Genomic DNA, 57671 nt, shown 5'->3' with positions numbered 1-57671 from the left:
ACAAAGGGATAATGGGGGCGGACTTGCTTCTACAAATATTGTACGTACTAAAGGCAAGACCGCTAGATAGTGCACTTTTAGAAGAAATCTTAACTGACCTTAATGAATAAACCGCGTAAAATGTCGGTTTAAAGCGTCGGCATGCAGCCTGAGATGAGTACCGCAACGCTTTAATCAGGCAAAAAAATACCCAGCACCTAGCTGGGTATCAAAAGATAAGGAATGTTATGGGAGAACATCATCACTATCTGTACGTATCTTAACCGTTTAAGATGGTGGGCGCTATTTATAAATCCCTGTCAAAAGTATGCGACCTTATAATGCGTTATTTTATTTAATACCTTTAAAGTTAAATGACTAAATATGTTGTGCTTTTTTGTATTTGTTCTCGCTTAACTTCAATGGAAGTTCGGTGTCGTACAGCTAGATCGTTTCACAACATGAGACTTAATCCTATTATTTTGTTAACCGAGTTAGTAAAGCAGTACTGTATTTATGAAACTATCTGATTTTAGCTTTGAGCTTCCCGAAAAATTAATTGCAAAATATCCAACGGAGCAGCGAGCTGCGAGCCGTTTGCTTCATTTAGACGGCAAAACCGGCAAAGTAACACACAGCATGTTTGCAGAAATGCTGTCACTGGTAGACGAAGGTGACTTGTTAGTCTTTAACAACACGCGGGTTATTCCAGCTCGCTTGCTAGGCAAGAAAGAAACCGGCGGACAGGTTGAAGTGCTGATTGAACGCATTACCTCCGACAATAGTGCGCTGGCGCACGTTAGAGCAAGTAAAGCGCCTAAGCCTGGCACTAAGCTAATTTTAGAAGATAAAGTTAATGTGACCGTTACGGGTCGAGATGATGCGCTGTTTATTCTACAGTTTGATCACGAAGAGACTGTGTTGTCGCTGCTTGAGGCACACGGTCACATGCCATTACCTCCTTATATCGACCGTCCAGACGAAAATTCTGATAAAGAGCGCTATCAAACTGTCTACAATGAAAAGCCGGGGGCGGTGGCAGCACCTACCGCGGGTCTTCATTTTGATGACGCCATTTTGGCGGCACTCAAAGAAAAGGGTGTAAACTTGGCGTTTGTTACGCTGCACGTTGGAGCAGGTACATTTCAACCGGTACGTGTTGACAATATTCAAGAGCACAAAATGCATGCAGAATACGCAGAAGTGCCGCAGGAAGTAGTAGATGCTGTATTGCAAACCAAAGCCAACGGCAAGCGTGTAATAGCGGTTGGGACCACATCGGTTCGCTCACTAGAGTCAGCTGCTAAAGCAAGTAGTGAACGCAGCCACGACGCTATTATTGCGCCCTTTTACGAAGATACTGAAATATTTATTTACCCTGGTTTTGAATTTAAAGTTGTGGATGCCATGTTCACAAACTTCCACCTACCAGAATCTACATTGATGATGCTAATCAGCGCATTTGCGGGTAAAGATAATGTGATGAACGCTTACCAACAAGCCATTGAAAATGAGTATCGCTTTTTCAGTTATGGCGACTCAATGTTCATTGAACGTGCCTAGTTGATTAACCGCGAATTGGCCTCGTATCGTTTTATTCAGGTTTAGTTACAGATAAACATAGATACGGGGCATGATCTCAGCTGAATTACTGGTATAATCGCCGCCAATTTATTTTTATACCCGGCGCAATGGCGCACTAAAGTGGGAATGCTTTCACATGCAATTTGAGTTGTTAAAAACCGAAGGTCGTGCACGACGCGGTCGTTTGGTATTCGAACGTGGTGTAGTTGAAACGCCAGCGTTTATGCCAGTAGGTACGTACGGTACCGTTAAGGGGATGACCCCAGAAGAACTTGAAGACAGTGGTGCACACATTTGTCTTGGTAATACATTTCACCTAATGCTACGTCCTGGGACTGGCATTATTCGTCAGCATGGCGATCTGCATGATTTTATGAATTGGGATAAACCCATTCTTACCGACTCAGGCGGTTTCCAAGTATTCAGTCTTGGTGATTTACGCAAGATAACGGAAGAAGGCGTAACGTTCCGCTCGCCAATTAATGGTGAGAAAATACTTCTTACGCCTGAAAAGTCGATGGAGGTTCAGCGCGACCTTGGCTCTGACATCGTGATGATTTTCGATGAGTGCACGCCATATCCGGCAACGGAGCAGGAAGCGCGTGTATCAATGGAAATGTCTTTACGTTGGGCAAAGCGCAGTAAAGACGCACACGGTGACAACCCAGCTGCACTGTTTGGTATTATCCAAGGCGGTATGTACGAAGGGCTTCGCGATGTGTCATTAGCCGGTCTTGAAGCTATTGGCTTTGACGGTTATGCCATCGGCGGTTTGTCGGTAGGTGAGCCAAAAGAAGATATGATCCGCATTATCGATCATACAGCGCCAAAAATTCCGGAAGATAAGCCACGCTATCTAATGGGTGTTGGTAAGCCGGAAGATTTAGTTGAATCGGTTCGCCGCGGTATTGATATGTTTGACTGCGTAATGCCAACGCGTAATGCGCGAAATGGGCATTTGTTTGTCACCGAAGGTGTCATCAAGATTCGCAATGCTAAGCATCGAAACGACACTTCACCACTTGACGAGAATTGTGATTGTTACACTTGTAAAAACTATTCTCGCTCATACTTACATCATTTGGACAAGTGTAACGAAATTTTGGGTGCGCGTTTGAACACCATTCACAACCTTCGTTACTATCAACGTGTTATGCAAGGTCTTCGCGATGCGATTGATGCAGGCACGCTCGATGAGTTTGTACAAGAATTCTATGAACAAAAAGGGTTGCCGGTTCCGGCACTATAACAACGATAATATTTGGGGAATTTTATGAGCCTATTTATCTCAAACGCATACGCGCAATCTGCTGGCGGTGCTCAACAAGGCGGTGGCATGGAAATGCTGATCATGTTGGCGGTTTTCGGTTTGATTTTTTACTTCTTACTTTACCGTCCGCAAGCGAAACGCGTAAAAGAGCATAAGAACTTAGTGTCTTCGCTTAGCAAAGGCGACGAGGTACTAACTCAAGGTGGTTTAGTAGGTAAAATCACAAAAGTGTCTGAAGAGAAAGACTTCATCGAAGTGGCACTTAACGATGCTAACAATATTGTTGTTCAGAAGTCTTCTGTGACTGCAGTGCTGCCTAAAGGCACTATGAAGTCACTGTAAGTAACAACCGCCGGGGCCGGGATGCTACCCGGTGCTGGCACGAAAGGATTATCCAGTGCTAAACAAAAACTCAATCTGGAAAGTGCTTAGTGCGCTCATTGTTGTTGCAATGTGCGCGCTTTATGCGCTTCCGAACATTTACGGCGAAGATCACGCTGTACAAATTTCTGCGGGTCGCGACGCTGTAGTCACTGATGCTACGGTTGAACAAGTTAAAGCGACACTTGCTGCGAAAAACATTTCACCTAAACGCGTTGAATTTGAAAACGAACAAATACTTGTGCGCGTATCAGATTCTGATACTCAACTAGTCACGCGAGAAGCGCTAGAAAAAGAGCTGGGTGACGACTATTTCGTTGCTATGAACCTTGCGCCCGATACGCCTGAGTGGCTAGAAGGGCTAGGTGGCGCGCCGATGAAGTTAGGCCTTGATTTACGCGGTGGTGTTCACTTCTTAATGGAAGTGGATATGACAGAAGTTATCGCTAAATCACTAGAAGATGCTGAAAGCGGCTTTCGTACTTCATTGCGTGAAGAAGGAATTCGTTACCGTGGCGTTAAGCAGGTAGATGACCATATTGACATCACGTTCCGCGACGAAGACGCCCTTGATAAAGCTGAGTTCTTTTTGCGTAATCAAAGCCGTGACTTAACCTTTAATCAAATTGATGACCTTACGCTTCGCGCCGTATTTGCAGAAAGCAAATTGCAAGAAATTCGCGAGAATGCCGTGAAGCAAAACATCACCATTATTCGTAACCGTGTAAATCAACTAGGTGTTGCCGAGCCACTTGTACAAAAGCAAGGTGCTGATCGCATTGTGGTTCAACTACCAGGTATTCAAGACACTGCACGCGCTAAAGAAATTCTAAACGCTACCGCAACGCTTGAATTCCGCATGGTAGACCAGAAAAACGATATTCGCGACGCGTTAAATGGTCGCGTGCCTCCTGGTTCTCAAGTTATTGAAGATCAGCAAGGTATTCCGCAACTTCTCGAGAAGCGCATAATGCTAACGGGAAGTCATATCATTGATGCGAACAGTGGCGTTGATGAATACGGTCTGCCTAATGTAAATATCTCGCTTGACTCAGAAGGTGGTAACAAGATGTCGCGTTCAACGCGTGGCAATATTGGTAAGCCAATGGCGACGGTGTTTATCGAATATAAATCGACTGGCGAGCGCAACAAAGACGGTAAACTTGTTTTTGAGAAGCACGAGCAGGTTATTTCTGTTGCAACTATTCGTGCACAGCTTGGCAGTAAGTTCCAAATCACAGGCCTAGACTCTCCAAAAGAAGCCCGCGACTTGGCACTATTACTTCGCGCTGGTGCGCTTATTGCGCCAATCCAAATTGTTGAAGAACGCACAGTCGGTCCAAGCTTAGGTAAAGAGAATATTGAGCTGGGCATGCAGGCCATTATCTATGGTTTGGCCGCAGTACTTATCTTCATGCTTATTTACTACAAAGCGTTTGGCGTGGTAGCGAATATTGCACTTGTTACTAACTTGGTCATGATTGTTGGCATTATGTCTATGATCCCTGGTGCAACGCTTACACTACCGGGTATGGCAGGTATTGTATTAACCGTTGGTATGGCGGTAGATGCAAACGTGCTCATATTTGAGCGTATTAGGGAAGAGCTTCGTGACGGACGCAGTCCACAGCAAGCAATTCACCATGGCTACGACAGTGCATTCTCAACTATTTTGGATGCAAACATTACTACGTTCATTGCAGGCCTTATTTTGTTTGCTGTGGGTACAGGCCCAATTAAAGGCTTCTCAATTACGCTTATGATTGGTATTGCTACGTCGATGTTTACCGCTATTTTAGTTACTCGCGTTATTGTTAACGCAGTATGGGGCGGCAAGCGCGTAGAGAAATTGGCGATTTAAGGAGCGTAACATGCAATTATTAAAACTTTCCGATACCGTCAATTTCATGCGCCTTCGCATTCCTGCGATGGTGCTGTCAACGGTGCTTATTTTAGGCTCATTCATATCGCTAGGCGTAAATAGCCTCAACTGGGGCCTTGATTTTACTGGCGGGACTTTGATTGAAGTCGGTTACGAAGATGCTGCGAATCTTGAATCTATTCGTAAGCAGCTAAATAACGCAGAGTTTGAAGACGCTATTGTACAGAACTTTGGCAGTAGCCAAGATGTGCTTATTCGCATTGCACCGCGTGACGGCGTAAAAGCTGTTACCATTGGTGAGCAAGTCCTTGCAGCTTTGCGTGCAGATGGCACCGCAGTAGATATGCGTCGTATCGAGTTCGTAGGGCCCAACGTAGGTGAAGAGCTTACCGAGCAGGGTGGTCTAGCAATGCTAGTCGCTTTACTGTGTATCTTGGTTTATGTAGCAATGCGTTTTGAATGGCGCTTTGCACTGGGCTCAGTATCTGCCCTTGCTCATGACGTTATTCTTACTTTGGGTTTATTCTCTGTACTACAGATTGAATTCGACTTAACGGTACTAGCGGCAGTGTTAGCTGTTATTGGTTACTCACTGAACGATACTATCGTTGTGTCGGACCGTATTCGTGAAAACTTCCGTAAAATTCGTAAGGGTGAACCGGTAGAGATTATCAACATCTCACTGACGCAAACCTTAAACCGTACCATCATCACTTCATTAACTACTGTGTTGGTATTGGTAGCCTTGTTTTACAAGGGCGGTGCGTTAATTCACGGGTTTGCTACTGCATTGTTATTTGGTGTAGTAGTAGGTACTTACTCGTCTGTCTATATTGCGAGTTCAGTTGCGCTTGCGTTAGGTATCAGCAAAGAAGATTTGATGCCACCTCAAGTGGAAAAAGAAGGTGCAGACTTAGATCCCATGCCTTAATCGAATTTGATTCGTAAAAACAAAAACCGCATCTGTGATGCGGTTTTTTTATATACGGATAAGAGCTCTCACTAGAAGTTTATGGCGCTAAAACTTGCTTTAAGCTGTCTTTGTAGCGTCTTGAGAGCAACACGGTTTGGCCGTTGTTAAGGGTGATAAGGCCGTCTCCTGTATCGTCATACGTGATAGATTGAATGGAAGGAATTCTTACGGCATGTGATCGATGGACACGTACGAACCCGTGCACCGCACCTTCTTCGCAAAATCGGCTTAAGGTATACCGAAGCGGATAAACACCAACGTGGGTGTGTAAGTTGATATAGTTACCTGAGGCTTCCACTCGCTGAACATCACTGACTTTAACTAAGAATTCTTTATTGAGTTTTTTTACTAGTAAATAGTCAGGTAGTGCAAGTGCTTCACTTTCAACTTCGGGAAGCGAGGTATCACGTTTAATCAGTGACGCTTCACCTATTAGTCGCTGGTAGCCAAATCGCGCAACGTAGTAAAAGGTTACAAGAGTAATATAACCCCAGACATCTTTTCGGTATTCGTAGACAAACTCACTAATCCAAACCCCAAAGTCGTAACTACGTTCAGACATCAAATAGGCGAGCTTGCGCAGGGCAACCATGAAAACGACATGGGAAACTGAAAATACGCTGGCAAATACAAAATGCCATCCCAACCAAACGGCGCTGGACTTTTTACTTTTATCAAGAACACGTATGGCTAAGATTAGGGGAATAACCAATATCGCAGTACTTAGTGCACTGCTGTATTCCCATACATAAGGCTCCCACAGTGCCACGTTATTAGTTTCACTTCGCGAAAACTCCGTCCAACTAGATGCAGCATTTATTGAGTTATTAATAAATAGATACACGACGAGTAAAAGAAATGCCGCGTATTTATGTTTTGGCTCAGTATCTCGAAGATACTGGCTCCATTTTTCATCCCAACTATTCACCGCTTATCCCTAAATCCTTTGTTTTTCGTCACTTAGGCCTTGTTGGTCAGCAACGCAACACAGTAGATATACCAAGTTGATTTGTCACTATTGAATAGGAGTGAAGGCATTGACGCAAGCATATGTTGTTAATGAGCCACGATTAGTTTCTGAAGAAGTAGACGCGTTTTCGCTAGGAAGGGAAATAACAAATGCGCAGTTAACCCAGCGCTATTTTGAACTGGATGCGTTGCGCGTTATCGCATTTGGTGTATTGATTCTGTATCACATAGGCATGTTTTACGTTCTTGATTGGGGATGGCATATAAAAAGCGATATACAGTTTTCGTTGCTGCAAGACGTCATGATCTTAACCAATCAATGGCGTATGTCACTCTTGTTTTTAATCTCAGCAATGGTGTTCACTGTTGTATTGCGCCGGGGATATGAACAACATCCTTCTCGTTGGTTGTTTTCACTGAGCATTCTAGGAAAGCGAACTCTGAGAATACTAGTGCCACTGATATTTGGGATGTTTGTCATTGTGGCGCCACAAGTCTTTGTTGAGTGGACGGTAAGTGGAAAACTCGAAATGCCGTTTATCGATTTCTACCTTGCCTATATCAACCCCAATACCGATTTATTTAAAGAGAAACAATCGATTATTGGGTTACTTACGTGGAACCACCTGTGGTTTTTGCCTTACCTTTTTGTTTATAGCGTACTTATCTTGCTTCTGTTTCCACTTATACGCTGGGTTGGGATAGTTAAATCTACCTTACTCGATAGCTTGCCATTGTTTAGCATCATTGTAGTGACATTGATGACTTATATCTGGCTTGAACTACGTACGGCTTACCCAACAACTCATGATCTTGTCAGCGACTGGTACAGCCATGCTAAGTATTTTTGGGTGATGCTTGTGGGCATGGTAATCGTGCTTCGACCTGCGTTATACACGGCGGTGATGAGAGCGCGCTATATAAGTCTTACTTTCGCGATAACGCTTTATAGCGTGATTATACTAGACCGACATGACATGCTTGGCGCGACAGGAGAATTAATGGAGTCCTCTTTTAGCTTTCGCGTATTAGTGGGCGTTATTGTTGTGCTCAATCATTGGGCTTGGCTTGCGGCAATTTTGGGGTTTGGCCAAAAGTACTTATCTAAACCGAGCAAAGTTATTAGCTACTTAAACCGTGGCGTGCTGCCTTATTACATGGTTCATCAAACACTTATCGTGGTAGCCGCATTTTATTTGAGCTCTCGCGTTTCTTCTACAATGGCAGAGTTTTTGGGTATCACGCTAATCACACTTGTTGGGTGTGCAATAACGTATGAGATTGCAAAGCGATTTTTAGTGTTACGATTTTTGTTTGGCTTGAAGCTAAAGGGTGCTCAAAAGAGTGAATAAAAATAAATCCGTTAAATGGCCGTGGGTAAGTGAATGTATTTGCCTTGCGACAACACGCTGATACATACAAAAAAAGGCGCTAAATTTGATAGCGCCTTTCGATTCGTAGCAGTGTTTATGGCTGTGAGTAATAGCCAGGTGAGCTAGGTCACTTATTTAAGGTGCTTAACAAGCCCTTGAACCACTTTCACACTACCTGCGACAATTTCGCCTTTGTGCAATGGATCGTTACCACCTTTAAAGTCTGTTACTAGGCCGCCAGCTTCACGAACAATAAGTTCGCCCGCTGCGATGTCCCAAGATTTGATACCGCGCTCCCAGTAACCGTCGTGACGACCTGCTGCAACGTAGGCAAGATCAAGTGCCGCACTACCTGCACGGCGAATGTCGCCCACTTCGTGGAAAATCTTATTAAGGCTTAGCGCATACTCACCAAATTGAGATTTGTTCTTAAACGGTAGACCCGTTGCAATAATAGTTTCAGTGAGATCGCGAGGCTTAGAAGCACGAATACGGTAACCGTTTAGCTGTGCGCCTTGACCACGGCTCGCAGTAAAAAGTTCGCTACGGATAGGGTCGAATACTACAGCTTGGTCTAAACGACCTTTGTGTAGAAGTGCAATAGAAACGGCAAAGTGAGGAATGCCTTTAACAAAATTGGTGGTGCCATCTAGCGGGTCGATAATCCACTGATAGTCAGTTTCTTTCCCGTGAATTTCACCCATTTCTTCGCCCAAGAAGCAGTGCTCTGGGTACGATTGCTGAATTTTGTAAACAATAGCTTGTTCTGCTTCTTTATCAACTTGTGTAACAAAGTCGTTCAAGCCCTTAGACTCAGTAGCAACTTCATTATGTTTTTCAAAACCACGAACAATAACTGTTCCAGCCGCACGCGCAGCGCGCACCGCAATATTCAGCATAGGATGCATAGATAAACCACCAATTGTAAAAGACCAATGAAACTAACCAGCTGTACAAAAAATAGCTAGTTGTTTTCGAAAACGGGCGGAGTCTACCAGAATCATTCTGTGATGCAAATGAAATTACCATCGGTAGATATGATGTGCTTAAAACCATTTCCCTTAAATAGCCATCTATACTGCTACTGTGCTACACTCGCTCACAAATGAAGTAGTAAGATTCAGCGTGATTAGTCGCTGGTGTCTTGTTTTAGAAAGTACGTAGGTATCGCAGGCATGCTCGAAAATATTCGCATTATTTTGGTTAACACCTCACACACTGGCAACATCGGCTCAACGGCGCGTGCCATGAAAACGATGGGGCTAAGTAGTCTGTATCTTGTGGACCCGGTAAATGAACCAGATGGGCAAGCCAGTGCACTTGCTGCTGGTGCAGGTGATGTGTTGGCAAACGCGAAAATTGTGAGCACATTGGAAGAAGCGGTAAAAGACTGTGGGTTAGTGGTTGGAACTTCTGCTCGCTCCCGCACGCATTCTTGGCCAATGCTTGGCCCGCGCGATTGTGGCGAGAAGTTGGTTCAAGAAGTCGAAAAGTACCCGGTTGCATTAGTATTTGGTCGTGAAAACAGTGGGTTAACTAATGAAGAGTTGCAACAGTGTCATTTTCATATGTGTATTCCTGCTAACCCAGAATATAGCTCGCTAAACTTGGCGGCGGCTGTTCAAACCCTGTGTTATGAAATTCGTATGGCATTTTTGAATCGTGAAACTTATCCGAGTGTGGAAGAAGAATACCCACTTAATGAAGACCTAGAGCGTTTTTACGTGCACTTGGAGTCAACGCTAGAAAGTACTTCGTTTATTCGTAAAAGTCACCCAGGTGTGGTGATGACAAAGCTACGTCGCTTATTCAACCGTGCCCGCCCTGAGTCACAAGAGTTAAACATTCTTCGTGGCATATTGGCGTCAATTGACAAGTCTGTTAAGCAAAACGGTGAGGACGAGAGCGCGTCTGGCACTGGTTCTGAAAAAGAGTAATCACCTATGTTTGCCCGTATAAAAGACGATATACAAGGGGTATTTCATCGCGATCCGGCCGCTCGAAATACGTTTGAAGTATTAACCAATTACCCTGGACTTCACGCGGTATGGTTACACCGCCTTAGCCACAAATTGTGGAAAGCTGAGTGGAAGTGGTTAGCTCGCACATTATCGACCTTCAGTCGTTGGTTAACCGGGATTGAAATTCATCCCGGCGCAACGTTGGGCAGGCGGGTTTTCATTGACCATGGAATGGGCGTTGTTATCGGGGAAACCGCGGAAATAGGTGACGATGTTACTCTTTATCACGGCGTCACACTTGGCGGCACAAGTTGGAAAGCGGGCAAACGTCACCCTACGTTGAAAAATGGTGCAGTAGTAGGGGCAGGTGCAAAAGTCTTAGGGCCGATTATCATTGGAGAAAATGCCAAAGTAGGCTCTAATTCAGTGGTTGTTAAGGATATTCCAGATGGCGCTACCGCCGTTGGCATACCTGGTCGTATTATCATATCTAAGCAGAAAGAATTGACAGCCAGTACAAATCCACAGCGTGACAAGATAGCACAAAAATACGGCTTCGATGCGTATGCAGTAGCGCCAGACAATCCAGACCCGGTGGCCAATGCAATGGGCATTATGTTGGAACATATGCATCAGATGGACACGAAAGTGGAAGAAATGTGCAAAGTTATCCAGTCACTGGGTGGCGATGTTTGTACCGATAATCTGCATAATATTAGTGCTGAAGACTTCGCTAATACCGGTATAGAGCTTACAGATTCTCAGCAGAGAGAAAAAGCCCATTCCTCGTTTGACCCTGCAATCTAAGAATGTAATTGGGTTAATCTATAATACCTGACTAAATTACTAGGTCTTATACTTGACCAATTTAGTCGGGTATGTGAAAATTCCCGCCATCAAAAACGGCGGGAGAATTCAATGAAACTCACTTCTAAAGGGCGCTATGCAGTAACTGCGATGCTTGATGTAGCTTTGCACTCTAAGCGTGGTCCAGTGCCTCTTGCCGATATATCAGAACGACAAGAAATATCCCTATCATATTTAGAACAGCTCTTTTCTAGACTGCGCAAAGAGCAACTTGTAGACAGTGTACGCGGTCCTGGCGGTGGTTACTTGCTTGGACGTGAAGCATGTGAAATTGCCATAGGTGAAGTTATTCGGGCGGTAGATGAGTCTATCGACGCTACTCGATGCCAGGGGCAAGCCGATTGCCAAGGTGGCGACCGTTGCTTAACTCATAGCTTATGGCAAGACTTAAGCGATCGTATTTCAGTGTTTTTAGACTCAATCACTTTAGGCGAGTTAATGGCGAAACGCGATGTGCAAGAAGTCGCTGGACGCCAAGACTCTGCAGCGTCATTGCGCAATATCGCTAACGACATTGAAGTTAGTATTCAACTTTAAATAGGTTTTGAATAACCCATGGCTTTATCAACACCCATTTACCTCGATTATGCTGCTACCACGCCGGTAGACCCAACTGTTGCAGATGTTATGGCCAAGTGTCTGACACTCGACGGAAACTTTGGTAACCCAGCATCACGAAGCTACCGCTTTGGCTGGATGGCGGAAGAAGCGGTAGACGTAGCGCGCAATCAAATTAGTGATGCCTTAAATTGCGATCCTCGCGAAATTGTTTTTACTTCAGGGGCCACCGAGTCTAACAACCTTGCTATCAAGGGAGTGGCGCAGGGTTACGCAAGTAAAGGCAAACACATTATTACGGTTAATACAGAGCACAAAGCTGTGCTCGATACCTGTGAATACCTTGAAGAGCAAGGGTTCGAGGTAACCTACCTTTGTGTACAGCAAGACGGATTAGTGAATCTTGACGATTTAAAAAGCGCCATGCGTGACGACACTATCTTAGTCTCTGTGATGCATGTAAATAATGAACTAGGTGTTATCCAAGATATTCAAACTATCGGTGAGTTATGTCGAGACAAAGGGATTTTGTTCCATGTCGATGGCGCACAAAGTGTTGGCAAGATAGCGATTGACCTTGCTGAACTTCCCGTGGATTTACTGTCTATTTCCGCTCATAAAATGTATGGGCCAAAGGGCATGGGAGCGCTTTTCGTTCGTCGTCGTCCTAAAATTAATCTGGTTGCTCAAATTCACGGCGGTGGCCATGAGCGTGGTATGCGCTCTGGTACGTTAGCCACCCATCAAATTGTAGGCATGGGAGAAGCAATTTCGCTTGCAGTGACAAATTTAGCCGACGAGGGTAAACGCATAATGGCTTTGCGGGAAGCGTTGTGGAAGGGAATAGAGCAGGTAGGTGATGTGTATTTAAACGGGCATGAAACCCAACGTATTCCAGGTATTTTAAATGTCAGTTTTGCGGGCGTAGATGGTGAAAGCTTGATGATGGGGCTTAATGATATCGCCGTGTCATCGGGATCAGCATGCACATCAGCAAGCCTTGAGCCGTCTTATGTGCTAAAGGCCATCGGTCGAAGTAATGAACTCGCACACGCAGGTATACGCTTTAGTGTGGGTAGATTTACAACCCAAGACGATATTGATTACGTAATAACGAAAGTGACGGATGTTGTTACTCGATTACGAGAAGCAGCAATCGCATAAGTAAACGTTATAGCGCGTTAAAGAAATTTTAAGCTTGGCGGCGGTAAATAAACGGCTGAATATTTGAGTGAAATAGTCGGGTATTATATAATACCGCACCAATTTTTTAGGCTGCCCTTTTTGTAGCGAGTGGTTTGTATGAGATTTGCGTGGTGAATTCTTTGAATGTAAACGCACTCAAATACACAGAAACCCAGTAATCACCAAGACCGTGGGGTGGCTACTGTGCTGCGTAGACAGCAAATGGCAGCAAATGCAGGCAAACAAGTGAGATCCCAACATGAGTGAACAGATCGAACAGGCGTTAGAAAGAAAGTACGAAGCCGGTTTCTACTCTGAAATCGAATCGGAAACGTTTGAAAGCGGCCTGGACGAGTCGGTTATCCGCCGCATATCAGCAATGAAAAACGAGCCTGAATGGATGCTTGAATGGCGTTTGAAGTCTTATCATGCTTGGCTAGAAATGGAAGAGCCAGACTGGGCGCACGTCGACTATCCAAAAATTGACTATCAGGCCATTTCCTATTACTCGGCACCAAAGAGTATGAAAGACAAGCCTAAGTCACTTGACGAAGTAGACCCAGAACTTCTTCGCACCTACGAAAAGCTTGGTATCCCGCTTCATGAGCAGGAAATGCTAGCAGGTGTTGCGGTAGACGCAGTATTCGACTCGGTCTCTGTTGTGACTACTTTCCGTGAAAAGCTGGAAGAAGCGGGCGTTATCTTTTGCCCAATTTCTGAAGCGCTTCAGAAGTACCCAGACCTTGTTAAAAAATACATTGGCTCGGTAGTTCCGCGCACAGACAACTACTTTGCTGCACTCAATAGCGCTGTATTTACTGACGGTTCATTTGTTTACATTCCAAAAGGCACACGCTGCCCAATGGAGCTTTCTACGTATTTCCGTATTAACGAAATGAACACCGGTCAGTTCGAGCGTACATTGATTGTTGCAGATGAAGGCAGCTACGTGAGTTATCTTGAAGGCTGTACAGCACCTCAGCGTGACGAAAACCAGCTGCACGCGGCAGTCGTTGAGCTAGTGGCGATGGATGACGCGCAAATCAAATACTCAACGGTACAAAACTGGTACCCGGGTGATGAAAATGGAAAAGGCGGTATCTACAACTTCGTTACTAAACGTGGTGTAGCGCACACCAACGCCAAAATTTCATGGACACAGGTAGAAACGGGTTCTGCGGTTACGTGGAAATACCCAAGCTGTGTTCTTAAAGGCGATAACAGTGTAGGTGAGTTCTACTCAGTAGCACTAACACGCGGTCGTCAACAAGCAGATACCGGAACTAAGATGATCCACGTGGGTAAAAATACCAAGTCGACCATTATCTCCAAAGGTATATCAGCAGGTAACAGCAACAACGCTTATCGCGGGCTGGTTCAAATGGGGCCGCGCGCAGATGGTGCACGTAATTTCACCGAGTGCGACTCGCTACTGATTGGTGACAAGTGCGGCGCACACACTTTCCCGTATATCGAAAGCCGTAACCCTTCAGCCATTGTTGAGCATGAAGCAACAACATCGAAGGTGAGCGACGAACAATTATTCCTGTGTCAGCAACGTGGCTTAGACACAGAAAAGGCCGTTTCTATGATTGTTAACGGTTTCTGTAAAGAAGTATTCAAAGAGCTACCAATGGAATTTGCCGTAGAAGCCGGCAAACTGCTCGAAATTAGTCTTGAAGGTTCAGTGGGGTAATCAATGCTTAGTATCAAGAATTTACATGCCAGCGTGGAAGAGAAAAACATCATTAAAGGTCTTAACCTTGAAGTTAAACCTGGTGAAGTACACGCTATCATGGGCCCCAACGGTGCCGGTAAAAGTACATTAGGTTACGTGCTATCTGGCCGCGACGGTTACGAAGTAAGCGAAGGCGATGCCACGCTAAACGGTAAAGACCTGCTTGAGCTTGAAGTAGAAGAGCGCGCTCGTGAAGGCCTTTTCCTTGCTTTCCAATACCCGGTAGAAATTCCAGGTGTTAGCAACATGGAATTCATGAAAGAGTCGGTTAACGCTATGCGTGAACAACGTGGCGAAGAGCCGTTAAGCGCTGCAGAATTTTTAAAGAAAGCAAAAGAAGCGTGCAAACAAGTACAGCTTCCTTTGGATTTCTTAAAGCGTGGTGTTAACGAAGGTTTCTCTGGTGGTGAGAAAAAGCGTAACGAAATTATGCAAATGATTTTGCTAGAGCCAAAGCTTTGTATTCTTGACGAATCAGACTCTGGCCTTGACGTTGACGCTCTACAAGTTGTTGCAGACGGTGTAAACAGCCAACGCGACGGTGAGCGCAGTTTCATCGTTGTTACTCACTATCAGCGCCTTCTAGACTACATTAAGCCTGACTTCGTACATATCCTTGCTGACGGCAAAATTGTGAAAAGCGGTGACGCGTCACTTGCGCTAGAAGTAGAGAAGAGCGGTTATGCTTTCCTAGGTAAAGGCTATGAGGAGGCTGAGGCATGAGTCAATGGCTAGACCAGGTCATTGATGCGGCGCAAATCTCCGATTATTTAGCGCCCGTGCGTCAACAGGCCTTAACGCAGTTAAAAGCCGATGGCTGGCCCGCACGCCGTAACGAAAGCTGGCGGTTTACGCCACTTACGTCACTTGAAAAGCGTGATGCGAAGCAAGCCGTTCAGGCAGACAATTTGCCAGTGCCGGCAATTGACAATTTAAATGCTATCGACCTTGTCTTTGTTGATGGTGTCTTGGTAACGCAGGTTAATACCCTAGACGTGCCAGCTGGCATGACTATTACATCACTAAACAGCGATGACACGGCTACCCAGCAAGCTATTAGCAGCGTATACGGTCAGGTTAAGCCTACACGTCATATGTTTGGCCTAGTGAACGATGCACTATGCCAACACGGTATATTCATCAATGTAGAAGCTGGTGCGAAAATTGACACGCCAGTTCGCATTGTGAACATGACATCACAAGATGTAGATGCTCACACGCGTGTTGTAGTAAAGCTAGCTGAAGGCGCAAGCGCCACGGTTATTGAGCAAGGCTTTGGTGATACCGAAAGCCTAACTACTGCTTTTGCTGAATACGACTTGGCTGATGATGCGCACCTTGAGCACTACCGTTTTGCTATGTTTACTGGTAAAGCAAAGCAGCTAGGTGGTAGCCACTTTAAGCTTCATAACCGCACCACGCTAAACAGCACCATGGTAGGTTACGGAAGTGAGCTTTCGCGTTTAGATGTAGATATTCACCACGCTGGCGAATTTGCCGATGCGAAAATGAATGCCATTTATCTTCTGGCTGAAGGCGAGCTATTCGACCTTCACTCAACCATTGAGCACGCTATGCCAAATGGCACGACAGAAGAAAATGCGCGCGGTATCGTGGGTGATAAGGCGCGCGCTGTATTTAATGGTCGTATCCATATTCATCGCGATGCCCAAAAGACATTGGCTGAACTTAACAACCGAAACTTGCTGCTATCTCGCCGCGGTGTGATTAACACTAAGCCAGAGCTTGAAATTTATGCTGACGACGTAAAATGTGCCCACGGTGCAACGGTGGCAGAAATTGAAGAAGAAGCCTTGTATTACTTGCTAACTCGCGGTGTTTCTCGCAGCAAGGCATTGGTAATGCTTAACTTTGGCTTTATTCAAGAGCTTATTAACGACGTACCAAACACTGCGGTACGTGAATGGCTAGCGCCAATTTTAAGTGAGCGTTTCGCCCAAATGGAGGTGAAATGAGCTTAGACGTTGCAGCACTTCGTGCCCAGTTTCCCATTTTATCTAAAACGGTAGACGGCAAGCCGCTGGTATACCTTGATAACGCGGCTACTACACAAAAGCCTCAAGCTGTGATTGACGCGTTAATGGATTTTTACACGGGTACGAATGCAAACGTGCACCGCGGTGCGCACCATTTATCTGATGAAGCTACGCGTCGCTATGAAAATGCACGTAGCAGCGTTGCGAGTTTTATCAACGCAGGTGCCCGCGAAGAGGTTATCTGGACTTCAGGTACCACTGAAGCCATTAATATTGTTGCTAATGGCATTGGTCAACTTCTTAGTGAAGGTGACGAAGTGATGGTGACTGAACTTGAGCACCACGCCAACTTGGTTACATGGCAGCAGGCATGTCGCCGCTCTGGTGCAACGCTAAACGTTGTGCCTATTTTTGACAGTGGTGAGCTTGATGTTGACGCTTTCGATAGACTGCTGTCTGACAACACCAAAATGGTGGCGTTCCCGCATGTATCTAATGCATTGGGGACGGTAAACCCTATTAAACAGCTTACTCAAAAAGCTAAAGCGGTTGGTGCTTGGGTGTTGGTTGATGGCGCACAAGGTATTGCTCACGGCGACGTTGACGTACAAGACATCGGCTGTGATTTTTATGCGTTTTCAGGGCACAAGCTATTTGGTCCAACGGGCATTGGTTGCTTGTGGGGCAAAAAAGACGTGCTTGAAACATGGCCTGTATGGCAGGTAGGCGGCGAAATGATTAAAGACGTTACCTATCATGAAGCCACATGGGGTGCATTGCCAAACCGCCTAGAGGCTGGTACGCCAAATATTGCTGGAGCCATTGGCATGGGGGCAGCGGTAGATTGGTTTAGTGCACTTGATGTACAAGCGCTACATGCACATGAGCAACAGCTACTTGCCTACGCGACCGAGCAAGCACAGGCCCTCGAGGGAATGCGCATTATTGGTACTGCTCCTAATAAAGTTGGGGTACTAAGCTTTTTGCTCGACGGCGCGCACCCGGCAGATGTCGGCTTTATTCTTGACCGTCAGGGCGTGGCGATCCGCACAGGTGATAACTGCGCGCAGCCATTAATGAAGCGTTTTGGTATTCCGGGCACGGCGCGTGCGTCGTTTTCAATTTATAACACGCTTGAAGAAGTCGACAGCTTATTTGCTGCACTTAAGAAAGCAAAAATGATGTTGGCCTAAGGAGGCATTATGAGTGTAGAAACCTTTGTACCAAGTACAAAACTCATTTCGCTAACTGACAGTGCCGTTAAGCATTTCGAAAGTAAGCTTAAAGACAAGCCTGGTCAGTTAATTCGTTTATCAACAAAAGTAAGCGGCTGCACAGGTTACGCTTATGTACTTGATTTCGCAGACAGCGCACAAGCGGATGATGAAATCATCGAGATATCACCAATGCTAAATGTCGCGGTAGCATCAGACGCGACAGAGCTTTTACGTAATACAGAAATTGATTACGTAATGGAAGGCGTTAACGGCGTGATCAAATACAACAACCCTAACGTGGTTGACGAATGCGGTTGTGGCGAGAGCTTTAACGTAGGTTAATGGTTAAGGCCAGCAATAAAATAGGCACTAAGTAGTATATGAAGCAGAAGATGGTGACTACTGAGCGCGACTGTAAAGCGCGTTTAGTACCCGCGGGTAACCCAACTGTTATTCCTGAAGGCGAGTTTGTGAATATCACGCAAGAGCTCGGCGGTAATTACACGGTTACGTGGCGTGGAAATATGTATCGTATTGATGGTACGGACGCGGGCGCCATTGGCCGCAAAGCTATGACGCTGAGCTTCGATGTACCAGAAGACGGTAACATTAGCGAACAGCAGGTGTGGGATGCGTTAGAGACCATCTTTGACCCAGAAATACCCATTAACTTGGTGTCGCTCGGCCTTATTTACAAAGTAGACATCGACCAAGCCTCGGGCGATGTGAACATTGATATGACGCTCACTGCGCCAGGCTGCGGTATGGGGCCAGTACTTGTTGGTGATGTGGAATATCGTGTTGCTATGGTGCCTCACGTTAAGAATGTGAATGTTGAGTTGGTCTTCGACCCAGCATGGTCACGCGAAATGATGAGTGAAGAGGCGCAGCTTGAAGCCGGGCTGTTTTTCTAAGTTGTATTCTCACAACATTTTCAATTTACCTTTTGACATATTAAACGGAAATAACCATGCAATTACCTAGCAGTGATGAAATTATTGATGATTTAGCGTTCTTCGACGATTGGGAACAGCGTTATCAGTACATTATCGACTTAGGTAAATCTATTCCTGGTTTATCTGAAGAGGCAAAAACGCCAGAGCGTTTAGTAAAAGGGTGTCAGAGCAGTGTGTGGCTCGTTGAATCATACGATGGCAACAAAATTACCTTCGATGTCGACAGCGACGCAGTTATTGTTCAAGGTCTTTTAGCGCTGGTGTTGGCTGCCTACAACGATAAAACACCCAGCGATATCATCGCATTTGATATTGATGGTTATTTCGAAGCTTTAGACCTAGAGCGCCATATTACTCCAACACGCGGTAACGGTTTACGCGCCATCGTGGGTAAAATTCAAGAGCTTGCAAAAGCCAACGCATAAGTTGTAAACACCGATATTCGCCTGACAGGTATTTCTAACTAAGTGCCTGTCAGCGCAATGTAATGTGTACATTGTCATCATATTGTCATATATCATGCGCTACTCTATCGCTAGCTTTGCCCCTAAAAACAATACTTTAAGTTTCATTTCACATAGGCTCTAGTCAAGCTGGTATTTATTGCCTATAATTCGCGACCAAAATTTTTAAAGATACACACTATTTGTTTGGAGAGAGAACATGGCTCTTGAGCGTACTTTTTCGATTATCAAGCCTGATGCGGTAGCTAAAAACGTTATCGGTGCAATTTACAACCGTTTCGAATCTGCAGGTCTTCGCATTGTGGCATCTAAGATGATCCACATGAGCAAAGAGCAAGCAGAAGGTTTCTATGCAGAACACAAAGAGCGTCCTTTCTTCGGCGCACTTGTAGACTTCATGACCTCTGGTCCAGTTATGGTTCAAGTACTAGAAGGCGAAAATGCTGTTCTAGCTAACCGTGAAATCATGGGCGCGACTAACCCAGCTGATGCAGCTGCAGGTACACTTCGCTCTGACTACGCAGCGTCTATCGACGAAAACGCAGTTCACGGTTCTGACGCACCTGAGTCAGCAGCACGCGAAATTGCATACTTCTTCTCTGAAGAAGAGATCTGCCCACGTACTCGCTAAGATTACAGAAGCAGAGAAACGGGGCCTAAGGGCCCCGTTTTTGTTTCTATTTAGGCGTACTAAGCTACGCTTCTCGGGCATAGCCAAACTTAACCTTTCTCTGCGTTAAATCGGCTTTTTCTCAAATCTCATCTGTGGTAAAATCCGCGCAAATTTTAATCAGCGCTTTTCTTTTTCTTAAATGTCGCTCAAGACATAGTCGAATCGCTGTTTTTTACACCATATTCAGTAGTAAGAGGGGTATCCCTCGAAGGTAAAAGGGTCATCTTATTCATGGCAAAAACTAACTTATTAAACTTAAATCGCGAAGGCTTGCGCAATTTCTTTAAGGAAATGGGCGAGAAACCATTTCGTGCCGACCAGGTAATGAAGTGGATTTACCAGCACGGTATTAGCGATTTCGAGGAAATGAGTAACCTAAATAAAAACCTTCGCGCGATGCTCATTGAAAACTGCGAAATTAAAGCGCCTGAAATTGCGTACTTCCAAGAAGCGAGCGACGGTACTATTAAGTTTGCGCTTACCCTTGAAGGTGGTCAGGAAGTTGAATCTGTGTGGATCCCTGAAACAGACCGCGCAACGCTTTGCGTATCATCACAGGTTGGTTGTGCACTAGAATGCACATTCTGCTCGACTGCGCAGCAAGGTTTTAACCGTAACCTAAGCGTTAGCGAAATTATTGGTCAGGTTTGGCGTGTTGCTACCTTCCTTGGATTATCAAAAGATTCTAGCAAACGCCCAATTACTAACGTAGTGATGATGGGCATGGGTGAGCCGTTGCTGAACCTTAAAAACGTAGTGCCGGCTATGGACATCATGTTAGACGACTTTGGCTTTGGTTTGTCAAAACGTCGCGTTACCTTAAGTACATCAGGTGTTGTGCCTGCACTTGATATGTTAGGCGACCAAATTGATGTGGCGTTAGCAATATCGCTTCATGCGCCAACTGACGAATTACGCAATGAAATTGTGCCTATCAATAAAAAATACAACATTGAAGCATTCTTGGCTGGCGTGCGTCGCTATCTAGAGAAGTCAAAAGCAAACCAAGGTCGTGTTACTGTTGAATACGTTATGCTGTCAAACATCAATGACAGTACTGAACAGGCGCATCAGTTGGCAAAAGTATTAAAAGACACACCGAGTAAAATAAACTTAATACCTTTTAACCCATACCCGGGTTCACCTTACACTTGCTCAAGTAACTCACGCATCGATAGGTTTGCAAAAGTGCTTATGGAATATGGGTTTACCACCGTTGTGCGCAAAACACGGGGTGACGATATCGACGCTGCTTGTGGTCAATTAGTGGGTGATGTCGTCGATAGAACGAAAAGATTATTAAAAAAACAGATGAAGGGTGAAGCAATTTCGGTAAAAATGGCCCAATAATCATTAAGATATTAGGGTAAGACTATGCTAGCGGGATTGCAAACAGGGCTAAAGAATACATTACTCGGTGCTGCCTTAGTGGCGGCACTTGCCAGTACAGGTTGTGTCAGTAATGATCCATCGGGTGTCTACGGTGGTAATTTCGATAGGGAAGAGGCAGCCAAAACACGCATGTCGCTTGGTCTTACCTACCTACAAAACAACAACTATTCTCAGGCCAAGAAAAATCTCGATAAAGCGCTTGAATTCAATCCCCGTTCTGCAGACGTTCAATATGCGATGGCGTATTACTACCAACTCGTTGGCGACAACCAGCGCGCAGAATCTTTTTATGAAGCGGCTATTGATTTGGCGCCCAATAATGGGGATATCGCCAACAGCTATGGCGCGTTTAAATGCCAAAATGGTCAATACGAGCAGGCCAAAACTTACTTTTTCGACGCCATCAATAACCGCCTTTACTCGAACGCTGCGCAAACCTATGAAAACTTGGCGTTGTGCGCACAAAGCCAAGGGCAATTAGAAGAGGCGATAGGTTATTTCAACGAGGCGCTTAAACACCAGCCCGCGCGTGGAAAAAGCCTATTCTTACTTACTGAACTTTATGTTGTCTCTGAGCAGTATGATTTAGCGAAAGCGACCTTAGATAAATATGAAAAGGTGGCGCGAGTCACTCCTGATTCACTGTGGTTAGCGTATGAAATAGCTAAAGGGCAGGGGGATTTTGAAACAGCCAAAGGTTACGGCGACATGATGGTATCGGTGTACCCAGATAATGCATTGACGAAACGCTACGTGGAAGATAGCAAGTCGCTTCAACGCAAAGTTGTGAAAACCGTAAAGTCTACTCAATCTGAAAATGTATTTAGTTCGGGTCAAAAAGCGAATGTAGCTGAAGTTAAAACAGCCATTGTTGCAAAAAGTGATGAGCAAGCGCCAGAATCAACGCAAACTGAATCAACGGAACCTGAATCCACCTCTCAAAGCACATTTGCGACAGACACAGATACCTCTAATGATCAAAATACTGAATTATCTGAACAAACAGCTAAAATCCATGTAGTAAAACCCGGCGAAAACTTATATCGTATTTCTCTATTACACAATATCAAAATGGCGACGCTGCGAGAGTGGAATAACCTAGACAATACTGGCGCTATAATTGCTGGTCAGTCGCTTTGGTTAGTACCACCTAATATGCAGGAGGAATAAGATTTAATGGTGTCAGAAGAAAACGCGAAACATGATGTAAATTCGCAACAACAAGAAAGCACGCCAAGTCCAGGGGCCATGCTGAAAGCGCGACGCGAAACGCTTGGCCTTTCTCAACAGGATATCGCTGATAAGCTATTTTTAAAAGTAAACCAAATCAATGATTTAGAGTGTGATGTTATTGACGAAAAGTCGTCAGTCACCTTTACCAAAGGCTATGTAAGAAATTATGCCAAACAATTAGGACTCGATTCTCAAGCCGTCATTGAAGCCTTTGAGCGTTATCATAATCAAACGTCGGTACCTTCATCGGAGAAGCTTCAGAGCTTTTCGAAACGTGTCGCAAAACAGACACATGACGACCGTTGGATGATGGTGACTTATATTATACTGCTGCTTATCATTGCAGGCGTGGTTGCATGGTGGTACCAGCAACCAAGTGATGACACTGTTTCCGATCTCACATTGCCTGAAGCCGTTAAGCGCGAAGCCGCTAATACACCCATTCCTTCACAACCCGCTGACGACAATATTGAGTTTGCTGAAAGCGCGATAGATGATGAGCCTAGCGAGAGTGATTTATCTTCAGAAAATGAAGTGACTGAAGGTGCGCAGCCATCAACGAATTTATCGAGTTTGGATAATGATGGGTTCACACAAGAAGGTGACTTGGATGACGGTGCGATATCATCACCTGATACAGCGGTGAATGATAGCAATAATCTGACAAACTTACTGAATAGTGATGCTGTAGAATCAGAACCTTCGCTTGAGTTGTCTAGCGATGCAGCGCCGATTTCAATGTCATTCACCTTTGATGATGATTGCTGGGTGAATATTAAAGATGCCACGGGCGAGGCAATTGCCTATGGTGTTAAGCAAAAAGGTCGAGTAATGGAAATTCAGGGCGTACCTCCTGTTGAAGTTACGCTCGGCGCACCGGATAATGTGCGCATATCAGTTAATGGCGAGTCTGTTGATATTTCTTCATACCAAAACGGTAGAACAGCTCGTTTCACACTTCCCATGTAGGTAAATAGATGTTTGCAGAAAGCCCTATTAAGCGCAGAAAGTCTACGCGTATTAATGTAGGAAATGTTCCCATTGGCGATGGTGCCCCCATTGCTGTTCAATCAATGACAAACACGCGTACCACAGATGTGGCTGCGACTGTCGATCAAATAAACCGTATAGTTGCTGTAGGTGGTGAGATCGTTCGTGTATCTGTGCCTACCATGGAAGCGGCTGAAGCATTTAAAGAGATTAAAAAGCAGGTGAGTGTGCCACTTGTGGCCGACATTCATTTTGATTACCGCATAGCGCTTAAGGTTGCCGAATATGGTGTGGATTGCTTGCGCATAAACCCAGGTAACATAGGAAATATGGAGCGTGTTCGCTCTGTTGTTGATTGTGCCAAAGACAAAAACATTCCTATTCGTATTGGGGTAAACGGTGGCTCGTTAGAGAAAGACTTACAAGAGAAGTATGGCGAGCCAACACCCGAAGCGCTAGTTGAATCGGCTATGCGACACGTAGATATTCTCGATAAGCTTAATTTTGACCAATTTAAAGTAAGCGTAAAAGCATCAGATGTCTTTTTGGCAGTGGGTGCATATCGTTTATTGGCACAAAAAATAGACCAGCCGTTGCACCTTGGCATCACTGAGGCCGGTGGGCAGCGAGCAGGTGCCGTAAAAAGTGCGGTTGGGTTAGGGATGTTATTGGCTGAAGGTATTGGCGATACATTACGCGTATCACTTGCTGCCGACCCAGTAGAAGAAATTAAAGTAGGCTTTGATATCTTAAAGTCGCTGCGTATTCGCTCTCGCGGTATCAACTTTATTGCTTGTCCTAGTTGCTCAAGACAAGAGTTCGATGTTATCGGTACGGTCAATGCGTTGGAGCAGCGCTTAGAAGATATTCTAACGCCTATGGATGTTTCGATAATTGGTTGCGTAGTTAACGGTCCCGGCGAGGCTGAGGTTTCAGATCTAGGGCTTACGGGAGCGCGTAATATGAGCGGCCTGTATGAAGACGGCAAACGTGTAAAAGAACGTCTTGCTAATGATGACCTAGTCGACAAATTAGAAGCGAAGATCCGCGCCAAAGCTGCGCGAATGAGCGATGAAAACAAAATTCAGGTTTCTGTAAAAGAATAAGCCAGTTTTTGTTCATTGTTGTTTACTTCCAAAGCCCCTATAATGCGGGGCTTTTCCCCATTTAGCAGTATGAGAATTTCACGTGGCTAAGACTATTCAGGCAATTCGAGGCATGAATGACTGCCTACCGGAGATTTCCGGCACATGGCAAAAGGTAGAATCTGTACTTCGTCAAGTTGTGGCGAACTACGGCTACCAAGAAATACGCACTCCCATTGTTGAAAGCACAGATTTATTTAAACGTTCAATCGGTGAAGTAACCGATATCGTTGAAAAAGAAATGTACACTTTTGAAGACCGTAACGGCGATAGCTTGACTTTGCGCCCTGAAGGCACGGCAAGTTGTGTACGTGCGGGTAACGAGCACGGCCTTCTTTATAATCAACAACAGCGCTTATGGTACATGGGGCCCATGTTCCGTCATGAACGTCCTCAAAAAGGTCGCTATCGTCAGTTTCACCAATTCGGTGTTGAAACCTATGGTATGGATGGCCCAGATATCGACCTGGAAGTCATTTTACTGAGTGCTCGTTTATGGAAGGCGTTTGGTATTGAGCAACACGTAAAGTTAGAAATTAACACGTTAGGCTCAAACGAAGCGCGTGCTGCATATCGCGATACCTTGGTGGCGTTCCTCAAGGAAAGAGCTGACCAACTAGATGAAGATTCTTTACGTCGTCTAGAAACAAACCCACTTCGTGTATTAGATAGCAAAAATCCTGATGTGCAAGCAGCCATTGCTGACGCACCAGCACTTATTGACCATTTAGATGAAGAATCAAAAGTGCATTTCGATACATTGTGTAATCGACTAACACAGGCTGGCATTGAGTTTGAAGTGAACCCTCGTCTAGTACGTGGACTCGATTACTACAACCGTACTGTTTTTGAATGGGTGACTGATAGCTTAGGTGCACAAGGCACTGTGTGTGCTGGCGGTCGTTACGACGGCCTTGTGGAGCAATTGGGGGGTAAAGCAACCCCAGCAGTTGGTTTTGCCATGGGCATAGAACGTCTGGTACTGTTGCTAACCACATTGACAGAAGAAGGGCAAGATACCAGTTTTGCTGATGTCTACGTAACGGCAATGGGGGATGACGCACAATCCTATGCCATTGAAGTTGCTGAGCACCTTCGCAATACATTGCCAACTGTGCGCATCATGATGCACTGCGGCGGTGGTAACTTTAAGAAACAACTTAAGCGTGCGGATAAAACCGGCGCTCGTCTAGCGCTGCTATTAGGCTCAGACGAAATGCAGTCACGTGTGGTGGGCATTAAACCACTTCGCGATGGGCAAGAGCAGATAACCGCAAGCTTCGACACGTTAGTAGAAAAAGTGTCAGAGATGCTAAGCGCGTAATATTAAGAGGACATCATGGAACAGTTCGCAACAGAAGAACAACAAGTAGAAGCGATTAAGCGTTTTTGGAAAGAGCATGGCACCGCAATTATAGTAGGCGCACTGCTTGGCCTAGGTGGTCTTTATGGCTGGCGTGCCTATTCAGAAGCCCAGATTGAAAGTAAAGAAGCGGCATCAGTTGCTTATCAGGACGCAGTAGAGACTTTCGGTAATGAAGGCAGCGACGCGAAAGTGAAAGCGTTTATCGAAGAAAATAAAGACAGCGGATATGCTAGTGCAGCAAGCCTTCTTGCAGCAAAGCAAGCTGTTGATGCAGGTGATCTAGATAGCGCAGCTTCTCACCTAAATACGGTTGTTACGTTTGCACAAAGCGATGAATTAAAAGCATTGGCGTCACTTCGTCTTGCTCGAGTTCAAATTGAAATGAACCAGCTTGACGCTGCGTTGTCTACGCTTAGCAATGTAACAAACGACGCATTCTCAGCAGAAGTTTCTGAATTAAAAGGCGATGTGTATCAAAAGCAAAGTAAATTTGATGACGCTCGCTTAGCTTACTCAAGTGCGTTAGAAAAAAATGCCAACAACCCGCTTTTAGAAATGAAGCTAGATAATCTTTCCGTGGCACAACCACAGTAAGACGCGGGCCGATAGGCAAGGATAAAAAATAAAGAGGTACGCAATTTGTTTCACAATACGTGTGGCCGCAGAGGTCGATTTGTTCGCACAATAGGTATGGCGCTTGCTGTGTCGATTACTATGTCAGGCTGTTCGACGGTTTCAGACTGGTTTGCGGATGAAGAAGAGTTAGAAATACGTCAACTAAAGCCGATTGAAGCGAAATTTCAACCTAAGCTTAACTGGGAGCGCGACATCGGTGACGGTGTAGAACATTATTTCTCTCGCTTACGTCCAGTTTATGCGTACGACAAACTTTATGCTGCTGACCGCCACGGTGCTGTAGTTGCAATGGACCCTACTACAGGTAAAGTCATTTGGCAGAAAAACTTCGCACAGTTTCGCGACGAAGGCATGATGAGTTCAGTAACGCGTTTATGGCGCAGTGGCGAAACGGCGCGTATCGGCGGTATTGCTGTTGCTGAAAAGCTTGTGTTCATTGGTACTGAGAATGGTTATGTTGCAGCGCTTGATGCGGAGTCTGGCGAGTTGGTGTGGGATGCGACTGTGCCTGGTGAAGTGCTTGCAGCTCCTGCAATAGACGAAGGTATTCTTGTAGTGAATACGGGCGCAGGCAGCTTGTTTGGCTTTAGAACCCGTGATGGTGAGCAGTTGTGGCGCCATGAAGGGGATACGCCTCCGCTAACGCTTCGCGGAATCTCTGGGCCTATCGCGTCAAACGGCGGTGCGATTATTGGTACGCCTACAGGTAAAATACAGGTAAATCTAATCGACTCAGGTGTGCTTGCGTGGGAAACCGTTATTGCTACGCCAACAGGCGCAACAGAACTAGAGCGTATTGTAGATATAGACACCACACCAATTTTGTTTGGCGGTACGATTTACACCGTTAGTTACAATGGTACTTTGGCTGCGGTTGAATTGCGTACAGGGCGTGTTATCTGGAAACGTGAATATGCGTCGTTTAGAAACCTCACACTAGATGGCAACAAGATTTTCGTTGTTGATAACAACTCGAATGTGTATGCACTAGATAGACGTAACGGTGTTGAGTTATGGTCGCAAAGTGGGTTGAAGCTTCGTTCACTTACAGCAGCAACACCAGTAGGCGAACACGTAGTTGTGGGTGATAACTGGGGCTTCCTACATTGGATAGAACAAGAAAGTGGTCAAATAGTTGCTCGCCTAGATGTTGGCGGTGACGATGAAGATGACGCTATTTTTGCTGCGCCACTAGAAGTTGACAATACCGTGGTAGCGGTAACTAGAACAGGTACTGTAGCCTCGGTAAGTATTTCGAAATAAATTACCTAGCACTTTATTAAAGCGGCGATGTAACCTAACGGTTGTGTCGCCGTTTTTGTTTTTACGCGCAGTTTCAGTTGTTTTTAAGATCCTGGGCAATCGCTTTCTTGCCGATTGGTATTAGAAAGTGAACAGGGTATAATGCGCCCATTCTCAAAAGCTGCATATCACATTACCGATTTACTAAAGCGTTAATTCGGTCAATTTGCGGCTTATGCTTTTAGCTTTCATGACCTTTAGGATCTGATAAATGTTACCCGTTGTTGCTTTGGTCGGCCGCCCCAATGTTGGCAAGTCGACCTTGTTTAATCGTCTTACCAATACCCGAGATGCACTTGTTGCGGACTACCCGGGCCTAACGCGTGACCGCAAATACGGCCAGGCGAAATTTGATAGACGCCAATTTATTGTAGTAGACACTGGCGGGATTACGGGTGACGAAGAGGGCATTGATGCGGAAATGGCACAACAGTCTTTGCTTGCTATCGAAGAAGCTGATGTCGTGATGTTCCTGGTTGATGCGCGCGCAGGTTTGTTAGCTGCTGACCAAGGTATTGCCGATCACCTACGCCGTATTAATAAAAAGGTGTTTGTGGTTGCCAATAAAGTGGACGGTATTGATGGCGACAGCGAAAGTGCCGAGTTTTATTCCCTAGGTTTGGGTGAAATTAAGCAGATCGCCGCTGCCCATGGTCGTGGTGTTAGCCAATTATTGCAGGATGCCCTCGCGCCATTGGAATCTGAATTTCCCGATATGGAAGTGGTAGAAGAAACACCACAAGAAGATGAAGACGCTGAAACGCAGCGTCAACGACTGCAAGAGTTGCCAATAAAGCTTGCGATCGTGGGTAAGCCTAATGTAGGTAAGTCTACTCTCACTAATCGAATCTTAGGTGAGGAACGCGTGGTGGTTTACGACATGCCAGGTACCACCCGTGACAGTGTATATATTCCTATGGAACGCGACGAGCGCGAGTATATCTTGATTGATACCGCAGGCGTTAGAAAGCGTAAGAAAATCAGTGAAGCCGTTGAGAAGTTCTCAATCGTTAAAACGCTACAAGCGATTGAAGAAGCGAATGTGGTCCTTCTTGTGATTGATGCAAGGGAAGGAATTACCGATCAGGATTTGAGTCTACTTGGCTTTGTCCTAAACTCAGGTCGCTCTTTGGTGGTAGCGGTTAATAAGTGGGACGGGCTTAGCACTGACATTAAAGATGAAATAAAACGCGAAATGGATAGACGCCTAGGCTTTATCGACTTTGCCCGAATTCACTTTATCTCAGCACTTCACGGTTCTGGCGTGGGTAATTTATTTGAGTCTGTCCAAGAAGCATACCTAAGTGCAACTAAGCGTATTAACACAGCCTTACTTACGCAAATAATGGAAATGGCTCAAGATGATCACCAACCTCCGTTGGTGAGAGGTCGTCGCGTTAAAATGAAGTATGCCCATGCCGGCGGTTATAACCCTCCGGTTATTGTTATTCACGGAAACCAAGTGGACGACTTGCCAAGCTCTTACAAACGCTTTTTGATGAATTACTTCAGAAAAGCATTAGAGATAATGGGGACACCCATAAAAATTGAATTTAGAGAAGGCAACAACCCGTTTGAGGGTAAGAAAAACAACCTAACGCTTGCACAGCAACGCAAACGTCGCAGAATGATGTCGTATTATAAAGAGAAAAAATAGCCATTTTGCAAATACGTTTGTGTTGTGTCGCAATTAGTGAACAAAAAGACATTTCTAAAAGCCGCGCAAGCGGCTTTTTTGTATCCTCAATTTAAGTATTTGAAACTTAGACTATAAAATTTTTAGAAATAGAAGGCCGCACGTTATCAATTGGCAACACTTCAGTTGCTCCTTATTTACAATCAAGTGTAAGTATTACCCAAAAGTATAAATTTTAAAAAATGTAATTAATTATTCTTAACCTTTGTATCGCACTGGTGACGTGCGTTTGCGTTAGGCGCAGTTGATGGTGTCTTTCTTGCAGTTTGAGGTGACGTCTTTTACAGACGGTGAAGTATTAGGACACAACACTATAAAACGATTAGGAAGAAAATTATGAAGAAGCAAGCTTTAGCTGCAGCCATTTTAGCATGCACCGCCATGTCATCAAATGCCGCAATTATCACGCAAGAAGTTTCATTTGGGCAACAGGGCAGCCCGTTTGATGTTGCTGATGTGTCACCGCTTTCACAAAGTTTATTTTTGGATGCATTTGACCAGACTCTGGGAGTGCTAAACGCCGTTAATATTATGGTGTTTGGGCAGATAGATAGTGAAGGAACATCGGTGAATGGTAGCGCAGAGCCTGGCAGAACAGATGTTGAGATTTTCCTTGCCTCTGATTGGCAGGTGTCAAGTGCAGCCGCTGATACATTTACTTTTGCATCAGCAAATTTTGTAAATCCTTTTGTATCAGCGCAAAGTTCTGCGCCAGGTACATTTACAATGCTACCTAATGATCCATCTGCGTCTTTCATGTTTGATGTTTCATCAGGTGAACGTAACGGCATGTTGTCAAATGTGGATATATCTGCATTCTTGCAAGGTTCACAAGTTGAATTCTTATTTACCACAGACGCAAGAACTAATATCTTCAATCAAGTTCAAGGTGGAACAGGAAGCTTTGCAAATGACTTCTCGACTGGTTCGTGGGGGAAAGTTGCGGTTGAATTTGATTACACGCCTAATGCTGTCAGCGTGTCTGAGCCTGCAGCGTTCAGCCTATTTGGTGCTGGCCTAGTATTGCTTCTTTCTAATAGAAGAAAACAACGCAAGCAATAAACACTGCTGTATCAGAAATTAGGGTACGGACTAGCCATTAGCAGTACTAGTCTGGCTCTGGTTCAACATCAATACTTAAATTCCGCATTCTGTAAGCTAACCACTTGTAGGCTATCTCTACTGGTCAGTAGCGTTTTGCGGCACCACACTTTAAGGTACTAGAATGTCAGTAAGAAGGATTCACCAATCAACTACGCCGCTTAAGAAAGACCAAGTTTATAATTGGTTTGATAGATATAAGCCGCAAAGCGAAACTAAAATTTACACCATTAGAAATGACGTTAAGCCCAAAGAAAGCTTTGTGCAACGGTTTGTGAAACGTACAGTTGATGAGTACTAATTGATTTGCTTTGATAACATCTCGCGAATATTCTTCATTAAGGGCGACTCTTTTGGCACCTGGACGTGTGTTATCAGCTCATTGACGAGTGGGTCTGAAAAATGTGTGGGAAAAGTAGTCGCGACCTTAACAAATTTGTCTTCTTTGCGAAAAACGTAGGTGGATGCATAAATTGGATCTGCCGTCTCAGATTCAGCCTTTAGCCCCAAACGCCATCCTTGAATGGTCGGATTTACCGAATAAGGTGACGCAGGATCTGATAAACTCAAGGTTAGCTGTTGCGCAGATGCCACCGAGTTTGCTTTCTCGTAATCCTGATCTAGCTGGCTGTTTAGTAATAAATTCACTTCTGTATCTAGAGAATCTAAAATTGGATAAACCGTTACGTCGACTAAGGCATCTTCGTAAGATGGATGCGTGTATCGAGTGATTGCTCCACTAAACGGGTCTGCATAAAGCTGGGTATCAAGTTTGGTGAAATCTCCGACTCTTTCTGGAACAGTAAGGCTACTTTCGTAGTTGCTTGCATCTAAAGCCGAGTAAAGGTATCGCGTCGAAAATATATCGCGAACCTTTATGTGTTCAACCCACTGCATAACTAATTCGCGAGCAAGCTGGTCTTTTGAAGAAGCGCGTTGTGCAGTGTTAAACATTGCACTGTCAATTTCGATTCCGCGCCACTGCAATGTAAACTCAACAAATTGCGAGCTTAAGTCAATCTCGCTGTGGCCCACATTCGCTATAAGTAGTTCGTAATCACTTCCTTCGGCAAACGGTGTTAATGCACTAAAAACCCGAGTGGTTTGAATTGCATTAATCAACGTTGTGGGCGCAATTGCATCTTCGCTACATGACGCTGTTAGCGTAGATTGTGAGCACAACGATTCAAGCGCTTCACTGGGGTATGTTGAAAACACGGACACTGAATTATTTATCTGCTGACTGTTCGCCTGATGTCCGAACAATGTACCAACAGACAACAGTAGCACGGCATTAAATGCATGTTTAGTGCGAGGTTTAACCCTCTGTCTGTTTTCTGCTGCACTCATTACGTGATAATCACGTGATGAGCTCGAGTCAGTGGTGTATGGTGCCATGTTGTCGCAGCATTCCTATTGCTGGTGAATACCTGTTACTGTACTGGTTATTTCGCCGTCAGTCACTCGCGTTTTTATCTCATCGCCAATATTTACAGTAGCTACTTTGTTAACCGTATCTTTATCTGACAATGTAATTGAGTAGCCTCTTGCTAGCGTAGAGAGTGGGCTTACCGACTGTAAGAGTGACACTTTGCCTCCAAGTTCACTTTTTTTCGCTTTTATAAATGCCTGCATCGCGCTATTAAGACGGCTTTGCTCGCTCGATAATTTGTTTTGTGCTGCGGCAAGCTTTGATGCAGGTGATTGCTGAGTTAGTCTGGAGACAAGTGAATGCAACTGTCTGTCACATTGAGAAAAGTCACGTTGAATCTGATGTTGTAGTCTCAATTGCAACCTATCTAGGGTTTGCCACTGATGTTGTATTTTACTTTGTGGATGCAGGGCATTTAGTCGTTGATTCTGTAACTTCAATCCCTGTTTATTTGTTTCAATGACGTGATGAATAGCGCGACCTAAACGCTGTTGATGTTGTGCAATTAATGCATACAGCGCTTTGGCATCTTGGCTTAAAATCTCGGCAGCTGCGGATGGGGTAGGGGCTCTTACATCTGCCACAAAATCAGATATGGTAAAGTCTACCTCATGCCCTACAGCACTTACCACAGGAAGCTCACTAAGGGCTATTTCGCGGGCCAGTCGTTCATCATTGAAACACCACAAATCTTCAAGTGAGCCACCACCACGCGTGAGCAAGATAACGTCAACTTCATTGCGCTGGTTTGCAGTTTGAAGTGCATGAATAAGCTGTGTCGGTGCAGTATCACCTTGGACCATTGAGGGGTAGACAATGACTTCCGTCTGCGGGCTTCTGCGTTTTAAAACGCTTAGTACATCGTGAAGCGCAGCGCCGCTAGAAGACGTAATGACACCAATTCGATTGATTTTTTCAGGAAGCGGGCGCTTGCGAGCAGTATCAAATAAGCCTTCATTATTTAACTTAAATTTTAGTGCTTCAAAGGCTTGTTTCAGTGCCCCTTCGCCATCGCTTTCCATATGTTCAACAACAAGCTGATAGTCGCCACGTGCCTCATATAAGCCGACAGAGGCGCGAACTAATATTTTGTCACCTTCTTTCGGGCGAATACGCACATTGCGATTTGCGCCTTTAAACATTGCTGCGCGAACTTGCGCTTTATTATCTTTAAGCGTGAAGTACCAATGCCCTGACGCTGCGGCAACAAAATTGGAGATTTCTGCGGATAGCCAGATAAGGCCAATTTCACCTTCTAGCACGGTTCTGGCTAAGCGATTTAGCTTAGTAACTGTTAAAATTTGTCGAGAGGTAGATGGCGAATTTGTAAACATAAAAAAAATCACTGGGTTTAATACATTTAGAGTTTACCTGAAAACTAAAAAACACTACAATTGCGCCGCAATTAACCCTCAACTGAATAGGTGTTGTTGCATGCTACGTATCATCCAAGAAGCCCTGACGTTCGACGATGTGTTGCTGGTTCCCGGCCACTCGACCGTCCTCCCTCACACAGCCAACTTACAAACACGCCTTACGCGTGGCGTAACGTTAAATATTCCAATGGTGTCTGCAGCCATGGACACGGTTTCTGAAGCCCGTCTAGCTATTGCGCTAGCGCAAGAGGGTGGTATTGGTTTTATTCATAAAAACATGAAGCCAGAAGAGCAAGCTAAGCACGTACGTGAAGTGAAAAAGTACGAAAGTGGTGTGGTGTCTGATCCGGTAACTGTGTCACAGGACGCGACTATTGGCGAAGTCATTGCACTTTCCAAGCGCCTTGGTTACTCAGGTTTCCCTGTAACTGATGAAGCTAATAACCTTATCGGTATTGTTACAGGTCGTGACCTACGTTTTGAAAAACGTCTCGAATTGCCAATCAGCAACGTGATGACCGGTAAGGATGATCTGGTCACTGTAAAAGAAGGCGCAAGTTCAGACCAAGTACTAGACCTTATGCATGAGCATCGAATTGAAAAAATCCTCGTGGTTGACGATGCGTTCAAATTAACAGGTCTTATTACGGTTAAAGACTTCCAAAAAGCTGAAAACAAGCCAAACGCATGTAAAGACTCACTAGGTCGTCTTCGCGTGGGTGCAGCAGTGAGTGTAGGTCCAGGTACTGACGAGCGTATCGCGCTATTAGTCGATGCTGGTGTTGATGTGTTGCTTATCGATACATCACACGGTCACTCACAAGGTGTTATCGATCGCGTTAAGAAAGTGCGCGCTGACTTCCCAGATGTACAAATTATTGCGGGTAACGTAGCAACAGGCGATGGTGCGAAAGCGCTGGCAGAGGCTGGTGTTGATGCGGTTAAAGTGGGTATTGGCCCTGGCTCAATTTGTACTACGCGTATTGTTACAGGATGCGGTGTACCACAAATTACAGCAGTGTCAGACGCTGTTGAAGCGCTAAAAGACACCGATATACCTGTCATTGCTGACGGTGGTATTCGTTTCTCAGGTGACATCGCTAAAGCCCTAGCCGCAGGCGCGAGCTGTGTAATGGTGGGCAGCATGTTAGCCGGTACAGAAGAAGCGCCAGGTGAAGTGGAACTTTACCAAGGTCGTTACTACAAGTCTTATCGCGGAATGGGCTCACTTGGTGCAATGAACCAAAGTCATGGCTCATCAGACCGTTATTTCCAAGAATCTAATAATGCAGAAAAGCTCGTGCCTGAAGGTATTGAAGGTCGCGTTGCATACAAAGGCCCAATTGCGAATATTATTCACCAGCAGATGGGTGGCTTGCGTTCAGCAATGGGGTTAACGGGGTGTGCAACTATTGAAGAGCTCAACACCAAAGCACAGTTTGTACGTGTAACATCAGCCGGTATGGGCGAGAGCCACGTGCACGATGTAAGCATTACCAAAGAAGCGCCGAACTACCGTTTAGGTTAAGGCGACCGACGACTGCGAGGCTGGTAATACACCAGCCTTTGTTCTTTTATTTAACGGGTAAAAATAAAACATGACCACAAATATCCACGACCAACGCATACTTATTTTGGATTTTGGCTCGCAATACACACAGTTGATAGCACGTCGTGTTCGCGAAATCGGTGTTTACTGTGAGCTTTGGGCTTGGGATGTGACCGAAGAGCAAATCCGTGAATTTAATCCGCAAGGCATTATTTTGTCAGGTGGCCCAGAGTCAGTGACGGAAGCAGGTTCTCCGCGTGCGCCGCAATACGTTTTTGAAGCGGGCGTACCCGTACTAGGTGTGTGCTATGGCATGCAAACTATGGCTGAGCAATTAGGTGGCGCGGTGCAGGGTTCTGACAAGCGCGAGTTTGGTTATGCGCAAGTTGAAGTTATCAAGCCAAGCCCGCTGTTGGACAAAATTGAAGACGCCATTAGTGACAATGGCTCGGCATTACTTGATGTGTGGATGAGCCATGGCGATAAAGTCGCGTCTATTCCAGCCGGGTTTGAAACTGTTGCACAAACACCATCGTGCCCGCACGCGGCAATGTATAACGAAGAAAAACAGTTCTACGGCGTACAATTCCACCCTGAAGTAACACATACACGCCAAGGTATGCGCTTACTTACCCATTTCATTATGGATATCTGTAAGTGCGAGAAGCTTTGGACCGCTGGTGCCATTATTGATGATGCTATTGAACGCATTAAAGAAAAAGTGGGTGATGAAGAAGTTATTCTTGGCCTCTCTGGTGGTGTTGATTCATCAGTTACGGCTATGCTTCTTCACCGTGCAATCGGCAAAAATCTGACGTGTGTTTTCGTCGATAACGGCCTATTGCGTTTAAATGAAGCTGACCAAGTAATGGAAATGTTCGGCGATCATTTTGGACTTAACATCATTCGCGTTGATGCTGAGGACAGATTCCTTGAGCGTCTTAAAGGCATTGAAGACCCTGAACTTAAGCGTAAAGCCATTGGTAATGAGTTCGTTCGTGTATTCGATGAAGAAGCAGGCAAGCGTGAGAACGCGAAATGGCTAGCACAAGGTACGATTTACCCTGACGTGATTGAGTCTGCTGGCTCTGCAACGGGCAAAGCGCATGTCATTAAGTCGCACCACAACGTGGGCGGCCTTCCAGAAGATATGGAACTAGGTCTTGTTGAGCCGCTGCGCGAACTATTTAAAGACGAAGTACGCAAAATTGGTCTCGAGCTAGGTTTGCCGTATGACATGCTTTACCGTCACCCGTTCCCTGGGCCAGGTCTTGGTGTTCGTGTACTTGGCGAAATAAAGAAAGAATATTGCGATTTACTACGTCGTGCTGACGCTATCTTTATTGAAGAGCTTTATGCAGCCGACCTTTATCAGAAAGTAAGTCAGGCATTTACCGTATTTCTACCAGTGCGCTCAGTAGGCGTAATGGGTGATGCACGTAAATACGATTGGGTAGTGAGTCTGCGCGCTGTTGAAACCATCGACTTTATGACGGCGCATTGGGCCCACTTGCCATACGATTTCTTAGGCAAAGTGTCGAACCGTATTATCAATGAAATCGACGGTATTAGCCGCGTGGTTTACGATATTTCTGGTAAGCCGCCTGCGACTATCGAATGGGAATAATTAATCAATAATAATGGATTGATTTATAAGGCTACTTTATTTTTGTAAAGTAGCCTTTTATATATGGCCTGCGAAGGTGCTTACTATCCAAAGCCTTTAAGCACAAAACATGTTGGTACGGCTATAGCTAAAGCTAAAAACAAGTTGTCTGATATTACTGCAATGATCAACTCGGGCAAAAAAGGTTTTTTGAATCACAGTCGTGGAGAGCGTTCAGATACATCTAGCCAGTCAACAACGGTATGTCGAACTTGGTTTGCTCAGCTAGGGCAGATATTGAAAAATATAACCTCTTTTGAAACTTTACCCCTCATTAACAGTAGTTGATTGAAACACTCAATCTGTCAGTATACTTTACATACAAAAACAGAATAAAAAATATTATTCGAAATATTAGGCTCTTATAGATTGGTACGTCTAATGCTTATAACCCTGTTATGCATGTCGCATCGAATATTTAATATAAAATAGGTGTCAATGTAATGAAAAAAATAATCTGTTTTGTAATTTTAAGTCTGATGAGTTTTGTAACTCATTCCGCTATTATCACAGGTATTGCTAATGATTTACTCAAAACGGACGTTAGCAATGACGGTTGGACGATACAATACCAAGGCGCTTACTCTGGCTCTTTTTCTTGGAGTTCACTATTAGCTGGAGTTGATTCATCGAAATATATGGCTTTGGCATCATCTTCTAGTGATGGTGCTACTACATATGATTTATTTGCTGCGATAAAAGTGTCTGACTTTTTAGTACTTTCCACTGCTCTCAATGAGACTCAATTGTTCAATGGGGCGTATTGGTACAGAAGTTCAGGAAGTGGCTCTGTAGGTTTTTCACCAACATCTGGAATTTTCCAAAATAGCGCAGATGTTTGTAATACATCCCTTTTCGGCGATCCTGGTTGTGCCGGTGATGATGGTTCTGAGCGTTTGTCTTGGCATATGAGTAGTAATGACAATGTTTTTGGAGGCTGGAGATCTGGTTTAACTACAAACCTTAACTCTGATAGTACTTGGCAAAGATACGTTCTTTTAATTGATGCTCCACAGCAAGGTCCTACCCCGGCTCCAGAGCCAGGCTCAATTGTAATGATTGGACTAGGTTTGGCTGGACTAGTGGTTCGCCGCAGAACCAAAAAGTAACTGAATTCTATTTTAGGTGCGTAAAACATTTACGCACCATCTTCTTATTCAGGTCTATCACAATACTAACGTCATTCTCAGCATCAATTCATACCAACAGCTATACATTTGACGCCGAGTCAGTATTCCCGCATCACGAAAAAACACATAATTATCACCGGAATAATGTTCCGTTCCGGAACTAATTTCGTCACAAAAACGGATTTGCAATAGCGATAATAATGCGTGTTTGCCGCACCTTAGGCGCCTCTTCTAGCTCCACGATCGTCACCGATAATAGTGCTTAAAATTATCTACTAGAAAACTACTTACTCCTCCTATTACCTGTAACTTACTTAGAAGTATTAAAAGTCCAGAAACCCACAACACGCTCTAAAATCTCAAATTTTTTGCAGGTTGTGTGAACTCGTCTATTCTTTCGTTAAGTATTATTGAAAATTAAACTTAAGAAGAATTGACAGGATGTTTTCAAACCTAAACATGGCAAGTTGGCAGTTTAAGCTCTACCTCGTTGGTGCGGTGCCAATTCTTGTGTGCTTGTCTATTGTCGGGTTAGCAACAAATACACTTTTTTCTCAAAGTGAGTCGCTTCAGGACGCTATCGATGACCTCAAAAGTCGGCAAGATATGGCGTTAACATTCATGGTAGCGAATCTAGCGCTCAATGCCGAAGTAAAGTCGTTGATAGCCGCGTCTTCTCAGGATGATATCAGGCAAAGCGCCATTGCAACTATCAAGGCTACGTCTACGGTTGAGGAAGAGCTAACACATCTAAATAATGCTCTTGGAAATGATCCTAAACTGGTTGAAATGCGCAGTTTATTTGATGAGATTAAGCCCAGACAAATGCAAGTTATTAGCAAGGCAAAGCGAAATCTAGATGCAGAGGCAATGATTATCGCTAATGAAATGAAGCCGCTGATATCAAGCCTTGAAAAAATAAGCTTAGAACTTGTAAAGCGAGAGTCTCAACAGCTTACACAACTTAAAGAGGCAAATTCTTCACAAAACACGCGTTTGGTTTATACGTTGATAATATTTTGCTGCGTGGGTGGCTTGGTGTCTCTGGGAATTGCACTCTACTTCGGTAAAACGTTGAAAGACAGACTTAATTACGTGCGAAAAGTATTAAATAAGGTCAGTGAAGGCGATTTAACAAGTCGAGTAGAAAAGCGCAGTAAGTGTGAAATAGGCGAAGTAAATGACGCTATTTCTGTCACCATCGACAAACTTGAAAAAACGGTTCATCAGATATCAGACAGAGCAGCAAGCCTATTTAGAAACGTATCAGTTGTAAAAGACGCTACACACCAGTCAATTGAGAATGTAAACGCATTAACCACAACTTATGAACGTATTGATATAAGCGCTAAAACAAATATCGACATAAGTGAACAAACTGCAGAGCAATTGCACATTGCCCAAACGAAGAGCGCAGAAGCGAGCGCTACGGCTTTGCGAGCACTGGAGCAAGCGAAGGTGACCAAGCGTAACATCGCAGAGGTGATTGATGCGATAAACGTATCAAATCAATGTGCTGAGCAAATGGGGCTTGCCGTTCAGAATATCACTTCTATTTCTGAAAACATTGCGGCCATCTCTGAACAAACCAACTTACTTGCGTTGAATGCTGCAATAGAAGCAGCAAGAGCAGGGGAGAGCGGTAGAGGTTTTGCGGTCGTTGCGGATGAAGTCAGAAACCTTGCGTCGCGCTCTAATGAGTCGGTTGACGAAATTGCCGCACTTGCTCAACAACTAACATCTAGCGTGACAACGATGGTTACGCAGATGAGTGAAACCAGCAACAAAGTTGAACGTCAGGGGCATGAGTTTGAGTCGACGTTAGACAATATCCTCAATGCGGAGTCACTTATACGCAACAGTGAGGAGCGCATAGAAGAAACATCCTTATTGGGGGATAAACAGCTTGAGGAAACACGTGCGATTATTACCGCGATGGAAAAGTTAAAAGGCGTTATCGATTCAACTACGCTTTCTGTTGCAGACATGGAAGGGTTATCCGACAGCTTAACCAAATCATCAAGCAGGTTGCAGTCGCTTGTTTCTTATTTCAAATTGATAGGAGATCCCAAGTGAAACGACTTGTATTAGTTGTGCTTTTAGCTGTGTCCTCGCACGCTCTTGCAAACGATTATGTTTATAAAGCAGGGCATCCATCGTTACAAGAATGGCTCCTGCCTGAGAATGTTCCAACGCCCAAAGATAATCCCCTCACACCCGCTAAAGTAGAGCTTGGAAAAATGCTGTTTTTTGATCCTCGATTAAGCGGAGACGGCAATATGTCTTGTGCTTCGTGTCACTCGCCTTTGTTTGGCTGGTCAGATGGTCAGAAAACGGCGAGAGGTCATAAGAGTATGGTGTTGGGCCGTGCATCACCGGTTGTTGTTAATACTGGGTATAACGACATTCAAATGTGGGATGGACGCGAAAAAACATTGGAAGACCAGTCTATCGGGCCTATGCGTAATACCGCAGAAATGAATATGGATATCCCAAAGCTCATCGATTTTCTGAGTAAGTCTGAATATAAGGAGCACTTTGAAGAGGCATTCCCCGGCGAGTCCATAGGCGTGGAGCAAATAGCCAAAGCACTTGCGTCTTTTGAACGCACCATTGTCAGCCGAGATTCCCCGTTTGATAACTGGGTAAGGGGCGATGAAAGCGCATTGACTGCACAGCAAATCAGAGGTTTTAGGCTATTTGTTGACCCAGATAAAGGAAATTGCGCCGTTTGCCATAGCGCACCAAATTTTACCGATAACGGCTTTCATAATTTGGGACTCGCGTCCTTTGGTGAAGATAACCCTGACTTGGGTCGCTATACTCAGCGGCCTTTGCGACTGATGAAAGGCGCCTTTAAAACACCCACTATTCGTGACATAACGCTTTCTGCCCCGTACTTTCACGACGGTAGCGCCGAAACATTGATGGAAGTTGTTGAGCACTACGCCATTGGTGGCGTGGTAAAAGAAAATCGCTCTCCAAATATGAAAACGCTCAACTTATCTCAGCAAGAAAAAGAAGACATTGTCGCTTTTATGGAGTCGCTAACGACACCACCAGAAGCATTTGTTTTACCTATATTGCCTCTTTAAGGATTACGTTTATGTATAGATTTTTCACTGCTCTTGTTTTTTTCAGTTCAACCACCGTATTAGCAAATGACCCCATAGTAGTGGGGCAGAAAGATAAAGCGTTCACCGTAAGTGAAGTATCGATAAAAGTGGGAGATACCGTGCGCTTTGTAAATGAAGATTCGTTTTTTCACAACGTCTTTTCACTGTCGGATGCGGCCCTTTTTGATTTAGGCTCATTTCCACAGGGGGAGCACCGTGATATTCAATTCGACACAGCAGGAGAAGTGGAGGTTGAGTGTGCGATTCACCCCTCAATGCGAATGGTTATTCATGTTGAAGAGCCTGAGGGCTAAAAAATGAAAACTTTCTCACTATCCGTGTTGAGTAGTTTGCTATTACTTTTGCCAACCTTAGCGATAGGGGCTCAGCAACAAGAAACTGAGCCAACTGTCGAAATCGGTGCCAAAGTTTATCAAGAACGTTGTGTACTTTGCCATGGAATGCAAGCGATGGGAGAAGGCGTTCTCCCAATGAAGCTTAAAAACTACCCGAATACGAATCTACTTAAACGTATTCGAACTAAAAGCCGTGGCGAGATACATGATGTGGTAACCCATGGTGCATCGCTTGAACATATCTCTGATTTTATGCCTCCGATGGGGGCTGAATTAACGTGGACAGAATTAGAAAGTGTTGTTGATTTCCTCATGTTGCTCAAGCGTGACACACAGCAAGGCTTAGCTATGCTAAAGAACAAAAGCCCGAGTGTGATAGACACTATGGACTCGTTTGCTGGCAGAGATATCTATGAAACACGGTGCGTTTTGTGCCACGGGACAACTGGCGAGGGAAATGGGAGAATGAGTAAAATCATTAAATCTCCACCTCCTTATAACCTCACACTTTCAAGGCTTCCAAAAGAGTACATTGTGAGTATTGTTACAAAAGGAGGGGAAGCCATGCAACGGTCTGGTCAAATGCCCCCGTGGGGCGATCAGCTCAATAAGGAAGAGATTGAGCACGTAGTTAATTATGTGATGTCGTTGAGGAAGTGATGCAACGCTTTACATCTTTGCCCATTACGCAAGAAGCATTATTTTTAAATAGACGCCATTTTATTAAGCAGGCCTTTTGTACCGGTTTATTGGCGTCTATGCCTAACTACGTGTTTTCTCAAACAAGTGGTAGCCACCTGGTAACCCCTATGAAAACCGCTTCTACTTACTGCAATTACTACGAGTTTTCAGATAACAAAAAAGTCATTCACCATCTTGCTAAAGCACTCGCTATTTCACCTTGGACTATAACTATAGACGGCGAGGTAGAAGAGCCCACGGTTTTAAATGTTGACCACATTACGCCAACGGTTTCTCGAGTCTATCCCATGCGTTGTGTTGAAGGGTGGACAGCAGTTATTCCGTGGCAAGGTATCCAACTGCGCGACTTATTGACGCTAGTTACCCCTAAAAGCAGCGCTAAATACGTTAAGTTCTATAGCGTTTACAGACCGTCTGAAATGCCAATGCAAAGGCGTGAACATTTTTCTTGGCCCTATGTTGAGGGGTTGAGGCTAGACGAAGCAATGCATCCTCTTACCATGCTTGCTTTGGGGATGTACGACAAACCACTAACAAAACAAAACGGAGCGCCAGTGCGCTTGGTAGTGCCTTGGAAATACGGTTATAAAAGTATAAAAGCCGTAACGCGCATAGAGTTCACAAGCTCACAACCAATCGGTTCTTGGGAGCAAGCAAGTCCCAGCGAGTATTCTTTCTACGCCAATGTAGATCCTAAGAAGCCTCATCCAAGATGGAGTCAGAGAAGGGAACTGTTACTTGGAGAAAAGCAAAAGCGACCCACACAGCGTTTCAATGGGTTCGCCAAGCAGGTAGCTCAAATGTATAGCGAGTAGTAATGTGGAAAGAACACTACGCTTTTTAGGGCGCCATTGCGCTTTTCTCCGTTATGCAATCTATGTCTCTGGTTTCTTGCTAAGTGGTTTCTTGGTCTGGAACTATATCGATACTCAGCACAACGTATATCAAACGTTAATGGCACTTACTGGGCAATACTCACTTGCGTACCTCATTCTCGTATTGCTCATTACGCCTCTGCGAAGGTGGTTCGTTATAGTATGTCAGTACTGGCACCTTTCTTACGGCAAACGTTTGAGTGACTGGAATTGGCTAATAAAGCTACGCCGTAGTCTAGGGTTGGTAAGCACGTGGTTTGCCTTCACGCATCTATTAATTTACCTATGGCTTGACCTTGCATGGTATTGGCAAGAGATTGTATGGGATGCGCGTAATCGATATTTTGTAGCCTTTGGGTGGTTAGGCTGGTCGATATTGACGGTATTGGCTATAACGAGTCCTGATATTGCTCAAAGGGCGCTAAAGCGCAGGTGGCGCCAGATTCATCGTAGTATTTACCTATTGGCAATTATCGTACTGTGTCACTTCATGCTTAGCGAGAAACAAGGGAGTAACGAGGTTGTACCCTGGGCAATTGGTATTTTTATCTTGTTACTTCATAGGGTGTGGTTTGGCGTTATGAAAAATAGTAAAAATGCAACGGACAACGGTATGCTCGTATATCGTCACAATAAAGGACGTGGTGCAAAATACCTTGAGCAAGATTAATCTAAATTCGCGACTTGTTTGCTGCTGTGTAACAGTATTGTCATAAAAATAACATTTAATAGCGGCATCAGTTTTCGACACCTCCCAAAAGGTTATATTGTGTTCAATTACACTAGCATTAGCCGTTTAGTAATGACGCCCGTTCTCGCCAGTTTATGTTTACTTGTTTTGCTCAATGGCGCCTCAATCTTAAAATCTTTTTCGGTACTCAGTTCGTTTGATGAACTAGAAAATACGTTGGTGCAATCTGAACGCGATGTAAATAGTGTACTAAGTACATTCAAGACACAGGTACAAGAATGGAAAAATGTATTACTTCGTGGCCATAAACAAGAGGATAGAGAAAAGTACTGGAACCGCTTCAAGCAACGCGAGACTGAAATTACCCAACAGTTCGAGTTGATGCTTACCAATGATGTCATTAGCGATAAAGCGAAATCAGAAATACGCCAATTTCAAAAAGCGCATGCATTGATGGCGGCAAAATATCGAGAGGGCTATGAGGCGTTTGTGGCATCTGGCTTTGACCCGAAAGTGGGAGATAGTTATGTACGTGGAATTGACCGTGAGCCAGCAAAGTTACTCTCTAGTATCGCTGATGACATTGCAAGCGAGTCCGCCAATGCAATTGCAACGCTAAAAGCGACAACGCGCAGTATGCTGTGGATGATCTTGCTAGCAGCAATAATACTATCTATCGCATCGGTAGCTTATGTTATTTCCAGATTGCGTTCGCAGGTTATCAAGCCCACTAAACAAGTGGCTGCATGTATTGCCAATTTGGCCAATAGCCAATATGACTATGCGTTAAATTACACCAGTCAACATGAATTAGGTGTACTAGCAGACTCTGCAAGAGCACTACAAAGCAAACTCAATGAGTCTGTGGTTCAGCTTCGAGAGGCTGAACGTGAGATGGAGCGCGCGTTTGGTACGCTGAATCATGTGGGTCAATCAATAATGGAAGGCGCTAACGAACAGCGTGACGCTTCTCGCTCTCTTGATAATAGCACCGATAAGCTTAGAGAAATTGTGCAAAATCTGGTGGCTATTACTGATCAGGTTGCAGTGGCGACAAATAACTCTGAACAAAATGTCGCCAGTTGCTATACGACATTTGAAAAGGCAAACCTTGGGTTTAAACAGCTTGCTAAAACAGTAACCGAGTCGAGCAATATCGTGTCAGAGTTACAAAGTCGTAGTACTAATATTTTGAAAGTGGTTAATGTAATCAACGAAATTGCTGATCAAACCAACTTGTTAGCCTTAAACGCTGCTATTGAAGCTGCAAGGGCAGGTGAGCACGGTAGAGGTTTCGCTGTTGTTGCTGACGAAGTTCGCGCTCTGGCAGCAAAAACGCAACAATCCACCAAAGAAATTAATGACATTTTAAGCAGCTTTGAGTCAGAAGCAAAAGGTGCCGTTGCTGCTATGGCCTCAGGTAAGCAACTATCAGATACCAACGCTTCAGAAGCCGCTACAGCGTTAGAAACACTTAATAATGTGGTTCGCGATATTCAAGAAACGGCCAGTGTTGTTGTGGCCCTCAATGAAGCCGCGGATGAACAAGAAGCCGTATTACACCAAGTAGAGGTGATTATTAGCAAGGTAGTAACGTCATCTGAACGCTATCATCAACTTGCGCAAAAAGATGATATGTCACGTTCGATGAAAAGCATGTCGCACAACGTGGAAAAGGTCGTCAACAGTTTGACCCGATAAGTTAGCTTTGTCAGTATTACAAAAGGAGCTTCGCGCTCCTTTTTTTGCAATAAAGGTACTGTGTTTTAATGACCCCGTTAGTTTTTCATCCGATTTACAGTCAACTTGACTTGCCTGAGCGACATCGCTTTCCAATAGAGAAGTACGTAGGCATACGTGACGAGCTAGTCAAAAGAGGCATTGAGTCAAGTCGCTTTGTTGCGCCAACCCCCATAGACAATGAAACCCTTCTTACCTATTTTTCAGAGCACTATGTTCGTACTTTGACAACCGGAGAGTTAGATAAACAAGCAATGCGTCGAATCGGCTTTCCCTGGTCGGAGCAACTCATCGAGCGCACGCGTACTGCTGTTGCAGGTACTCGTTTAACCGCGCAATTGGCCCTTGAGACAGGTAAGGCTCTAAATCTAACTGGTGGCTACCATCACGCTTTTTCAGACTTCGGCTCAGGCTTTTGCCTATTTAACGATTTATATATTGCAGCCAAAACAATGCAACAGTCTCCCGAAATTGAAAACGTACTTATTGTTGATCTGGATGTTCATCAAGGTGATGGTACCGCCAAGTTGGCCGAAAATGACCCCGACATATTTACCCTGTCGATTCATGGTGAAAAGAACTTCCCTTATCGCAAACAGCAATCGGATTTAGATATTGGTTTAGCAAAGGGCACAGGCGATGATGAATACCTGTCGACGTTGGAAGAAGCACTTACACTCGCACTAAGACAATTCCAACCTGACGCCATTATTTATGATGCTGGAGTAGACGTACACATTAATGACGACTTAGGTCATCTTAATATTACGACGGAGGGGGTTTATCAGCGCGATAAGCAAGTATTTGAACTAGCGCATAGACTCGGCGTGCCTATTGCGGCAGTTATTGGTGGAGGATACCAGCGCGACATTGCCGCACTGGTTGATGTGCATATTCAGCTCTATCGCGCTGCTGGTGTAATTACGTAAACGGCGAGACAACTTACAAGAAATGCAGTTGAAAACCGATACCAATACGTTCTTGTGAACGGTTGTAATCGATAAGTGAGTCGCCGTAACCATTAAAGTACTGCAATAGCACTTCGTATCTATCCGAAATAGGATAAGTAAGATCTAGCTGTATGCTACCTCTATTTGAGTCCAAATCTAAGTTGTTGCGAAGCAGCGCTAGCATCTTGAACGCGCCAACTTTGCGGCCATAGCCTAATTCCACACGACCGTAGTAATCTAGAATATCTGGGTTGTCATCGCCAGAAGGGTCAGAAGGGCTCTCCTTTTCATCTTCAGGAATGCGATACCAGGTTTTTAGGTAGTAAATGTCGTCGTCATCGCTAAATACGATAGAGGCAAATATTCGATTCCAGCTTCTAGAGCGAAAGCCGCTTTGCCCATTAGACATGTGGTTAAAACCAACTTGAAAGGTATTAAATTTGTAGCCTAATACAGAATAATCGGCGGTTTCTTGCCAAAAAATTTCAGGTTCGTAGTTAGTTTCTCTAAACGGTTTAGACACTTCGCTATTATATAACTGCCAGAATGAAGTAAGCGTAAAACCGAAATAGACACCATCAAAGCCACTTTCTTCAAGATACAGAGGCAGCTTCGCACTCACTTGAAATTTTGCTTCGTTGTTATCAACGTTCTGTTCATTAAGATCTTCATTACCTATTGTGTTAGGTGATGATGCATAAGTGTAAGGAAGAAAATAATTTTGCCGATGTTGGGTTATTGCAAACACATTATCGAGCGCTTCCTTATCACCTTCTAATCGCTCATCAAGGGCACTTTGAGTGGTCGTGTCGCGTTTGATAATATCAATAACTTCAATTCCACTTTTTTCCTCTTCCTGATTAGATTGTGCTTCTTTGGTTGTTGAAGGTAGCTTCTCTTCTTCGTAATCGGTGGGATGGGTTTGCGAATACACAGGGGAACACACGGTAGCAATCACTGCTACCAATAAAGGCTTTAACACTGACACCTTTTAATCTCCATAATAAGGGTTTTGAGTTGTGCTTAACTGAAGTCCAGTGTTTGGCCTTCCGAAGATGCAAATACATGTAAAGTAGACTCTGCAATAGTGACATATTCATTACAGTGGGTCACCACATCATCTATATCGTCGTCAGTGCGTTCTGGATCATGACTATACAGCGCTAATTTTTTTGCATTACATGCCATTGCTAGTTTTACCGCTTCTTCGGCAACAGAATGACCCCATCCGGTTTTTGCTGGCATATCAGACAACATGTATTGTGCATCATGAATGAGAAGGTCAGCATCGAGCGCAAACATAACAAACTCTAAAAAATCTGTTTCTTTTTTGTAAGGCGGATAGAGTTCATTGTCTGTGATATAGGCAACTTTGAGCCCGTCTGCTTCAATACAATACGCACTGCCTTTGCCCGGATGATTCATACGTAAGCGCTTGACGACAGCGCTACCAATAGTGAACTTATCTTGCCCTTCAGGCAATTGTTCGATGGTAATGTTGGCCTTTAGCGCTTCAGGTGGGACTGGAAACAGCGAGCCTTCCATTTGACGAATAATCTGGTCAGGCTCATTGAGCATGGTTTGTCCGGGGTAGATGTTAATTTCACGATTTTCTTGATAGATAGGCGTAAAAAACGGAAACCCCTGAATGTGATCCCAGTGATTGTGGCTTAATAGCAGGTGTATGGGTGTTTGCTTTTTAACGAGCTGCCCGCCTAACTTGCGAATACCCGTTCCAGAGTCGAGAACGATATCAGTACCGTCCTCAAGCTCTATGTGGACGCATGCAGTGTTGCCACCATAGCGAATAAAATCGGCTCCCGGTGTGGGAATTGACCCTCTTACGCCATAAAAAGTTAACCGCATACGCCCCTCGTTCTTACTTATTGGGCAAGTTTAGATGTTAGAGTGCGGCGACAAACTCTCTCGCTGCGCTTAAATCTAATAACTGCTTTTCGCCCGTACGTCTATTCTTATACTCAACTTGTTGATTATCTAGGTTTCTTTCACCAATAACAATACTGTGAGGAATACCGATAAGCTCCATGTCATTGAACATAACACCAGGGCGTTCTTTTCTGTCGTCAAACAAAACTTCAACGCCAAGCTCAACAAGCTCTTGGTAGAGCTTTTCCGCTGCTTCTTTGATGCGGTGAGATTTGTGCATATTCATAGGTATAAGTGCAATTTTAAATGGTGCAATAGGATCTGGCCACTTAATGCCAAATTTATCGTGGTTCTGTTCAATGGCTGCCGCAACAATACGCGAAACGCCAATACCATAACAGCCCATGGTCAAGGTTTGATGCTTGCCAGTTTCTGTCAATACGCCACAGTTCATTGCTTCAGAGTACTTACTGCCTAGCTGGAATATGTGGCCAACCTCAATGCCGCGTTTGATATTAAGCGTGCCTTTGCCATCAGGAGAAGCATCGCCTGCAACCACGTTGCGAATATCAACGCCAGTGACGTCTTCAGACCAGTTAGCATTCATATTCACTTTGCCGCCGGCGCCTGCACCAGTGGTGAAGTCTGCAAGGGCTGCTGCACTGGCATCAATGAGTGCTGGTACAGGTAAGTTAGTTGCATCTGCAAACAATGGTGAAACGCCAAGCACTTCTTTTGCTTGCTCAAACGACGCTTCAACAAGTGGACTAGCAACGTTGTCCAATTTTTCTGCTTTGACATCGTTAAGTTCGTGGTCCGCGCGAAGCACAAGCGCTACCCATTTGTCGGCAATGACTTCTTCGCCTTTGCTGTTTACATCACAGGCAGCCTTTACCAATACAACTTTGACGGCGTTTGTTGCGTCGGCTTCTACGCTTTTTAAAATAGCATTAAAATCTTTGCCTTTAGCATCCTTGGTTTCAACTGCGGCACCTGAAGCAACTGACTTCTCAGGGGCTACTGCCGCGGCCATTTCGACGTTAGCTGCATAATCACTATCACTTGAGAAAGCGATGTCGTCTTCACCTGACTCGGCAAGTACGTGGAACTCATGAGAATGGTTACCACCAATTGAACCTGAATCGGCAATAACTGCTCTAAAGTCTAGACCCATTCGCGAGAAAATATTGCAGTATGCGTCATACATTTTCTGGTAAGTTTCTTCTAGACAGCTTTCCTCCAAGTGAAAGCTATAAGCGTCTTTCATCGTAAATTCACGACCGCGCATAATGCCAAAGCGGGGGCGAACTTCGTCGCGGAATTTAGTTTGTACCTGGTATAGGTTCAAAGGAAGCTGTTTGTAACTACTGATTTCATTACGTACAAGTGCGGTAATAACCTCTTCGTGTGTTGGACCAAGCACAAAGTCTCGCTGATGACGATCTTTAACGCGAAGTAGTTCAGGGCCATATTCGTCCCAGCGGCCAGACTCTTCCCAGAGATCAGCGGGCTGAACCACAGGCATAAGCACTTCAATGGCGCCTGCTTTGTTCATTTCTTCACGAACAATATTGGCTACTTTATTGAGAACGCGAAGACCAGACGGTAGCCAAGTATAAAGTCCTGATGCTAACTTTCTGATCATACCAGCGCGAAGCATAAGCTGGTGGCTGATAACTTCTGCATCTGCAGGGGTTTCTTTCTGCGTGGCAAGCAAATATTGACTAGTGCGCATGTAAAGCAGGTTTCCTGTAAAAATTATTTATCGTAGATCTGGCGTATTCTAATTAACTGTGAGCAATTTCGCCACAAACGCGTTAGCTTAAAGCGGATTTATCTGCGTCACTCTCACGCATCCACCTAAAACAATGAAGCTGAGGTCAACATTGTATAGTGCAACTTTATAGGTTTTGGGGTCATTATCACATTGTTGTTTGTACGCTGGTCTAGGGTCTTGAGATAACACGCTCGTGGCGAGTGATTTAAAGTCACCGTGTTGTTTTTCCAGTTCCTCAAGTGTTGCTGATAAGACACTGTCAAATTGAACCGTTCTTTGCGGAATTGGATGATATGAGCTCAATTTATCGGTAGCGCCGCTAATCGCATCAGCATAGGGCAAGTAAGGTTTAATATCGATTATTGGTGTGCCATCTACAAGGTCGACACCCTCTACGGTAAGCGCATAGGAATCACCGTGTTTTACGATGCCTTTATTTAGTACTACCGACATGCCAACGCTGTTTGGTCTATGTGTGCTTCTCGTTGCTAATACGCCAGTACTTGCATTGCCACCTAAACGAGGGGCTTTAACTTTACTCTTCCAGCCTCTGGCTTGAGTTTGGTGAAAGACAAAAAGTAACCATAGATGTGAAAAGCCGTCGATACCTTCAAGCATATTGACGTCGTCAAAGCCCGGTAAAAAGCTGATAGTCCCTTTTGCTTTTGCTAAACCCGGCTGGCGAGGGATGGCAAATTTCTGTTTAAAGGGAGTTGCAATGGTCGCAATCGGTGAGAAAGCGTAATTCTTTGAGGTCATCATGAACACCATCAGGTTTATCTAAAAATCTGAAAAAAAGGGCGAAGTGTCACATAACTCTCATAAACATCGGGTAAGTTAACACTTCAAGTGAATACTTGAGCCGCATTTAAGCACTAATCAGTTTTGACTGATAGCAATTGTAAAAATGTGGTCCCTGGATCCAATCAAATTTAGGCTCACGCTATCGTGAGCCGCTTTTTTATTTCCGTGTTTTCATTTTTTCTAACTGCGCTTCAAAGTATGGGCAACCTAGTGAGTTTGCTTTAGCAATGTTGTGGCTGAAGATTTTTTCTGCATCATCTTCATTTTTCATGTAACGAGATATATCACTTTCTCTAATCAGATGAAGAAGCGGGTAGGGTGAGCGGTTTGTATAGTTCTCGCTATCGTTCTCGGTGTTACCATCAAATACGTAGTTTGGATGGAAGCTCGCTAGCTGATAAGTACCGCTATAACCCCAATCATGTAACATGCGCTCAGCAATCGCGAGTACGTCGAGGTATTCGTCAAAATCAGCTAACGCCTCATGAGTTAATATCAGCAGCGTGGTTGCAGTCTTGTCGTCATTGTCTAAATGATGAAGTTCATTAAACAAGCTTTCGAGAATGTCGCCAGTATCGCCAGCGAGTACTTCAAGGCGAATTTGATTGGGAGAGCGAACATATTTCGCAAAAGGACAAAAGTTATGCGCAATAACAATATCATCCACCCAATTTAGCGTAGCGTTGATGTAATGGGAATGCGATAAAGAAGAGGGCTGGTATTTGTTTGGCATTGGACGTGTACAATCTAAGGGAATTAAAGGCACCATATGCAATGGTGCCAATAGCTAATGAACTAAGAATGATACTTAACGTAGGCTTCTAGCGTATTTTCAATCAAGCTTGCTACTGTCATTGGGCCCACACCACCTGGTACTGGGGTGATCCATCCCGCACGCTCTTTCGCTTTCTCAAAGTCTACATCACCCACTAACGACCCATCATTAAGGCGGTTAATGCCCACATCAATTACGATAGCGCCAGGCTTGACCCAATCGCCAGGGATAAAGTTAGGTTTACCTACCGCCACAACTAACAAGTCAGCACGCTGAACATGACTTTTCAGGTCTTGAGTGAATTTATGACACGTGGTTACCGTACATCCGGCAAGAAGTAGCTCTAGACTCATAGGGCGACCTACAATATTTGAAGCACCTACGATTACTGCATCTAAGCCTTTTACTGGTCTTTTAGTCGACTCAATCATTGTCATGATGCCTTTGGGCGTACAAGGACGAAGGGCAGGTATGCGCTGCGCGAGGCGACCTATATTATACGGGTGGAACCCATCTACATCTTTATGTGGCTGAATGCGCTCTAACACTTTTTCAGCGTTCAATCCTGCAGGTAGCGGGAGCTGAACCAAAATGCCGTCTATTTCTTTGTCTTCGTTCAACTCGTCAACGAGGTTAAGTAGCGTTTCTTCGGTGGTATCAGCAGGAAGATCAAAAGAGCGAGAGACAAAACCAACTTCTTCACATGCCTTACGCTTGTTAGCAACATAAACTTGAGACGCTGCATCACTTCCTACTAGGACAACAGCAAGACCAGGTTGTCTTTTTCCAGCTTGTGTCAGTGATTCAACATAGGATGTAACGTGTTGGCGAACTTGTTTGGCAATTAGTTTGCCGTCGATGAGGTGAGCGGTCATAGTGTTATTTATCAAAGTATAGTGGTCAACAAGTGCCCTATATTGTTTCACAAAACGCTATTGCTAAACCAGCACTAAGCCTTCTCTTAATGAAAAAAGAGACTAAAGATGTGTACAAACGCAAATTATCCGTCCACTTTTTTCTTATCCAAACGCAGTTTTTCTTATTTGTGCTTAAATGATGAAAACGTGTCACGCTAATTGTGCTGACAAAAAAGGGTGTAGCCGAGTAGTTTTTTGCTTGTTTATTGCTCTTTTTGTTCAAAAAAACGTGATAATGCGCGCTTTATGAGCGGTTGGAAAATTTATTTAAAAAAGTGTTTGACGAGGTGGGGTCATGTCAGTAATATTCGCACCCCGTAACGGCACAGAGACAAAACATCTCAGAAAGCAGTTACATCAGTCGGTGAGTGGCGCAGCTTGGTAGCGCACTTGTTTTGGGTACAAGGGGTCGCAGGTTCAAATCCTGTCTCACCGACCACTTTTTGCAGCGAAGATTCGCCGAGCGCCCGTAGCTCAGCTGGATAGAGCAACGGCCTTCTAAGCCGTGGGTCGCAGGTTCGAATCCTGCCGGGCGCGCCATGCGGGTCAGGTAGGTCCTGACAGGATGGCAGAATTTTCAAGTTTACATGGTTAACAATTCACATGTAAACTATGCAAGCACCTCTATGGTGGGCGTAGCTCAGTTGGTAGAGCCCCGGATTGTGATTCCGGTTGTCGTGGGTTCAAGTCCCATCGTCCACCCCACTTTTTGCGGAAGTGGTGGAATTGGTAGACACGCTGGATTTAGGTTCCAGTGCTTCACGGCGTGAGAGTTCAAGTCTCTCCTTCCGCACCATATTTTCAAGCTTTATCTAAAGCTTTTCAATGATATCTCTGTCGGTGAGTGGCGCAGCTTGGTAGCGCACTTGTTTTGGGTACAAGGGGTCGCAGGTTCAAATCCTGTCTCACCGACCATTTATCTCTCTTTTCTTGAAAGCCTTTTAAATCTAAATGTCCATTTATCGCTGAATCGATAATTTTAGTGCTTGTTTGGTCGTATTCTGCACAAATGCGCGTTACAAACTTGTGTTTCCCTCTCGACTCTTGTGATCTGCGGCTGTATACTACCGCGTCTTTTTTTAACCAGTACGTTTGTTTCAGGTTGGCTTTTTGACATAAATATTGTCCTAACCATGATTGTATAAACGTCAGATAACGACCTCTTCCCCGCAAGTGATATGCAACATTGCATGACGGGAGAGGGGATTGAGAACAAAACGCCTGTAAAGGCGTATAGTTGAGGTAACATAATGCAAGTTTCAGTCGAGACGACCCAGGGTTTAGAACGCCGTCTTACTATCACCGTTCCAGCAGACGCGGTTGATTCAGCAGTTAAGTCACGCCTACAGCAGTTGGCAAAAACACAACGCATTAACGGCTTCCGCCCAGGCAAAGTTCCTGTAAGCGTAATCAAAAAGCGTTTCGGCCAAGCAGTTCGCCAAGAAGTTGCTGGTGACGTAATGCAACAAAACTTCTACCAAGCGGTTATTCAAGAAAAAATCCAACCTGCTGGTATGCCAAAGTTTGAACTGACTAAAGACGAAGACGGTCAGGACCTAGAATTTACTGCATCTTTCGAAGTTTACCCAGAAGTAGAAGTGAAAGGTGTTAGCGATATCGAAATCGAAAAGCCAGTAGTAGAAATTACTGACGAAGATCTTGATAACATGATGGAAACGCTTCAGAAGCAACACGCAACTTGGAAAGAAGTTAAGCGTAAAGCGAAAAAAGATGACAAAGTGATCATCGATTTCGTTGGTTCTATCGACGGTGAAGAATTTGAAGGCGGGAAAGCAGAAGATTTCGCACTTGAGTTAGGCAAAGGCCGCATGATCCCAGGTTTCGAGAAGCCTCTTGTAGGTGCGAAAGCGGGCGAAGAAGTGACTATCGAAGTAACTTTCCCTGAAGACTACCACGCAGAAAACCTGAAAGGTAAAGACGCGGTTTTCCAAGCAACTGTTAAGAAAGTAGAAGGTCAATCTCTACCTAAAGTTGACGAAGAATTTGCGAAGCTTTTCGGTGTTGAAGAAGGCGGTGTAGACGCACTTAAAGCAGAAGTTCGTAAGAACATGCAGCGTGAACTTGACCAAACGCTAAAAGCACAGGTTAAAGAAGACGTTATCGCTAAACTAGTTGACGCTAACGAAATCGATATTCCTCAAGCGCTAATCGACCAGGAAGTAAACGCACTTCGCGAGCAAGCTAAACAACGCTTCAGCCAACAAGGCGGTGGTCAAAACCTTCCTGAACTGCCAGCTGAGTTGTTTACTGACAACGCTAAGCGTCGTGTTTCAATTGGTCTACTTCTTGGCGAAGTTATCAAGAATAACGAACTTAAAGCTGACGAAGCGAAAGTTAACGAGATGATCGAAACTGCAGCGTCTGCGTATGAAGATCCGCAAGAAGTTATTGATTACTACAACAATAACCAAGAGCTTATGCAGCAAATGCAAAACGTTGCACTTGAAGAGCAAGCGATTGAGTGGGTTCTTGAGCAAGCAAAAGTTACTGAAGTAACTAAAGCTTTTGACGAGGTTATGAACAAACAGGCGTAATTTTTTACTGTCTGATTGACAATACTTGTCAGCAACTGCTTAAATGCTCGGAGCCTTCCGAGCATTTTTGTTTTTAACGCTAGATAATCAAGGTAGCTATGACTAATACCCCGTTTGACCCTATGAATGCACTTGTTCCAATGGTTGTAGAGCAAACCTCAAAAGGTGAGCGCTCTTATGACATTTATTCGCGCCTATTGAAAGAAAACGTTATTTTCTTAGTGGGGCAAGTTGAAGACCACATGGCCAACCTAATCGTTGCTCAAATGCTGTTTCTTGAAGCTGAAAACCCAGAGAAGGACATTTTCCTTTATATCAATTCACCGGGTGGTTCAGTAACTGCGGGAATGGCAATATACGACACAATGAACTTCATAAAGCCAGATGTTAGCACCGTATGTATGGGGCAAGCGGCAAGTATGGGCGCATTCTTGTTGTCTGCTGGTGCCAAAGGTAAGCGCTATTGCCTACCTAATTCTCGTGTAATGATTCACCAACCATTAGGTGGGTTCCAAGGCCAAGCTTCAGATTTTGAAATTCATGCGAAAGAAATTCTGTCTATTAAAGAGAAGCTAAATCGCCTAATGGCCGACCATACTGGTCAAGACTACGAAAAAGTCGCTCGTGATACCGATCGTGATAACTTCTTAAGTGCAACTGAGGCGAAAGAATACGGCCTAGTTGACCAAGTTTTAGCAAATCGATCTGACGTAGCCGCAACTAAGTAGTATAGTTATAGAGAACCCGAGCCAGTGCATCGCACGTTATGGTTTTCGGCTCGGGCAAGGCAGAGGCAAAAGTAATGAGTGATAAGCAAAGCGGTGACGGTGATAATAAGCTACTGTACTGTTCGTTTTGTGGCAAAAGCCAACACGAAGTAAGAAAGTTAATAGCAGGCCCGTCGGTATTTATATGCGACGAGTGTGTTGAGTTATGTAACGATATCATTCGCGAAGAAATTAAGGAAATCGCGCCAAAGCAAAAGCAGGACGCTTTACCTAAACCTAGTGAAATACATGCGCATCTTGACGATTACGTAATTGGTCAAGAGCATGCTAAAAAAGTACTTTCAGTAGCGGTATACAACCACTACAAGCGCTTGCGCAACGGTGATGTTCATGACGGTGTTGAATTAGGTAAGAGTAACATTCTGCTAATTGGTCCTACAGGTAGCGGTAAAACGTTACTTGCTGAGACTTTGGCTCGATTACTTGATGTGCCGTTTACAATGGCAGATGCAACTACACTAACCGAAGCCGGTTACGTAGGTGAAGACGTTGAAAACATAATCCAAAAGCTGCTTCAGAAATGTGATTATGACGTTGAAAAAGCACAGCGTGGTATTGTGTATATCGATGAAATCGACAAAATTTCGCGTAAGTCTGATAACCCCTCGATTACGCGCGATGTGTCGGGCGAAGGTGTTCAGCAGGCGTTGCTTAAGTTAATCGAAGGTACTGTCGCATCAGTTCCACCACAAGGTGGTCGCAAACATCCTCAGCAGGAATTCTTGCAGGTTGATACCTCTAAGATCTTGTTTATCTGCGGCGGCGCATTTGCTGGCCTTGATAAAGTGATTGAGCAGCGTGCGCAAAAAGATACCGGTATCGGTTTTGGTGCTACGGTTAAGTCGAAAGACAACAGCAAGCAAATAAGCGAACTGTTTAAGCAGGTTGAGCCAGAAGACTTAGTGAAATATGGTTTGATACCAGAGTTCATTGGTCGTCTTCCTGTCGTGACGAGTCTTGAGGAGTTAAACGAAGAAGCGCTGATTCAAATTCTACGCGAACCTAAGAATGCCATCACCAAGCAATACGGTGCGCTATTCTCTATGGAAGATGTAGAACTAGAATTCCGTGACGATGCACTTAACGCAATTGCCAAAAAAGCAATGGAGCGTAAAACCGGTGCGCGTGGTCTTCGTTCAATCGTAGAAGCTGTTCTTCTCGACACCATGTATGACCTTCCATCGATGGAAGATGTCAGTAAAGTCGTCATTGATGAAACCGTGATTCGCGGGGAATCGAAGCCGATTTTGATATATGATAGTAACGAAAAGAAAGCAGCCTCTGAGTAATTGTTAGGTTGTAAAAAAGGCCCTTCGGGGCCTTTTTTGTTTTTAAACCGCTACTGCGCTGGTTTATACTGCGTTGGTAAATTTTGTGAAATCCTCATTTACCTTAAGTAAACTCCGGTTCCCCAAAATCTCCCGCCTTGTCTAAACCATGCTCGCTGACGCGGTTTAAAAACGACAGTCGTTGTTTCTGGTTTGATTCAACAAAAACAAAGGTTGTCGCGGTTTTTCGTCAACATCCGCCTTGCACCCACTTCGCTCACGACGCTGAACAAAAACACTGGATGATGTTTTCGGAGCACTTTTTTATACTTAGTCTGTGAAATCCTCATTTACCCTATGTAAACTCCGGTTCCCCAAAATTTCCTGCCTTGTCTAAACCATGCTCGCTGACGCGGTTTAAAAACGACG

The 57671-nt window shown here is 44.6% G+C and carries 53 protein-coding genes and 5 tRNA genes (1 of these 58 cut by a window edge); 48 read left to right on the top strand and 10 right to left on the bottom strand.

Annotated elements, in window-relative coordinates:
* The 6 genes from JN178_RS13900 to secF form a co-directional block, all read left to right on the top strand.
* A protein-coding gene (locus JN178_RS13900; RefSeq protein ID WP_232369772.1) for a DUF6471 domain-containing protein crosses the window boundary here: on the top strand, positions 1-110 show its 3' portion. The gene continues 94 nt to the left of window position 1, outside the view; the window shows 110 of its 204 coding nt (coding positions 95-204); its start codon lies beyond the left edge, outside the window; it ends in the stop codon at positions 108-110.
* Between the two features lie 385 nt (positions 111-495).
* Positions 496-1542 carry a tRNA preQ1(34) S-adenosylmethionine ribosyltransferase-isomerase QueA gene (gene queA / locus JN178_RS13895; protein WP_202262058.1) on the top strand — a complete coding sequence of 349 codons (1047 nt, stop codon included), beginning with the start codon at positions 496-498 and terminating at the stop codon, positions 1540-1542.
* Positions 1543-1699: 157 nt separating this feature from the next.
* On the top strand, positions 1700-2812 hold the full coding sequence (tgt, locus tag JN178_RS13890; protein WP_202262057.1) for a tRNA guanosine(34) transglycosylase Tgt: 1113 nt from the start codon (positions 1700-1702) through the stop codon (positions 2810-2812).
* A 24-nt stretch (positions 2813-2836) separates the two neighbouring features.
* The gene (gene yajC / locus JN178_RS13885; protein WP_159627063.1) at positions 2837-3175 is read left to right on the top strand and encodes a preprotein translocase subunit YajC; all 339 of its coding nucleotides are present in this window, start codon (positions 2837-2839) and stop codon (positions 3173-3175) included.
* 55 nt (positions 3176-3230) lie between these two features.
* The gene (secD, locus tag JN178_RS13880; RefSeq protein ID WP_159627062.1) at positions 3231-5075 is read left to right on the top strand and encodes a protein translocase subunit SecD; all 1845 of its coding nucleotides are present in this window, start codon (positions 3231-3233) and stop codon (positions 5073-5075) included.
* Between the two features lie 10 nt (positions 5076-5085).
* Positions 5086-6027 (top strand): protein translocase subunit SecF, encoded by a 942-nt coding sequence (gene secF, locus JN178_RS13875; RefSeq protein WP_202262056.1) that lies wholly within the window; start codon positions 5086-5088, stop codon positions 6025-6027.
* 79 nt (positions 6028-6106) lie between these two features.
* On the opposite strand, the gene JN178_RS13870 is transcribed toward secF, so the two are convergent.
* Positions 6107-6997, bottom strand: coding sequence for a LytR/AlgR family response regulator transcription factor (locus tag JN178_RS13870; RefSeq protein ID WP_202262055.1), 891 nt, complete (start codon positions 6995-6997; stop codon positions 6107-6109).
* A 109-nt stretch (positions 6998-7106) separates the two neighbouring features.
* Between JN178_RS13870 and JN178_RS13865 the strand changes: the two genes are divergently transcribed.
* The gene (locus tag JN178_RS13865) at positions 7107-8390 is read left to right on the top strand and encodes an acyltransferase family protein (protein WP_202262054.1); all 1284 of its coding nucleotides are present in this window, start codon (positions 7107-7109) and stop codon (positions 8388-8390) included.
* 152 nt (positions 8391-8542) lie between these two features.
* Here the strand turns inward: JN178_RS13865 and suhB are convergent, their stop codons facing one another.
* The gene (suhB, locus tag JN178_RS13860; protein WP_202262053.1) at positions 8543-9319 is read right to left on the bottom strand and encodes an inositol-1-monophosphatase; all 777 of its coding nucleotides are present in this window, start codon (positions 9317-9319) and stop codon (positions 8543-8545) included.
* A gap of 267 nt (positions 9320-9586) precedes the next feature.
* Between suhB and trmJ the strand changes: the two genes are divergently transcribed.
* From trmJ to JN178_RS13750, 22 genes are all read left to right on the top strand, one after another.
* Positions 9587-10348 carry a tRNA (cytosine(32)/uridine(32)-2'-O)-methyltransferase TrmJ gene (trmJ, locus tag JN178_RS13855; protein WP_159627057.1) on the top strand — a complete coding sequence of 254 codons (762 nt, stop codon included), beginning with the start codon at positions 9587-9589 and terminating at the stop codon, positions 10346-10348.
* Positions 10349-10354: 6 nt separating this feature from the next.
* Complete coding sequence (gene cysE, locus JN178_RS13850) at positions 10355-11179, top strand: serine O-acetyltransferase (protein ID WP_202262052.1); 825 nt, start codon at positions 10355-10357, stop codon at positions 11177-11179.
* A gap of 111 nt (positions 11180-11290) precedes the next feature.
* Positions 11291-11776 (top strand): Fe-S cluster assembly transcriptional regulator IscR, encoded by a 486-nt coding sequence (iscR, locus tag JN178_RS13845; RefSeq protein ID WP_202262051.1) that lies wholly within the window; start codon positions 11291-11293, stop codon positions 11774-11776.
* Between the two features lie 18 nt (positions 11777-11794).
* Positions 11795-12961: an IscS subfamily cysteine desulfurase gene (locus tag JN178_RS13840; protein WP_202262050.1), complete on the top strand. Its 1167-nt coding sequence runs from the start codon at positions 11795-11797 to the stop codon at positions 12959-12961.
* A 280-nt stretch (positions 12962-13241) separates the two neighbouring features.
* Positions 13242-14678 (top strand): Fe-S cluster assembly protein SufB, encoded by a 1437-nt coding sequence (gene sufB / locus JN178_RS13835; RefSeq protein WP_159627053.1) that lies wholly within the window; start codon positions 13242-13244, stop codon positions 14676-14678.
* Between the two features lie 3 nt (positions 14679-14681).
* The gene (gene sufC / locus JN178_RS13830; RefSeq protein WP_202262049.1) at positions 14682-15443 is read left to right on the top strand and encodes a Fe-S cluster assembly ATPase SufC; all 762 of its coding nucleotides are present in this window, start codon (positions 14682-14684) and stop codon (positions 15441-15443) included.
* A complete protein-coding gene (sufD, locus tag JN178_RS13825; protein WP_202262048.1) occupies positions 15440-16696 on the top strand; it encodes a Fe-S cluster assembly protein SufD in 1257 nt (418 codons plus the stop codon). Before sufC ends, sufD begins: the two co-directional genes overlap by 4 nt.
* Positions 16693-17910 carry an aminotransferase class V-fold PLP-dependent enzyme gene (locus JN178_RS13820; protein WP_202262047.1) on the top strand — a complete coding sequence of 406 codons (1218 nt, stop codon included), beginning with the start codon at positions 16693-16695 and terminating at the stop codon, positions 17908-17910. The genes sufD and JN178_RS13820 overlap by 4 nt, the downstream gene beginning before the upstream one ends.
* 9 nt (positions 17911-17919) lie before the next feature.
* A complete protein-coding gene (locus tag JN178_RS13815; protein WP_202262046.1) occupies positions 17920-18276 on the top strand; it encodes a HesB/IscA family protein in 357 nt (118 codons plus the stop codon).
* Positions 18277-18314: 38 nt separating this feature from the next.
* Positions 18315-18848, top strand: coding sequence for a putative Fe-S cluster assembly protein SufT (sufT, locus tag JN178_RS13810; RefSeq protein WP_202262045.1), 534 nt, complete (start codon positions 18315-18317; stop codon positions 18846-18848).
* A gap of 56 nt (positions 18849-18904) precedes the next feature.
* Positions 18905-19315, top strand: coding sequence for a SufE family protein (locus JN178_RS13805; protein WP_159627048.1), 411 nt, complete (start codon positions 18905-18907; stop codon positions 19313-19315).
* A gap of 238 nt (positions 19316-19553) precedes the next feature.
* On the top strand, positions 19554-19985 hold the full coding sequence (gene ndk, locus JN178_RS13800; RefSeq protein ID WP_012519000.1) for a nucleoside-diphosphate kinase: 432 nt from the start codon (positions 19554-19556) through the stop codon (positions 19983-19985).
* A gap of 273 nt (positions 19986-20258) precedes the next feature.
* Complete coding sequence (locus JN178_RS13795) at positions 20259-21377, top strand: bifunctional tRNA (adenosine(37)-C2)-methyltransferase TrmG/ribosomal RNA large subunit methyltransferase RlmN (protein ID WP_159627047.1); 1119 nt, start codon at positions 20259-20261, stop codon at positions 21375-21377.
* 24 nt (positions 21378-21401) lie between these two features.
* Positions 21402-22589, top strand: a complete 1188-nt coding sequence (pilW, locus tag JN178_RS13790; protein ID WP_202262044.1) for a type IV pilus biogenesis/stability protein PilW — start codon at positions 21402-21404, stop codon at positions 22587-22589.
* Between the two features lie 6 nt (positions 22590-22595).
* Positions 22596-23621, top strand: a complete 1026-nt coding sequence (locus tag JN178_RS13785; RefSeq protein ID WP_202262043.1) for a RodZ domain-containing protein — start codon at positions 22596-22598, stop codon at positions 23619-23621.
* Positions 23622-23629: 8 nt separating this feature from the next.
* A complete protein-coding gene (gene ispG / locus JN178_RS13780) occupies positions 23630-24748 on the top strand; it encodes a flavodoxin-dependent (E)-4-hydroxy-3-methylbut-2-enyl-diphosphate synthase (protein WP_159627044.1) in 1119 nt (372 codons plus the stop codon).
* Positions 24749-24830: 82 nt separating this feature from the next.
* Positions 24831-26111, top strand: coding sequence for a histidine--tRNA ligase (gene hisS, locus JN178_RS13775; RefSeq protein WP_202262042.1), 1281 nt, complete (start codon positions 24831-24833; stop codon positions 26109-26111).
* Between the two features lie 15 nt (positions 26112-26126).
* The gene (locus JN178_RS13770) at positions 26127-26747 is read left to right on the top strand and encodes a YfgM family protein (protein ID WP_202262041.1); all 621 of its coding nucleotides are present in this window, start codon (positions 26127-26129) and stop codon (positions 26745-26747) included.
* A 45-nt stretch (positions 26748-26792) separates the two neighbouring features.
* Positions 26793-28052 (top strand): outer membrane protein assembly factor BamB, encoded by a 1260-nt coding sequence (gene bamB / locus JN178_RS13765; protein ID WP_202262040.1) that lies wholly within the window; start codon positions 26793-26795, stop codon positions 28050-28052.
* Positions 28053-28302: 250 nt separating this feature from the next.
* Complete coding sequence (gene der / locus JN178_RS13760) at positions 28303-29748, top strand: ribosome biogenesis GTPase Der (protein ID WP_202262039.1); 1446 nt, start codon at positions 28303-28305, stop codon at positions 29746-29748.
* A gap of 375 nt (positions 29749-30123) precedes the next feature.
* On the top strand, positions 30124-30849 hold the full coding sequence (locus JN178_RS13755) for a choice-of-anchor E domain-containing protein (RefSeq protein ID WP_202262038.1): 726 nt from the start codon (positions 30124-30126) through the stop codon (positions 30847-30849).
* 163 nt (positions 30850-31012) lie between these two features.
* Positions 31013-31189, top strand: a complete 177-nt coding sequence (locus JN178_RS13750; RefSeq protein ID WP_202262037.1) for an exodeoxyribonuclease VII large subunit — start codon at positions 31013-31015, stop codon at positions 31187-31189.
* Here JN178_RS13750 and JN178_RS13745 read toward each other — a convergent pair.
* The gene (locus tag JN178_RS13745) at positions 31186-32286 is read right to left on the bottom strand and encodes a hypothetical protein (protein ID WP_202262036.1); all 1101 of its coding nucleotides are present in this window, start codon (positions 32284-32286) and stop codon (positions 31186-31188) included. The genes JN178_RS13750 and JN178_RS13745 overlap by 4 nt on opposite strands.
* A gap of 15 nt (positions 32287-32301) precedes the next feature.
* Positions 32302-33654, bottom strand: coding sequence for an exodeoxyribonuclease VII large subunit (gene xseA, locus JN178_RS13740; RefSeq protein ID WP_202262035.1), 1353 nt, complete (start codon positions 33652-33654; stop codon positions 32302-32304).
* Between the two features lie 100 nt (positions 33655-33754).
* Here xseA and guaB point away from each other — a divergent pair, with 100 nt between their 5' ends.
* The 11 genes from guaB to JN178_RS13685 all read left to right on the top strand — a co-directional run bounded on the left by guaB (position 33755) and on the right by JN178_RS13685 (position 46450).
* Complete coding sequence (gene guaB / locus JN178_RS13735) at positions 33755-35224, top strand: IMP dehydrogenase (RefSeq protein WP_202262034.1); 1470 nt, start codon at positions 33755-33757, stop codon at positions 35222-35224.
* A gap of 70 nt (positions 35225-35294) precedes the next feature.
* Positions 35295-36872 carry a glutamine-hydrolyzing GMP synthase gene (guaA, locus tag JN178_RS13730; protein ID WP_202262033.1) on the top strand — a complete coding sequence of 526 codons (1578 nt, stop codon included), beginning with the start codon at positions 35295-35297 and terminating at the stop codon, positions 36870-36872.
* 482 nt (positions 36873-37354) lie between these two features.
* Entirely contained in the window at positions 37355-38020 is a 666-nt protein-coding gene (locus JN178_RS13725) for a PEP-CTERM sorting domain-containing protein (RefSeq protein ID WP_202262032.1), read from the top strand.
* A 462-nt stretch (positions 38021-38482) separates the two neighbouring features.
* Complete coding sequence (locus JN178_RS13720; protein ID WP_202262031.1) at positions 38483-40117, top strand: methyl-accepting chemotaxis protein; 1635 nt, start codon at positions 38483-38485, stop codon at positions 40115-40117.
* Entirely contained in the window at positions 40114-41136 is a 1023-nt protein-coding gene (locus JN178_RS13715) for a cytochrome-c peroxidase (RefSeq protein WP_202262030.1), read from the top strand. Before JN178_RS13720 ends, JN178_RS13715 begins: the two co-directional genes overlap by 4 nt.
* Before the next feature lie 11 nt (positions 41137-41147).
* Positions 41148-41471: a plastocyanin/azurin family copper-binding protein gene (locus tag JN178_RS13710; RefSeq protein WP_202262029.1), complete on the top strand. Its 324-nt coding sequence runs from the start codon at positions 41148-41150 to the stop codon at positions 41469-41471.
* Positions 41472-41474: 3 nt separating this feature from the next.
* The gene (locus JN178_RS13705; protein ID WP_202262028.1) at positions 41475-42173 is read left to right on the top strand and encodes a cytochrome c; all 699 of its coding nucleotides are present in this window, start codon (positions 41475-41477) and stop codon (positions 42171-42173) included.
* Positions 42173-43030, top strand: coding sequence for a protein-methionine-sulfoxide reductase catalytic subunit MsrP (msrP, locus tag JN178_RS13700; RefSeq protein WP_202262027.1), 858 nt, complete (start codon positions 42173-42175; stop codon positions 43028-43030). The genes JN178_RS13705 and msrP overlap by 1 nt, the downstream gene beginning before the upstream one ends.
* Before the next feature lie 4 nt (positions 43031-43034).
* On the top strand, positions 43035-43760 hold the full coding sequence (locus JN178_RS13695; RefSeq protein ID WP_202262026.1) for a sulfite oxidase heme-binding subunit YedZ: 726 nt from the start codon (positions 43035-43037) through the stop codon (positions 43758-43760).
* Between the two features lie 99 nt (positions 43761-43859).
* Positions 43860-45482 carry a methyl-accepting chemotaxis protein gene (locus JN178_RS13690; RefSeq protein ID WP_202262025.1) on the top strand — a complete coding sequence of 541 codons (1623 nt, stop codon included), beginning with the start codon at positions 43860-43862 and terminating at the stop codon, positions 45480-45482.
* A 68-nt stretch (positions 45483-45550) separates the two neighbouring features.
* Positions 45551-46450 (top strand): histone deacetylase family protein, encoded by a 900-nt coding sequence (locus tag JN178_RS13685; RefSeq protein WP_202262024.1) that lies wholly within the window; start codon positions 45551-45553, stop codon positions 46448-46450.
* A 13-nt stretch (positions 46451-46463) separates the two neighbouring features.
* Here the strand turns inward: JN178_RS13685 and JN178_RS13680 are convergent, their stop codons facing one another.
* The 6 genes from JN178_RS13680 to folD form a co-directional block, all read right to left on the bottom strand.
* Positions 46464-47459, bottom strand: coding sequence for a phospholipase A (locus tag JN178_RS13680; RefSeq protein ID WP_202262023.1), 996 nt, complete (start codon positions 47457-47459; stop codon positions 46464-46466).
* Positions 47460-47494: 35 nt separating this feature from the next.
* Entirely contained in the window at positions 47495-48337 is an 843-nt protein-coding gene (locus JN178_RS13675; RefSeq protein ID WP_202262022.1) for an MBL fold metallo-hydrolase, read from the bottom strand.
* Between the two features lie 37 nt (positions 48338-48374).
* A complete protein-coding gene (locus tag JN178_RS13670) occupies positions 48375-50093 on the bottom strand; it encodes a proline--tRNA ligase (RefSeq protein ID WP_202262021.1) in 1719 nt (572 codons plus the stop codon).
* Positions 50094-50180: 87 nt separating this feature from the next.
* Positions 50181-50897 carry a tRNA (N6-threonylcarbamoyladenosine(37)-N6)-methyltransferase TrmO gene (gene tsaA, locus JN178_RS13665; RefSeq protein ID WP_232369571.1) on the bottom strand — a complete coding sequence of 239 codons (717 nt, stop codon included), beginning with the start codon at positions 50895-50897 and terminating at the stop codon, positions 50181-50183.
* Between the two features lie 199 nt (positions 50898-51096).
* The gene (locus JN178_RS13660) at positions 51097-51672 is read right to left on the bottom strand and encodes a DUF1415 domain-containing protein (RefSeq protein WP_202262020.1); all 576 of its coding nucleotides are present in this window, start codon (positions 51670-51672) and stop codon (positions 51097-51099) included.
* 62 nt (positions 51673-51734) lie between these two features.
* Positions 51735-52589: a bifunctional methylenetetrahydrofolate dehydrogenase/methenyltetrahydrofolate cyclohydrolase FolD gene (gene folD, locus JN178_RS13655; RefSeq protein ID WP_202266071.1), complete on the bottom strand. Its 855-nt coding sequence runs from the start codon at positions 52587-52589 to the stop codon at positions 51735-51737.
* Positions 52590-52993: 404 nt separating this feature from the next.
* On the opposite strand from folD, the gene JN178_RS13650 reads away from it, so the two are divergent.
* From JN178_RS13650 to clpX, 8 genes are all read left to right on the top strand, one after another.
* Positions 52994-53070: transfer RNA gene (locus JN178_RS13650), tRNA-Pro, on the top strand.
* 24 nt (positions 53071-53094) lie between these two features.
* Positions 53095-53171, top strand: a tRNA-Arg gene (locus JN178_RS13645).
* Between the two features lie 89 nt (positions 53172-53260).
* Positions 53261-53336, top strand: a tRNA-His gene (locus JN178_RS13640).
* A 6-nt stretch (positions 53337-53342) separates the two neighbouring features.
* A tRNA-Leu gene (locus tag JN178_RS13635) sits at positions 53343-53427 on the top strand.
* A 42-nt stretch (positions 53428-53469) separates the two neighbouring features.
* Positions 53470-53546: transfer RNA gene (locus JN178_RS13630), tRNA-Pro, on the top strand.
* A 335-nt stretch (positions 53547-53881) separates the two neighbouring features.
* Positions 53882-55186: a trigger factor gene (gene tig, locus JN178_RS13625; protein ID WP_202262019.1), complete on the top strand. Its 1305-nt coding sequence runs from the start codon at positions 53882-53884 to the stop codon at positions 55184-55186.
* 98 nt (positions 55187-55284) lie between these two features.
* Positions 55285-55914, top strand: coding sequence for an ATP-dependent Clp endopeptidase proteolytic subunit ClpP (clpP, locus tag JN178_RS13620; protein ID WP_159627017.1), 630 nt, complete (start codon positions 55285-55287; stop codon positions 55912-55914).
* 74 nt (positions 55915-55988) lie between these two features.
* Positions 55989-57263, top strand: a complete 1275-nt coding sequence (gene clpX / locus JN178_RS13615; RefSeq protein WP_159627016.1) for an ATP-dependent protease ATP-binding subunit ClpX — start codon at positions 55989-55991, stop codon at positions 57261-57263.
* Positions 57264-57671 lie beyond the last annotated feature (408 nt).

This window comes from Alteromonas sp. KC3, assembly GCF_016756315.1.
GTDB lineage: Bacteria > Pseudomonadota > Gammaproteobacteria > Enterobacterales > Alteromonadaceae > Alteromonas.
The sequence above is the reverse complement of the archived record's forward strand: the minus strand, read 5'-3'. Positions and strand labels throughout refer to the sequence as shown.

Excerpts from the sequence above, each read along its gene's own strand:
- suhB (WP_202262053.1), bottom strand. The coding sequence starts at position 9,319 with ATGCATCCTATGCTGAATATTGCGGTGCGCGCTGCGCGTGCGGCTGGA.
- JN178_RS13685 (WP_202262024.1), top strand. The coding sequence starts at position 45,551 with ATGACCCCGTTAGTTTTTCATCCGATTTACAGTCAACTTGACTTGCCT.
- JN178_RS13670 (WP_202262021.1), bottom strand. The coding sequence starts at position 50,093 with ATGCGCACTAGTCAATATTTGCTTGCCACGCAGAAAGAAACCCCTGCA.
- JN178_RS13675 (WP_202262022.1), bottom strand. The coding sequence starts at position 48,337 with ATGCGGTTAACTTTTTATGGCGTAAGAGGGTCAATTCCCACACCGGGA.
- JN178_RS13805 (WP_159627048.1), top strand. The coding sequence starts at position 18,905 with ATGCAATTACCTAGCAGTGATGAAATTATTGATGATTTAGCGTTCTTC.
- JN178_RS13770 (WP_202262041.1), top strand. The coding sequence starts at position 26,127 with ATGGAACAGTTCGCAACAGAAGAACAACAAGTAGAAGCGATTAAGCGT.
- JN178_RS13755 (WP_202262038.1), top strand. The coding sequence starts at position 30,124 with ATGAAGAAGCAAGCTTTAGCTGCAGCCATTTTAGCATGCACCGCCATG.
- JN178_RS13725 (WP_202262032.1), top strand. The coding sequence starts at position 37,355 with ATGAAAAAAATAATCTGTTTTGTAATTTTAAGTCTGATGAGTTTTGTA.
- secF (WP_202262056.1), top strand. The coding sequence starts at position 5,086 with ATGCAATTATTAAAACTTTCCGATACCGTCAATTTCATGCGCCTTCGC.
- JN178_RS13720 (WP_202262031.1), top strand. The coding sequence starts at position 38,483 with ATGTTTTCAAACCTAAACATGGCAAGTTGGCAGTTTAAGCTCTACCTC.
- der (WP_202262039.1), top strand. The coding sequence starts at position 28,303 with ATGTTACCCGTTGTTGCTTTGGTCGGCCGCCCCAATGTTGGCAAGTCG.
- iscR (WP_202262051.1), top strand. The coding sequence starts at position 11,291 with ATGAAACTCACTTCTAAAGGGCGCTATGCAGTAACTGCGATGCTTGAT.
- sufB (WP_159627053.1), top strand. The coding sequence starts at position 13,242 with ATGAGTGAACAGATCGAACAGGCGTTAGAAAGAAAGTACGAAGCCGGT.
- queA (WP_202262058.1), top strand. The coding sequence starts at position 496 with ATGAAACTATCTGATTTTAGCTTTGAGCTTCCCGAAAAATTAATTGCA.
- clpP (WP_159627017.1), top strand. The coding sequence starts at position 55,285 with ATGACTAATACCCCGTTTGACCCTATGAATGCACTTGTTCCAATGGTT.
- sufT (WP_202262045.1), top strand. The coding sequence starts at position 18,315 with ATGAAGCAGAAGATGGTGACTACTGAGCGCGACTGTAAAGCGCGTTTA.
- xseA (WP_202262035.1), bottom strand. The coding sequence starts at position 33,654 with ATGTTTACAAATTCGCCATCTACCTCTCGACAAATTTTAACAGTTACT.
- JN178_RS13710 (WP_202262029.1), top strand. The coding sequence starts at position 41,148 with ATGTATAGATTTTTCACTGCTCTTGTTTTTTTCAGTTCAACCACCGTA.
- pilW (WP_202262044.1), top strand. The coding sequence starts at position 21,402 with ATGCTAGCGGGATTGCAAACAGGGCTAAAGAATACATTACTCGGTGCT.
- JN178_RS13745 (WP_202262036.1), bottom strand. The coding sequence starts at position 32,286 with ATGGCACCATACACCACTGACTCGAGCTCATCACGTGATTATCACGTA.
- JN178_RS13660 (WP_202262020.1), bottom strand. The coding sequence starts at position 51,672 with ATGCCAAACAAATACCAGCCCTCTTCTTTATCGCATTCCCATTACATC.
- JN178_RS13750 (WP_202262037.1), top strand. The coding sequence starts at position 31,013 with ATGTCAGTAAGAAGGATTCACCAATCAACTACGCCGCTTAAGAAAGAC.
- tig (WP_202262019.1), top strand. The coding sequence starts at position 53,882 with ATGCAAGTTTCAGTCGAGACGACCCAGGGTTTAGAACGCCGTCTTACT.
- JN178_RS13795 (WP_159627047.1), top strand. The coding sequence starts at position 20,259 with ATGGCAAAAACTAACTTATTAAACTTAAATCGCGAAGGCTTGCGCAAT.
- JN178_RS13815 (WP_202262046.1), top strand. The coding sequence starts at position 17,920 with ATGAGTGTAGAAACCTTTGTACCAAGTACAAAACTCATTTCGCTAACT.
- JN178_RS13785 (WP_202262043.1), top strand. The coding sequence starts at position 22,596 with ATGGTGTCAGAAGAAAACGCGAAACATGATGTAAATTCGCAACAACAA.
- ispG (WP_159627044.1), top strand. The coding sequence starts at position 23,630 with ATGTTTGCAGAAAGCCCTATTAAGCGCAGAAAGTCTACGCGTATTAAT.
- cysE (WP_202262052.1), top strand. The coding sequence starts at position 10,355 with ATGTTTGCCCGTATAAAAGACGATATACAAGGGGTATTTCATCGCGAT.
- ndk (WP_012519000.1), top strand. The coding sequence starts at position 19,554 with ATGGCTCTTGAGCGTACTTTTTCGATTATCAAGCCTGATGCGGTAGCT.
- clpX (WP_159627016.1), top strand. The coding sequence starts at position 55,989 with ATGAGTGATAAGCAAAGCGGTGACGGTGATAATAAGCTACTGTACTGT.
- yajC (WP_159627063.1), top strand. The coding sequence starts at position 2,837 with ATGAGCCTATTTATCTCAAACGCATACGCGCAATCTGCTGGCGGTGCT.
- msrP (WP_202262027.1), top strand. The coding sequence starts at position 42,173 with ATGCAACGCTTTACATCTTTGCCCATTACGCAAGAAGCATTATTTTTA.
- sufD (WP_202262048.1), top strand. The coding sequence starts at position 15,440 with ATGAGTCAATGGCTAGACCAGGTCATTGATGCGGCGCAAATCTCCGAT.
- sufC (WP_202262049.1), top strand. The coding sequence starts at position 14,682 with ATGCTTAGTATCAAGAATTTACATGCCAGCGTGGAAGAGAAAAACATC.
- JN178_RS13840 (WP_202262050.1), top strand. The coding sequence starts at position 11,795 with ATGGCTTTATCAACACCCATTTACCTCGATTATGCTGCTACCACGCCG.
- tgt (WP_202262057.1), top strand. The coding sequence starts at position 1,700 with ATGCAATTTGAGTTGTTAAAAACCGAAGGTCGTGCACGACGCGGTCGT.
- JN178_RS13705 (WP_202262028.1), top strand. The coding sequence starts at position 41,475 with ATGAAAACTTTCTCACTATCCGTGTTGAGTAGTTTGCTATTACTTTTG.
- JN178_RS13820 (WP_202262047.1), top strand. The coding sequence starts at position 16,693 with ATGAGCTTAGACGTTGCAGCACTTCGTGCCCAGTTTCCCATTTTATCT.
- tsaA (WP_232369571.1), bottom strand. The coding sequence starts at position 50,897 with ATGATGACCTCAAAGAATTACGCTTTCTCACCGATTGCGACCATTGCA.
- trmJ (WP_159627057.1), top strand. The coding sequence starts at position 9,587 with ATGCTCGAAAATATTCGCATTATTTTGGTTAACACCTCACACACTGGC.
- guaA (WP_202262033.1), top strand. The coding sequence starts at position 35,295 with ATGACCACAAATATCCACGACCAACGCATACTTATTTTGGATTTTGGC.
- folD (WP_202266071.1), bottom strand. The coding sequence starts at position 52,589 with ATGACCGCTCACCTCATCGACGGCAAACTAATTGCCAAACAAGTTCGC.
- guaB (WP_202262034.1), top strand. The coding sequence starts at position 33,755 with ATGCTACGTATCATCCAAGAAGCCCTGACGTTCGACGATGTGTTGCTG.